Genomic DNA, 57671 nt, shown 5'->3' on the forward strand with positions numbered 1-57671 from the left:
ATTATAATATATGTTTCTTGATTGTATGTTAATAACGTATTAGGATAAATATAGTATAGATTGTTAGAGAGATTGGTAATACTCTATAAGTATATATATATTAAATAAAATAGTTAAATAAAATTAAGTGTATAAGATATATATGGACGGTGTTAAAACATGAGTATTAAAATAGATATGCATAATATAAAATTGAAGCCTACACAAGTTCTTGTAATCGGATTTGCAACGATAATTTTAATTGGAGGATTATTGTTAAATCTACCAATTGCATCTCAAAATGGGGAAAGTGTAGGTTTTATTAATGCTATTTTTACTGCTACATCAGCAGTATGTGTAACTGGCTTATCTGTTGTGGATACCGGTACCTATTGGACCGCATTTGGAAAGACTGTTATTCTATTCCTAATACAAATAGGTGGTTTAGGATTTATGACATTGGCTACCATGTTTTTTATTATATTAGGAAAGAAAATATCTTTAAAGGAAAGATTAATTATCCAAGAGGCTTTTAATCAGAGTACTCTAGCGGGGCTTGTGCGGTTTTCTAAGTATGTTTTAATAGTGACTTTCGCAGTAGAGGGATTAGGTGCTTTGTTTCTTTCCTTGAGGTTTATACCACAATATGGATGGATAACTGGCATGGCCTATTCGATATTTCACTCAGTTTCAGCTTTTTGTAATGCAGGTTTTGACTTAATCGGTAATGGAAAAAATTTAATGCCCTATGTCTCAGATCCTATTGTATCTCTTACGGTTTCCTTTTTAATCATTATTGGAGGGATTGGTTTTTCTGTTATAACTGATGTGTTTACTAATAAAAAACTTAGGAAACTATCTCTTCATACTAAAATGGCATTATTAATTACTGCACTGTTATTGACAATAGGCACTATTGGTTTTATAGTTTTAGAATGGAGAAACCCTGATACCCTAGGAAACCTAAATTTAGGTGGTAAGTTTCTATCTGGTTTTTTCCAATCAGTAACCGTTAGAACAGCAGGTTTTAATACCGTTGACTTTGCTCAAATGAGAACTGCTTCAAAATTATTAGCCATTATTCTGATGTATATTGGAGGATCTCCAGCATCTACAGCAGGTGGGATTAAAACCACAACCCTTGGTGTAATTCTCTTTACAATTATTTCTGTTATTAAGGGTAAGAGTGAAACCGAATTGTTTAGAAGGAGAATATCTAGAGATATAGTTAATAGAGCTATAACAATTGCTATTATAGGTATATTTTTAATTATTTTTGTTACAATGATACTATCTATTACTGATAGTCAATTTAATTTTATGGAAATTTTATTTGAAGTTGTGTCTGCCTTTGGTACTGTTGGTTTAACCCTAGGAATAACACCTCTATTAAGTGCACTTGGTAAGACTCTACTTATTTTTATGATGTTTGCTGGTAGAGTAGGTATACTTACAATTGCATTTGCACTGGCGAGACAGCAACATAAATATAAAGGAAATATTAAATACCCAGAAGGAAAAATTTTAGTAGGATAGGAAGGATTAACATGAAACAATATGTTGTTATAGGTTGTGGCCGTTTTGGAAGTAGTGTTGCAAGAACTCTGTACAAAATGGGACATGATGTATTAGCCATAGATAGTAGCGAAGAAATTATTCAGCATGTTTCTGATGAAGTTACCCATGCGGTTCAAGCTGATGCTACTGATGAAAACTCTTTGAAATCTTTAGGAATACGTAACTTTGATGTTGCAATTATTACAATTGGTTCGGACATACAGGCTTCTATTATGGCTACTTTAATAGTAAAGGAACTAGGTATTAAATATGTTGTGGCTAAGGCCAATAATGAAATCCATGCAAAACTACTATTTAAAATAGGAGCGGATCGCGTAGTTTTCCCTGAAAGGGATATGGGAATGCGTGTAGCTCACAATTTAGTATCTAGCAATATATTAGACTATATAGAATTAGCTCCAGATTATAGTATCATGGAAATAGCACCCTTAGATGATTGGGTAGGTAAAACATTGTTAGAAATAGATGTCAGATCTAAATATGGTGTAAATATTATGGCAATAAAGCATGGCTATGAAATTAATGTATCCCCAATAGCTATGGATCGAATTGGTAAGGATGATATTCTTGTTGTTATTGGTCATAACAAAGATTTAGAAAAAATTGAAAAACAGGTTTGGTCATAGAATGGATATTAAGTTAATTAGTAGTGAGAGCAATTCTATTATTAAGCATATAAAGTCGCTTCAGCTTAAGAAACAAAGGGTAAAACACCTTCAGTTTACAGTAGAGGGTGTAAGAATTGTTGAAGAATGCTTAAAACATAATGGGGATATTGAATATGTTGTTTTTAGTGAAGAATTGCACCAAGTTCAAGGGGGCTCAGATTTATTAAACAAGGTTTCCTCAAAAGGACATACTATTTATCAGTTACCTAGTCAATTATTTAGCAAGCTAGCAACCACAGAGAGTCCACAAGGCGTTATGGCTGTAGTTAACATGAAGAATAGTAGTTTGGAAGATCTGAAGTTTGAAGATGATGATAATTTATTCTTTGTTATTTTAGATCGCATACAGGATCCCGGTAATATGGGAACTATTATTCGCACCGCAGAAAGTGCTAGAGTTGATGCAGTAATAATAGCAAAGGGAAGTGTTGATCCGTACAATAGTAAAACTCTTAGAGCTACAATGGGAGCAATATTTCACTTACCAATTGTACTGTGTGATAGTGATGAAGAATGGATTGAATATTTAAAAGAAAAAAATGTAAAACTAATAGCTGCAGATTTAGATACAGATAAAACCTATATTCATATTGATTACCGTAAAAATATTGGTATAATAATAGGGAATGAGGCAAATGGAATTGATAGCCACATATTATCTAAGGTAGACGAAAGGGTTATAATTCCAATCTTGGGAAAAATCGAGTCTTTGAATGCATCTATAGCAGCTGGCATTTTGATTTATAAAGCTGCAGAAGAAAAACATCTAAGAAAAGTTTGAAAATTTTAAAAATTATACTTATTTAATCAAACTACCTTGTTTCAGCCATTAAGCTATGTTATAATAAACATACGATGGCTTGAAGGAAGGAGAGTGGAACAATGAAGACTCCTGATGTGTTTTGGAAACTATTTGAGTTGACAGGTTCCGTTACAGCCTATATTATGTATAAGAAACTATCCATTAATTAATAGATGAATAAGTTAAATAAACAAAAGCATTGAAGGAGAAAAGTAAGCTATAGACTGTTTTAAAAGAGAAAAGGTACCTTAGGCTGAAAGTACCTTATAACAAGTATAGCAGAAGTTCGCTCTGGAGCTATAAAGCTGAAGTCTATATCTTAGATTATAGGTTTTATCGGTTGACGCCGTTAATGTCTCTGAGTGGTTCATTGTTAATTGCAATGGACTATTAGGGTGGTACCACGGAGTGAAACCTTCGTCCCTTCTGGGATGAGGGTTTATTTTTATTTGTAAAATTAGAAAGGAGATTTGTTATGGAAGGAAAATTAAAAGCATTGAAGGAAAAAGCTATATTAGAAATTAACGAAGCTGATTCTACAGCTATTTTAGAAAAGGCTAGAATTCACTATTTAGGTAAAAAAGGAGAATTAACTGAAATATTAAGGGGAATGGGAGCATTAAGTGCCGAGGAACGTCCTTTAATAGGTAAAATAGCTAATATTGTTAGGGAAAATATTGAGATTGCATTAGAAGAAGCTAAAAAAAGTATTAAAATCAAAGAGTTAGACAAGAAGTTACAATCTGAAACAATTGATGTAACCATGCCTGGTAAAGAGATTAAGGTAGGAAAAAGACATCCTTTAACACAAGCTATGGATGATTTAAAAAATATTTTTATAAGCATGGGCTTTAAAGTTGCTGAAGGTCCAGAAGTAGAAACCGTATATTATAACTTTGACGCTTTAAATGCTCCAAAAAATCATCCATCTAGAGATGTTAGTGATACTTTCTACATAAACGAAAGTACAATTTTAAGAACACAAACATCTCCAGTGCAGGTTAGAGTTATGGAAAAAAATGAGCCACCAATTAGAATTGTTTCATTAGGTCGTTGCTTTAGAAATGATACTCCAGATGCTACCCATTCTCCTATGTTCCATCAAATAGAGGGGCTTGTAGTAGATAAAGGCATTACAATGGGAGATCTGAAAGGAACATTAGAGGTATTTGCAAAGAACTTTTTCGGTCCCAATACTCAAATAAAGTTTAGACCACATAACTTTCCATTTACAGAACCTAGTGCAGAGGTTGATGCTACTTGCTTTAAATGTGGTGGAGAGGGTTGTAGTGTATGTAAGGGAAATGGTTGGATAGAAGTTTTAGGCGCAGGAATGGTTCATCCAAATGTACTTAGAAATTGTGGTATAGACCCTGAAGTGTATAGCGGATTTGCCTTTGGTATGGGAATAGACCGTCTAACTATGCAAAAATATGGAATTGATGATATTCGTTTATTATTTGAAAATGATATGCGTTTTATCAATCAATTTTAATAGAAAGTAGGAGGAATGTATTATGTATGTATCAATGAACTGGATTAAAGATTATGTAAATATTAATATAGATACTAATGAATTTGCAGATAAAATGACAATGTCTGGATCTATGGTAGAAAAAATAGATATACTATGTGATGATATTAAAAATGTTGTTGTTGGGCATATAGAAAGTATCACACAGCACCCTAATGCTGATAAATTAGTTGTTTGTCAAGTAAATGTTGGAGATGAAAAACTTCAAATTGTAACTGGCGCAACTAATGTTTCTGAAGGAGATTATATTCCTGTTGCGGTCCATGGCGCAATACTACCTGGAGGGTTGAAAATTAAAAAAGGAAAGCTTAGAGGAGAGATTTCTGAGGGAATGCTTTGTTCTGCTGACGAATTAGGTATCCCCAAAGCTATGATACCTGAAGAAATTAAGGATGGAATTTGGATATTAGATAAAGCCTATCCTTTAGGTCAAGATATTACCGAAACACTTAATTTAAAAGATCAAGTAATTGAATTTGAAATTACATCAAACAGACCGGACTGTTTAAGTGTTATCGGAATGGCTAGGGAAGTAGGGGCTACCTTAAATGAAAATGTGCAATATCCAAATGTAGAGGTTATAGAAATAAAAGATAAGGCATCGGATCATATTTCTGTGGAAATACAAGACAATGAAGGATGTACAAGATACGTTGCAAGAGTTATTAAAAATATAAAGATTGGTTCTTCTCCGCAGTGGATACAGCAAAGATTAATTAATGCAGGGGTTCGTCCAATTAATAATATAGTAGATATTACCAACTATGTAATGCTAGAGTACGGCCAACCATTACATGCTTTCGACCTATCCTATATTGAAGGGAACAAAATTGTAGTTAAGAGAGCTAAAGACGATGAATTATTCAAAACCTTAGATGGAGTGGAAAGAAAATTAAAGTCGTCTATGACAGTAATTGCTGATGAGAAGAAATCTCTAGCTATTGCAGGTGTAATGGGTGGAGAACAATCTGAAGTAACAGAAAATACAAAAACTATATTATTAGAGTCTGCACATTTTAGCTCAAATAATATAAGGCTTACTTCTAAGCAATTGGCCCTTAGAACAGAGGCTTCTTCAAGATATGAAAAAGGTGTTGATCCTAATATAGCACGCTTAGCTGCAGATAGAGCATGTCAATTAATTGTAGAACTAGGGGCAGGAGAAGTACTTGAAGGAGTAGTTGATATTTATCCTGAAGAAAGAATGCCTCGACAAGTAATAATTAGACCTAAAAAAATTAATGATCTTCTAGGTATTTCTTTAAGTAATGAAGAAATGATTGATATTTTCAACAGGCTAGAGATCACTACGAAGGATTTAGGTGATACTCTTGAGGTCACAGTTCCAACCTATAGAATGGATCTTGTAATGGAAGCAGATTTTGCTGAAGAAGTAGGGAGAATTTTTGGATATGACAAAATACCACCTACAATGGCTAAGGGAAATATAGAAGTTGGAGGTAAACCTAGCAGACAAATTATAGCAGATGTGGCGAAGGATCTTTTAAATGCAATGGGCTTTAATGAAATTTTAACATATTCATTCGTTAGCCCTAAAACTATAGATATGATTAATCTTGATGAAAACAGCATAAAAAGAAATATGGTAAAGCTAATCAATCCTCTTGGAGATGAGACTAGTGTCATGCGAACTAGTTTACTTCCAAATATACTAGAAGTTGCAGCTAGAAATACAAATCGAAAGGTTGAGGATTTTAGGGCATTTGAAATTGGTCAAATATTTATTACTAAGACTGATAAGATGCAAGAGTTACCGCTTGAAATTCCAAGTTTAGTAATGGCTATGTATGGTAAAGAAGACTTCTTTACATTGAAAGGAATAGTAGAAACATTATTAGATGGTCTAGGAATTAAAGAATATGAGTTTATAGTGGAGAAAAATAATTCAAGTTATCATCCTGGCAGATGCGCAAATGTTATAGTACAAGATAGAGTTCTAGGAACTATTGGTGAATTACATCCTATAGTAATAGAAAACTATGATTTAAATCAAAGATGTTACTGCGGGGAATTAGATTTTAGTATTTTAGCAGATATTACAAATATGGAAAGGCTTTATGAATCGCTACCAAAATATCCGGCTATAACTAGAGACTTTGCTGTTGTGGTAAAGGATGATGTATTGGTAAAGGAAATTGAAGATATTATTAAGGCTCAAGGTGGAGATATACTAGAGAGCTTTAAATTATTTGATGTTTACCAAGGAAGCCAAATTAAAGATGGCTTTAAAAGCATTGCATATACTATTACCTATAGAAATAAGGAACGTACTTTAACAGATGATGAGGTAAATGTTGCTCATAATCGTATTTTAGCTGATATTAGTAAAAAACTGGATGGAGCATTAAGAGAATAAGGGGCTAAATAGCTCCTTTTTCATATAGTATAAGAAGGCACTCTTCTATATCCATAATATGACTTTTTTATAAATAAAATAATTATAGAAAAATCACTATTTCTAGCAGGATATTTGAAAGATATAAAGAAAATATATAACAACAACTTCTTCAAAAAGGAGCTGATAGAAGAATGAGTCAAAAAAACAAAGTTTTAGTTAAAATAAATGGACAAGAATATCCTATTGTCGGTGCTGAACCTAAAGAGTATTTATTAAAGGTAGGCAGTTTTGTGGATGATAATATGGAAGCTGTAGCTAAGGCTAATAAAAAACTTAGCACTTCAATGATTGCTGTATTAACATGTATTAACATTACAGACCAATTTTTAAAGATGAAAAATAACTTTGAAGAGTTACAGAAAGAAATGCAATTACCTCAGGTAGAAATTGAAGAATTAGAAAAGTATATAGAAACTCTCCGTGACCAGTTAAAGGAAAAGGATGAAGCATACTTTAATCTTGAGAAAAAAATTGAAGAAATAGAATTACAGCAACAAGAGGATGAGCGCATAAAGGCACTAAACGATCAATTATTAGAGAAGGATGATGATTTGCAAAAAGCGCAAATCCTAATTAATGACTTGCAGAATAAATTGTTTGATAATCAAATTAAACTAGTACAGGCAACAAAGGAATTAGAAGAATATATGGTGAAAAATGATTTAAAGAAAAATAATAGGGATTTTCGAGGAAAATAACAAGGTTTGCTATGGAAAATAGAAAGTAGTGATATAATAATAATATCTCTAAAATTGCTTACAAACATTGAAATTGCTTAGTACACTATTGAAACGTCAAAAGTTCGTCAAAAATAAATTAAAAAATAAAATTAACTGTATTCGTAGCTTTTTTTATCATATCTTCCGTTACATGAGAATAGGTTTTTATGGTCATTTCCACATCATGACCCATGAGCTGGGCAACAGTTTTGAAATCTACTCCACTTGCGACTAGCATGGTCGCATAAGTATGTCTTAGATCGTGCATAGTAACATCTAAGCCTTTATTATTTAATTTTTTATAAATTCTATAAGATACATTTTGAGGACTATTATCTAAAAAGATTCTATTTTTAATATCTGTAGGATTGTTCTTTTTATATTTCAAAAGTGCATTTAATGTATTTTGAGATATAGGAACAGTCCTATTTGAATTTTTGCGTTTTACAGTACCAAATCCAAATGAGCCATCTTTTAATCTTTTCCATTGTTTGTTAACAGTTAACTTACTGTTTACTTCATCTACATCTCCCCAAGTCAAACCGATAATTTCACCAATTCTTAATCTTAATCCACAAGTAGCAGCTATATTAAAAACAGAAATTCGCTATAACAATATAGAAAATATGGTATAATTTTCTTGTTAGAATAGCGGGATTAGATGTAAGACGAGGCAATAAAGGAAGGGAAATTTATTATGAAAATTTTAGGGATTATAAATAAGCTAATTCCAGAGAAAATGCAGATTAGTAAAGGGTAAGATTAAAAATGCGAGATAAAATGTATATTAGCCATAAAACAATAATAAAGCTATATAAGTAGGAGGACGATACCTAATGAACTACAAAGAAAAAGTAATAGCTCTATGGAATGACATGGATAAACAGAATTGGAGTGCTCTACATATATATTTTGAAGATGATGCCATAATTAACTGGAATAACACAAATGAAAGGTTTAATGTAGAAGAATTTGTAAGAATAAACGCTGAGTATCCAGAAGACTGGAATATTAAAATTGAACGCTTAGAATGTATTGAAAGTTTGGTTATTTCTGTTGTGAAAGTACAACTTAAAAATGGTGATATATCTGTTCACGCAACATCATTTTTCGAGTTTAATAACGGTAAAATAAAAGTATTGAATGAATACTGGGGGGATGATGGAAAAGCACCAAAGTGGAGAATTGATAAACAAATAGGTAAACCGATTATATCTATGTAAATTATTTCGCAATTTCTTTTTTAGATGTAACGGTAGATTTATGTGTCACTTTCATCTAGGCGTATTCTAATAAATTATATAGTAGGAGAGTTTGATAATGGAAAAGGTAATATGGGTTAGAAGTAATGGAAAAATGCTAGGTGCAAAAGAAGATGACGGTTTAGATATCGTAAACAGGTATTTAGAAGAAGGCTGGAAAGTTAAGCATATATCTGCATGTGCTTTAGGCGAAAGCATAAACGCAGGACAGGCATATATTGTTATTGAAAAAGATATTGATTAGTATAATTTTTAAATATTTAATGTCGCATCATTTATATTAGATGTAATAACGATAAAAATTAATAATTATTTAAAATACCGTATTATTCAGAAATGAATTGTGCGGTATTTTTTATGTGATAATCTAAGGTTTCTGTACAGATAAATTAAAAAGGGGGCATAAGATGCTAGGGATAAAAACATATAAGGATCTACAATTAGAAAAGGAAATAATTGAGGATAGAATAGAACAATTAAAACAAAATCAAAAGCTTTTAGCCAAGGAACTAAGGGGTCCAGCACACATAACAGCTATAGATTACTCTAAGGATAAAGGTGTAGGGATAACTCCAAGACCATTAGAAGATGTACTAGCAGAAACAATGCAAATAGACAGTATGATTTTGTTAGAAGAAGAAAGATTAAAAAATACTGTTAGGACTATACAAAAGATTGATGAAAGATTACAACAGCTAGAGGGATTACATTATAAGGTGGCATACATGAGAGAGGTACAAAGAAAAACTCTTCAAGAAATAGCAGACGAACTGGGGTACTCACATCAGTATGCCAGCTGCACTTACCGAAGTGGGTTTTATTAATAATCCTATAGAGGAACAACTATTTAAAAATGATGAGTTTTTAGAGAAGGTAGCTGTAGGAATTGCAAAAGGAATATTAGAGCATATTGGCATTAATTACATGCCGAAGGAGGATAAACCTATGGATACACCACAATAGAAAAAGGAAGGAATAGAGTACCTAGCAGAAAATAAATTAATGTCTGATCCAGAAGGATGGATTAAAAAAATAGACGGACCTATGCCAGTATGGGCAGGAACAATTTTACTTATGAATATACATAAGGATTTGAAAGGAGATAAGTAATGAACTATAAAACATTTTATAATAGCTTAGTTGCTTTTTTAGGAACATGGACAACATATCTTCTTGGAGGGTGGGATGGCACATTGAAAATATTAGCTATTTTAATGGCAGTAGATTATATAACAGGATTAATGAAAGGATTTAAGAATAAGAACCTAGCAAGTGATATAGGTTTTAACGGACTAATGAAAAAAGGTGCTATATTCCTAGTAGTAATATTAGCACACCAAATAGATATGATTATTGCTGTAGAGAATCCCATCTTTAGAACTATGGCAGTTTTATTCTATACAGCTAATGAAGGTATAAGTGTAACGGAAAACATAGCATTGCTTGGTGTACCTTTACCTCCTGGTATATTAGATGCGCTTAAAAAGCTAAAAGATAATACAGAGAATAAAATGTTAGGATAGCTTGGGCTAGCTTTTTCTTTATTTTACAGTAACACTTTTGTAAGCCTGTCATATACTTGTATTGGGAAAGAAGCAAAGCAGTAAGCGACTTTTCTAATATAAAAAAGGGGAAGGCGAAAATAATGGATTCTAGTCAAGAAATTAATACACAAAGATGCAACAATCCATGCAATGATCCAATTAGGATAGGTGCGACATGTGTAGCTCAGATAGATGGAAGATTTTTCTTGATTATAGAAATTGAAATAGAAATTATGGGTTTTGTGAGGGAAGAAGTGATTATAATGGAGATATCGGCAGCTCAAGCAGTGGCGTTAATAGCATCAGGAGTTATGCGTTGTCAAATAGTTACCACAATTCCTCCAAGAGGAAATCTTATTTGTGCATTTGTAGTAGGTCAAAATGCATTCTTAATATTTAATGTTGAAAATTCAACTGATCGTCTAGTTCTAGTTAGAGTACCTTTATGTACAATTATTTAATGAAAAAAATTAAAAGTTGAAAAATTTTAGGGTAGAGCTTAGGCTCTACCATTTTTTATTTTCACCCAGATATATCACAATCTATAGGTAGTTTCATAACATATATTACAGCTACTAACAATTTAAATTGAGAAAGGTGGTGTAATATATGAGTGAAAACGTTGAAAATAAAGGTTTATTTGGAGGCTGTGGTTGTGGTGGTTTTTTTGGAGGCGGTTTCATTTCCTTCATCTTTATAATTATTATAATATGTTTTGTATTTGGACTATTTGGACGTGAACGTAGATGCGGGTGTGGATGCTAGTTCTGTAATTGTAAAAAGCAAAAGAAAGGTGATTAGGGTAGAGGAAAAACTCTACTCTTTTTTATTTTGCATAGACATATCACAATATATAATTTATTGCATAATATATATTACGGCTAAAGATTAAGCCTAGTGAACATCTGGCCTCACCTAACTTTAGGAAGGGTAGAGCATAAACTCTACTCTTTTTCTATTTTGTATATAGATATCACAATATATAATTTGTTTCATAATATATATTACAACCAAAGATGAAGCCACTTATATATTGCACCTACTTAGTTTCAAAAAGGTAGTGAAATATATGTTTTCTTTAATCTTCTTAATTATTATATTATGTTGTGCATGTCGGCGCGAACGTAGATATTGACGCAGGCTTTGCGATTGAAAAAGATAAGGGGAACATAATTAGGGTAGAGCTTAGGCTTTACCTTTTTTTATTTCCAACATAAAATATAGAACAGTTTATACGAAATTTCATAGTATATATTACAGCTAAGTATACTCCTAAAAGATAAACTAAGTTGTGTATTTAGCAGTACTTAAAATAAAAAAAGGTAGGTGTCATAAATGAACGAAATTCTTGGAAAGGGTGGAGGTTGCGGCGGTGGCTTTTTTGGAAATCGAAGTAGCTTACTTTTCTTCTTTTTGATCTTAGTAATAATTTTCTGTAACTGTGGTCTTTTTGCAGAATCAGGAGATAGTTTACTTTTCTTCTTCCTATTACTTGTTGTACTATTTTGTTCATGCGGACGTGGTTTTTTCTTTAACTAAATAGACAGACTAACAGAATTGGGGTAGGGCTTAGGCTCTGCCCTGTTTTTTATGCATTTTTAAAATAAAACACCCCACAGAATTAGTTACAATCAAATTTTCTATATTTTTCATGTCTAATTATTTATCATTCCTAAAAACTATATTATATATAGAAAGGAATGATTTGTTTGAAAAAAATAATATTTGTAGTCAGTTTATTAATTATATCATTTGTAAGTGGCTATTTTATTCATAAATATAGCTTTGAAATCAAGACACAATTAAGTCAAGATACCATTATACAAGAACCTAAACAAGAACTATATCAAGACATTTTTGTTACTTTACTTCTACCATTTATAGATAAAGCAGTAGAAGATTATTATGGATTATCATATAATGCTGCACCATATGATGTTGAAGTGCTAAGTATCGAAAGACCTAATGGTTATCGTACATTTGTCTTTCAAATAAAACTTAAAGTAATGCCATATATAGGTCCGCATCTATATGTAGGAGAGGACCATATTACAATTTCGCTGGAGTTAAATGAGGTTAAAGTTATAGAATTTAAACATGTTAAAAGCTATGAGTTACCTCCACGCTATAAACAGGTACACCCAATCCCGCACGCAGAATGACTATAATAAACTCTTTTGAACTCGTCGAAGTATTATATATCCAAATGATAATGAAATTGCTTAAATTAAATTTTAAAGGATCATATAATGCTAGGGTGGAGCTTAGGCTTTACCCTTATTTTATTCAAACCTATAGAATATAACTGACAGTTATATTTTGCTCTTTACACCGAACTAATGTTCTGGTAATATATAATCAAGAACACACGTTTGGAGTGATGACATGGTAGATCAATCATTAAAGTACTCATTAAGTAACCATAAAGTAATAGAAATTATGTATATGAAAGACTTAAAAATAACTCAAAGAAGAATTCAGGTATTAAAGATGGATAATGAAATAATAAAAGCCTTGGACATAGGTAAGGGACAATTAAGGACCTTTAAAATAGATAACATACTATCAGCAATAGATACAAAATTAATTGATAGTAGTGAAGGGACAAGGGGGGGGGGAATTATCATGCTAACTGAAAGGCAGATGGAAATTTTAAAAGCAATACATCAATATATGCAAGCTAATAGTATAAGTCCAACTGTAAGAAATATTAGAGATTTAGTAGGAGTAAAATCAAGTAGTACAGTACATGGACATCTTACTGCTTTAGAGCATGAAGGATATATTACCAAAGTAGAAGGCAGTCCAAGGTCTATAGCTGTAACCAAAAAGGGAATAAGTGCACTAGAAGAATATAAGAAATAGAGCGATAATCTAATCAAAGACTATCGCTTTTTTTATTTGACGTCAAAAATTCGTCAAAAATAAATTTACTTTTATTTATATTCAGTTATATTTGTAAAAATGATAAAATGTTAAAAATGTGTATTTTTAAATACTTTTTATAGTAATTGCTATATTTTTATATGTTATTTAGATATAATAATAATATCACTACTTTTTATCTTTGCATAAAAGGTAGTATAAGAAAAGGATAGAAAGGTTGTTGAAATATGCAACATATTGAATTATTAGCACCAGCAGGTAGTTTTGAGGCTCTAAAGGCTGCTGTGCAAAATGGTGCTGGTGCAGTTTATTTAGGTGGTGTAGACTTTGGAGCTAGAGCTTATGCTTCTAATTTTGATAGAGATACTATGAAGGAAGCTGTAGAATATGCACATATACGTGGTGTGAAAGTATATGTAACTGTAAATACATTAATGAAGGATAGTGAAGTTCAAAGTTTAATGAAGTACATAAAGTTCTTATATGAGATAGATGTAGATGCAGTTATAGTTCAAGATATAGGAGTTTTTAACTTAGTTAAAGAGATATTCCCAGACTTTGAGATCCATGCAAGTACACAAATGACACTACACAACAAACATGGTGTAGAATTATTAAAAAGTATGGGAGTTGATCGAGCAGTTTTAGCAAGAGAGTTAACGGTCGAAGAAATAAAAAGTATTTACAATGAAATTGGTATAGAGTTAGAGGTTTTTATACATGGTGCTCTGTGTGTTTCTTATTCTGGACAATGTTTAATGAGTAGCTTTATTGGAGGTAGAAGTGGTAACAGGGGCCGTTGTGCACAACCATGTAGAAGAGAATATAGCTTGCTAAAATTAAATACAGATCAGCTTCTAAAGAGCGATAAAGCATTTCATCTTAGTATGAGAGATTTAAATACTGTAGGAGAAATAGGTAGGTTAATAGATGCTGGTGTAACTTCCTTTAAAATAGAAGGTCGTATGAAAAAACCACAGTATGTAGCTTCTATTGTTAGGGGTTATAGGAAAGCTATAGATATTTATTTGGACAATAGAAAAGTTTTACGAGATAAAGCCTTGGAAGAAGAAATGGAACAAATGTTTAATCGTAAGTTTACAAAAGGATATTTGTTTAGTAGTCCAAAAGCAGATGTAATTAATATTGAAAAGCCAAATAATCGGGGGCTGTATTTAGGGAGGATAGAGCATTTTGATGTAAGGGAAAATAAATTGAAGATTAGGCTAAATGTAGATATAGCTCAGGGAGATGGTATAGAAATATGGAACAAGTCTTCTGTAGATATAGGTGGTACTATTAGAAATATTTATATTAATAATAAATTAGTTAAATGGGCTAAAAAGGGCCAAGTAGTTGAAATAGAAATGAAGGGTAATATACAAAAAGGTGATGAAGTATATAAAACCTTAAACATATCTTTAATGGATGAACTTGAAAGAACATATGCACATGATAAAGAACATAAAAAGATATTCATATATGGTGAAGTACAAATAGAAATTGATGAGAAAATTAAACTTCATCTATGGGATGAAGAAGGACATACTGTATATGTTCAAAGTGATGATGTTGTTCAAAGAGCGATGAAGGTTCCTCTTACTGAGGATAAACTTTTAGAACAACTATCTAAATTAGGAAATACCCCTTTTGAGCTGTATAATTTAGATATTAGTTTAGAGGAAAATAGCTCTGTACCTATTTCTATATTAAACAGTTTAAGAAGGGACGCAGTAGAAAAGCTAGTGGATTTAAGAAAAACTAGACATAGTAGAGAAAAAACAGAAGATTTAAGGTTTACAAAAAAACTAGAAAGTCTTAAGATATCAAGTGAAAATCGAGATGAGAAAATAACTAAACAACAAAAAATATCTGTAAAATTAGATACATTAGAGCAACTAAAGGTGGCTTTAAATTATTCAATTAATCGTATTTATTATGGAGATATATCTACTCTTAAAGAAGCTATATCATTATGTAAAGATAAAAATATAGAAATTTACTTAAGAACACCGTCTATACTAAAAGATAGTGAATATGAAATTTTAGAAAAGTTAGTAAAAGGATTAAAGTTTGATGGAATTTTAGCTGGTGATTTGGGAATAATTAGGTTTAACGATACTTATTTAAAGCTCCCATTGATAGGGGACTTCTCATTAAACGTAATGAATAGTTACACTATTAATTCCTTTGAAAAGCTTGGCTTAAGTGGAATTACACTGTCACCAGAGTTAGATTTCAAGACTATTTATAAGTTAAATCTAGATAATGCATTAGAAAAAGAGGCGATTATATACGGAAAGACGACTGTTATGGTTACTGAGTATTGTCCTTTAGTTCAGGAAAACCAATGTGATCATAAATGCAGAGAATGTCGTTACCCTAAATATAAGTACCATTTTGGATTAAAGGATGCTAAAAACGTGACATTCCCAGTTGGAAAAGATTATTGGGGAAGAAGTACGATTCTTAATTCAAAGCCTTTATTTATGTTAGATAAGCTAAATGATTTTAAAGACATTAATATAGGGTGGTTAAGATTAGAATTTACTGATGAAACTAATAGTGAGATAGAAGATATAATAGTAATGGCTTTAAGTAATATGAATAATATATTAACGGGCAAAAAATCAAGATATAGTGAAGACTATACTAATAAACTAAAAGATGGATTTACTAGGGGACATTATTATAGGGGAGTAGAGTAATAAATTAAATATAAATCAAAATAGAGTCTATTATATTATATATAAATAGCTCTTTTTTATGAGATTAAGCAAAATTAATAATAAACTTAAGAAAAAATTTATAAATAGTTAAAAACAATTTAAAGTATATACTATATAATTAGTAGCATATACTACAAAATTTAAAAATGATTAGAAATAATTGTTTTAAGTATTACTTTAACAGGGGGTATTATATGATTTTACTTAAAAAACGATGGAATGAATATAAACATTTTTTATTACTTTCGTTATATGGACTGCTATATATATGGTTTTACTACTTAGAAAAAACTGTTGTTCCGAAGTATGATATGTTTTCACCTATGGATATGAAAATTCCTTTTATAAAAGAATTTGTTATACCATATTTATTCTGGTACATATATATGGCATTTGGGTTTATTTATTTAGGTATTGTATCAAAAAAGGATTATTATAGACTGTTTTTATTTATGTTCTTTGGTATGGTCATATGTTATGCTATTTATGGGATTTTTCCAAATGGACAAAGTCTACGTCCTGTAATTACTGAAAATGATATTTTCTCAAGGATTATGAAAGGTATTTATGCTGCTGATACACCTACTAATGTGGCACCTAGCATACACGTATTGAATTCTATTGCAATACATGTAGGTTTAATTGGCTACGAACCATTTAAAAAAAATATGGCATTAAGGATAACCTCTTTTATACTTATGATTATAATTAGTGCATCTACAGTATTGGTTAAGCAACATTCTATACTAGATGGAATATGGGCTATAGCACTATCTATGGTGCTTTATGTAGCTATTTATTTAGTTCCAGATTTAGTAGCAGGAAGACAAAAGGCGGCAAGAAGAGAGAAAAATACATCTATATCTATGTAAAATAAGTTAAATATCAACTTTAGTTTAGAATTTTAAAACCTCATCGACTTTTTTCAAAGTTGATGAGGTTTCTTTTAGTATGTATAGGAGACTATCTATAGTTTGTAAATTGTAGGTTCATTGGTAGATCAGCTTCCCTTATTAGTTGTATAGCAGCTTGAAGATCATCGCGATTTTTTCCAGATACTCTAACTGCCTCTCCCTGAATAGAAGCTTGTACCTTTATTTTCGAATCCTTTATCAATGTAGTAATTTTCTTAGCCTGATCCTTATCTATCCCTTGTTGAAGCTTAATAACTTGCTTTGCCCTGCCACCTAATGCATGCTCTACTTTTCTATACTCTAAAGCTTTTAAAGAAATATTTCTTTGTGTCAGTTTGGTTTGTAGAATATCTATTACATTTTTAAGCTTTAATTCATCAGGAGCATTAATTGTTACTTCTGAATCACTTCTGTCTACAGTTGTATTTGTTCCTTTTAAGTCAAAGCGCTGAGAAATCTCCTTCATAGATTGATTAACAGCATTATCTACCTCTTGTAAATCAATTTGTGAAACAATATCAAAAGAGTTATCTTTTGCCATTCTTATCCCTCCATATTACGTAGTTAATTAATATTATATATGCTTTTCTATTAGAAAGTCTAGCCATATTACATGAGAAACATAATATATGATAACTTTATGTAAAAAAAGGTATACATATATAAATATAAATAATTTCTGTAAATATTTTATTGGATAATAATTAACAATAAGGAGGAATAGGAGGCCAAAAAATGAAAGAAGTTATAGAATACGGAACATTAATAAAAAGGAATGGTAGATATAAAGATACAGTAGCATATAAAATGATATTTTTAGATGAAACATATTTAGAAGAGATTTTAGATCTTCAAGAGAAAGTATTTAAAACCTTAGATAATCCAGAGACATTTGTACCAGACACAAAAGAATTCATGGAAAAATCAATTTTCCCTCCAGATCAAGGAAGGGTTATAGGAGTTTTTACTAATGAAGGCTTGATTGCCTATAGAACTATAAATTTTCCAGGTAAGGATGCGAAAAACTTAGGTCGAGAGATTAATTTGATTGGAAATGATTTGGACAAGGTAGCTCATTTAGAGTCTACAGTAGTTCATCCATTTTATAGAGGAAATAGACTTCAGGCTAAAATGCTACTACATTCCATAAAGTTGATTAGAGAACTAGGGTATGAATTTATTTTAACTACAATATCTCCTTATAACTATCCAAGTCTTAAAAATGTAATGGATCAAGGGCTAACAATTAAGAATTTAAAGATTAGAAATAATGAGTATAAAGGTAAACTTAGATATTTGCTATCAATTGACTTTATAAATACTAATAAGGAGATAGCAGATATTATAATAGTAAAAAATACAGATATACTAAAGCAACAACAATTATTAGACGAAGGATATGATGGATATAAAATAGAGAAACGAGAGGGATACTTTGATGTGATGTATTGCAAATATAAATAATATAAATGCAATTTATTTATTAGCATAATTATAGAATTATATTAAACTGAGAATACTAAATAGTACTACTAATACAAAATTTAGACAGGCAGTTGACAAATACTATAAAAGTAGTTAGAATTCTAATAGTAAGAAATCTAACTACTTTTGTCTATGTTAAATATAAGGAGCGGAATTATGTATGAAGGAAGAAAATCTTAAACAAATCCATAATGGCTTGCTTGAATTTTCGGACCTTTTTCACCAAAAAATAAGTTCAATATTAAATAGCAATATTTCTATTGATTATTGTTGTAATAAAAACCAAAATAAGGCATTAATGATCTTGGGAAGAAGAGGTAAAATAACTCCTACTATGTTAGGGAAATCTTTAGATATGAGAAAAGGAAGTTTAACTACTTTATTAGATTCATTAGAGAATATGAATCTTGTTTTTCGTGAGGCTGATGAAAAGGATAGAAGAAAAACGTGGATTTATTTAACAGAAGAAGGAAAAGGGTATGTAGATTCTCAAATGCTTCAATATGAAAAAATTATTACTCAAGCCTTTGATTCTTTAGGGGATAAAGATGTAGATAATTTTTCAAACAGTATTAAAACAGTAATAAGTATAATGAAAAAATTGTAAGGAGAGATAGTATGGATCGTTCGAAACAACTAGCAGAAGAAAAAATTGGAAAGTTATTATTAACCTTTTCCGTTCCAGCCATAGTTGGAATGTTGGTTAATGCCCTATATAATATAGTGGATAGGATTTTCGTTGGGAGAGGAGTTGGCTCATTAGCTATAGCAGGAATTACAATTGGTTTTCCAATAATGATTATACTAATGGCATTTTCGATGCTTGTTGGGCTAGGCGCAACTTCTTTAATTTCTATTAGATTAGGACAAAATAGGAAGGAAGACGCCGAGAAGATTGTAGGAAATGCTATGACATTATTAGTTGTTATTATGTTGGGGTTAACAGTAGTTGGACTGGTTTTTCTTGAGCCCCTTTTAAGGATCTTTGGTGCCAGTGCAGATGTAATGCCTTATGCTAAGGATTACTTAAGAATTATTTTATTCGGTGCAGTTTTCCAAGGTATTGGTTTTGGTATGAATAACATTATTAGGGCGGAAGGAAACCCTAAAGTAGCTATGTTAACTATGTTAATAGGTGCGATACTTAACACAATACTAGACCCAATTTTTATATTTGTATTTAATTGGGGAATACAAGGAGCTGCATTAGCTACTATAGTTTCTCAAGCTGCATCTTCTATTTGGGTGCTTAGTCACTTTCTAAGTGGAAGAAGTAATCTAAAGGTATACAAAGAAAATCTACGTCTAAAGATTGATGTAGTATTAAGTATTTTCTCTATAGGCTTTGCGCCTTTTATGATGCAGTTAGCTGCCAGTGCAGTAACAGCAGTATTAAATAACCAACTTGCTGTATATGGAGGAGATATTGCAATATCTGCAATGGGAATCGTTAACAGTATAAGCACAATAATATTGATGCCTATATTCGGTATTAATCAAGGTTCTCAGCCTATTATAGGATTTAACTACGGTGCTGGCCAGTTTAATAGGGTAAAGCAAACCTTAAGATATGCTATTACAGCAGCTACAGCTTTGGTTGTATTAGGATTTTTCCTAATAAGACTTTTACCTGTACAGTTAATTACGCTATTTGCTCAAGGTGATCAGGCTTTAATAGATATTGGTACCAATGGACTTAAAATATTCTTTTCTGTATTGCCAATTATCGGTTTTCAAATTGTGAGTGCTAACTACTTTCAGGCTATAGGAAAGCCAAAACAAGCAGCAATTTTAAGTTTATCTAGGCAGGTGTTATTCCTTATACCGGCACTTCTAATTTTACCAAGATATTTTGAGTTAAATGGTGTATGGATGGCAAGTCCAGTTTCAGATATATTATCATCTGTAGTAACGGGGATATGGATATTACTTGAAATTAAAAATTTAGGAACAAATAGGGCTACAGAAAAGAACCCTACAAAACCTTTATATCAAGAATAGATTAATCAAAAAGAAACTTATTTTAAAATAAAAATGGGTTTCTTTTTTCAAATCTTAAATTTACAGAATATTAACACGATATATTTTGGTTTTTTTACAGTGTTTTTAATTTATAAATTTTGTAAATTTTAATTAAGACTATAAAAAAATAAATAAATTAATATTTTTAAAATATTAATAAACAAATGAAACTTTTTTATTTTTTTTACGTCTATAATGTTGAATAGGAAAAAATATGAAATGGAGGGGGTTTTTATAATGTTAAGAAAAATAATGGTAGTTATTATTACATTTACATTGTTTCTAGGTGTAATAACACCTGTTGGCTATGGTGCAGTGAAATCTTCGATTCTAACTAAAGCGGAAGCAGAAAAGTTAGCTAGGGAAAAATTAGACTTAGGTAAGGATTACAAGCTTCAATATGGCAATTTAAATACTCGAGATATACAACAAAGACAGTTTTGGAATTTAGCATTTGAAGGAGATAAAAAGAACGCTTCCGTTGTTATGGCTGCTGACTCTGGAGAAATAATTTCTTTTAACCAATGGAATGGTAATAATGAAGAAAAAGCCGTAAACTTACTTCAAGATGAAGCTAAGAAAATTGCTGTAGATTTTATTAAATCCTTGGAAGCAGAAAGGTTTAATGAAACTGAAGAAGTTACTGTTAAGGCTCCTACGGTTATCCCATATGATATAAAGATAAATTATACTGACAATGATAGCTATCACTTCATGTTTGTAAGAAAAATAAATGGAGAGTTTTTTCCAAGTAATTATTTTAGAATTACCGTATCAGGACTAAATAAAAGTATAAGTTCATATGAAATGAAATGGGATATTGGAAGTTATGAAAGCAATAAACAACTTTTAAATGAAGAAGAAGCTAGAGGTTTCTTTGAAAAAGAAGATCGTCTTCAGCTTAAATATGTAAGATTAAATAAATATAATAAAGAAGATAGTAAAAATGTGGTTTTAACTCCGGTATATATTTATACACCAAAAGAAACTGATAAAATAGATGCTATTACCGGAAAGTTATTAACATCGGATCAATTATATAATTGGAATTATTATGGATATCCAATTTACAGAGAAGACTCATCTAATGCAAATGAGATGATGGCTAAAGAGGCATCAAATGGTGGAGTTGAAATGATACCGGATGATGGTGTAATTTCAAAGGAAAAGGTAGAGCAAATAATAATAAATATACTTAAAGAACATGTAGATATAGAAGGAATTAAACTAAATAGCGGTAGTTACACAAATTATTATGCTGGAATTAAAGGCAAGTTCTGGTATGTATATTGGAATTCTGATGAGGGAGATAAATATTTAAATTCAGTGCTAAATGCTGAAAATGGTCAGGTATTAGAACTTTCATATAATAAAAGTGAAGGATATCAGCCTGTACAAGAAGTAAGAGACTTAAAAACAACTGAAAATATTAAAGAAAATGTTAGGAAGAGTGATGATACTCTAAGTATAGTAAATGAAAAAATTCAAACAATGTTTCCAAAAACTAAAGGAGCATTGAAATTAGAAATAAAATCAGATAATGTTATAGACAAAGATAAAGCATATGTATCAAGCTCTAGATATATAAATAACATTCTATTCGATGATAATTATGTGCATATGACATATAACGATGAAACCGAGGAAATAAGCAGTTTGAGATATAGATGGTACGATGTAGATGTACAAAAATCTAGTTCAATGTTAACTAAGGAAAAGGCGCATAAAATATTCTATGACAATGTAGGACTTGAGAAGTATTTAGTACAATTAAAAGACTTAGAGAAACTGGAGAAGGAAGGTTTAGAAATACCTACAAAAGAGTTGTTATCTGTATATGCAATAAAAAGCTTTGGCTTTAATTACATTGATGGGGTAACCGGCAAGTTTCTAAATTATTCAGGAGAAGAATTTAAAAAAGAGCAAAGCAATCAAACTCAGTTTACAGATATAAAAGGATCTCCTTATGAGAAAGACATTTTACTTATAGATAAAATGGGGATATTAAAGGTAACAGAGCAAACTTTTAAGCCAGAGGAAGCTTTACTTCGAAAAGATGCACTTAAATGGATAGTGGAGATAGGTTGGAGTAATAAAGCTTATTATGTAGATAGATATTACAATGGATCCAATGAAAATAAAGGAAAAGATTATTTTAAAGATATTTCAAAGGATAGTCCTTACTATAAGTATATTGAAACTGGAGTAGAGTTTGGTATTATCGATGAGGGCGATTATTTTAAACCAGATGAAAAAATTAGTAAAATTGAATTAGCAAAGTGGATTATAAATGCCATGAAACAAAAAGAATTAGCTAATTACTCTAATATTTTCCAAGTGCCATATAAAGATAAAGAAGTAATAAAAACAGAGGATATCGGTTATGCTGCATTAGCCAAATATTATAATATATTTGGAGATAAAAATATTGAAGCAGAATTTTCGCCTAACAAAAATCTTAATAGAGGTGAATTTATTCACTTTATGTATCAACTAATAAGAGATTATGAAGATATGAAAAACTAGAATAACACTTAAATATTAATAATATAAATATTAATTTTAATAGATCAATCCCTTTTGAATATTACTTTCAAGAGGGATTGTTTTATTGTTATAAATAAATTCAATAGGACAATGGAAATAAATAGAAAAATTCAATTGTTAACATTGTTAATTATTTAATAATATATAGGTGAAGTAATAATAGAATAGGAGGGTTAAAATTGAAACAAGGAGAAGCAAAGATTATAGCAGCAGGAGGTATACTAGGTTTATTAGCAGCACTGTTGGTTAAGTTTGGTAATCCTGTTAACATGGGTATTTGTGTAGCTTGCTTTTATAGGGACATTGCAGGTGCCCTAGGACTTCATGGAGCAGGAAATGTTCAGTACATACGACCGGAAATATCAGGATTTATTTTAGGTTCATTTATTATTGCTAAAACTAAGGGCGAGTTTAGGGCAAGAGGTGGATCATCTCCACTTTTGAGATTTGTATTAGGATTTTTTCTAATGATTGGAGCACTGGTGTTTTTAGGTTGTCCTCTTAGAATGATTTTAAGATTAGCTAATGGAGATTTAAATGCTATTACTGGTTTAGTTGGCTATGTTGTTGGAATTTTTATAGGTATTCAATTTATTAAACGAGGATTTAGTCTAGGAAGAAGTGTAAGCCAGCCAGAGTCAAGTGGATATATTATGCCTATATTTGCAATAGGTCTATTAGTGCTATTAGCTATACAACCAGCCTTTGTTTTATTTAGTGAGAGTGGACCTGGAGCAGCCAGAGCACCTATTGCTATAGCCTTAGCTGCTGGTTTAATAGTGGGAGTACTTCTACAAAGAACAAGACTTTGTACTGCAGGGGGATTCAGAGATGCTATCCTTATTAAAGATTTTTACTTTTTATGGGGATTAATTGGTATTTTTGTATTTGCCCTTATTGGAAATCTAGTTTTAAATCCAGCAAGCTTTAAAATTAGTTTTGTTGAACAGCCAATAGCCCATAATGATTTTCTATGGAACTTCCTAGGTATGGTATTGGCAGGAGTTGCATCTTCATTATTAGGTGGCTGTCCTCTAAGACAAACTATTTTGGCTGGCGAAGGGGATACAGATGCTGCTATTACCATTTTAGGATTAATAGCAGGAGCAGCTTTTGCTCACAATTTTGGATTAGCTGCTAGTCCACAAGGAGTAGGGTTAAATGGTAAAATTGCAGTATTAATTGGTTTCGTAGTTATTATATCTATTGGATACAATGTAGTAAAATATAATGAGAAAGCTAGAAATGATAAAAAAGGTAGAGCAGTAGAAGGAGGGGTAAGTCATGTATAAAGTTGTAGATGCTAGAGGACGATCCTGTCCAGAACCAGTATTGATGACTAAAGAAGCCGTTTCTGAATATGATGGTACACCTATAGAAGTTTTAGTAGATATGATGGTAGCTGTTGAAAACATTAAGCGTTTTAGTAAAAATCAGGGATTCGATGTTGAGTGCTCAGAAGGTGCCGATGGATATTCACTGGTTATTAAAAAATAGGTGGTTAATTTGAAGGAAAGATATTGTGTTATTACATTTCATTCTACTTATCAGGCGCTACGATTCGAAAAAATTTTAAAAGAAAATAATTGCGAAGTACGGTTGATTCCAGTACCTAGGCAAGTAAGTACTAGCTGTGGTACAGCAGGTGAAATTCCCTGTAATGATAAGGAGATAATTTTAAGGATATGTCGTGAAAATTATATAGACTATGGTGAATTTCACTGTATAGAAAAAGAAGCTAAACCTAGCTGGTATACAAAATTAATTAAAAGAGAAAAATGTTAACCTATTATGAAAGGGTGGTTTTATTGCTCTAGCTTTTATAGTTATTATATAATCCTAAAATTTTTGTTATATCTAAAGCAATTATGGTATAATCCAAGTATATACTTAGATTTTGGCAAAAAGATGTGAGGGAGGAAAAAGTATGAAGGAAGAGCAGAAAATATTGTTAGAAAGTGGAACAAATGAATTAGAAATTGTAGAATTTAAAATAGGTGAAAATTTTTTTGGAATTAATGTTGCGAAGGTAAAGGAAATAATTCCGTTTTCCAAAGTAACTCATATACCAAAAGCTCATCCGTGTGTTAAAGGAATTTTTAAGCCGAGAGAAACAATAGTGACTGTTGTAGACCTCCCTAAGTACTTAAGTATTCAGTCTGAAGAAGATGAGTCAAATAACTTATTTATAATATCTCATTTTAATAAGATTTCAGTAGCTTTTCAGGTTCATAAGGTAGTAGGTATTCATAGATTTTCTTGGGAGCAGATGGAGAAACCAGATAATACAATTTATGGTGGTGTAGAGGGAGTAGCTACTGGAATTGTTAAAAAGGATGAAAGGTTAATTATTATACTTGACTTTGAAAAAATCTTGACAGATATTAGTCCTAATACAGGGATTCAACTTTCAGAAATAAAGGAGATGGGCCCTAGACAAAGAAGTAATAAGCCGATAATTGTAGCAGAAGACTCTGAAATGCTTTCAAAAATATTAGTTCAAGCTTTAAATGAAGCAGGTTATAGCAATCTTATGGTCACTAATAATGGTAGAGAAGCATGGGACTTACTCGAGAGATTTAGAGTAGATAAGTCGAAATTATTAAAAGAGCATGTATCCTGTATTATTACAGATATAGAAATGCCTAAAATGGATGGACATCATTTAACAAAGCTTGTTAAGAGTGATGAAGACTTGGCTGAAATACCAGTAATAATATTTTCTTCCCTAATTTCTGATGAAATGATGAGAAAAGGTGAGGGCTTAGGAGCAGATGCTCAAGTTACTAAACCAGAGATTAGGAATTTGGTGGGAGTTATAGATAAATTGATAATGAAATAGAAGAATCAAAGCAGCTCACTAATCTATTGTAACTAATGAGCTGCTTTAAATTTATTATTTGATTAACTGTATAGCATTTAGTAACTTAGGTATTACTTGTTTTTTTCTTGATACAACTTCCTTAGCAAATACACCTTGTTCATCTATAACTTCAAATGCAGATGGTATCACGCTATTATGTTTACATTGATACAAAATATACGAACCTTCTTTTAAAATGTCTGTAACTAATAATAATGTAATGTCATAATTCATCCTCTTGTGTACCTTTTTAATATAATTAATAAAAAGATCTTTTCTATTGAAGACATCATCAATATCTAGTGTAAACACTTGACTAATTCCAGTTTTAAATGTTTCTAATTGAAACTCTTTAAAGTCCTTATAGAAGACTTCTTCTATACTTTGACCTTCTAGAGATGTACCGAATTTAAACATATCCATTGCGAAGTCATCAATATTCAGCTTTACAATCCTATTTAGTTCTTCTACAGCTTTTTTATCGATATCTGTTGTTGTAGGAGATTTAAACAGTAAAGTATCTGATAGAATCCCCGATAACAATGCTCCCGCAATCTCAAACGGAATTTCAATATTATGCTCTCTGTACATCCAAAATACTATTGTACATGTGCTTCCTACAGGATTATTTCTAAAGTTAATTGGCATCGATGTGGAAATATCTCCAATTTTATGGTGATCAATTATTTCCAATATGTCTGCTTCATCAAGACCTTCAGCACTTTGGCTATATTCGTTATGATCCACTAATATTACTTTTTTTCTTGTAGGATTCATAATATGGTTTCTATTAATAAATCCTAAAAACTTACTCTCATTATCAATAACAGGATAATTTCTAAAATGACTATGGCTAAGTTCGTCCTTTACTTCATCTATATATTCCATTTCATTAAACTTAATTACATTTTGTGTTCTCATAATTCGGCTAGTATAATTACACATATTTATAACTTTAGAAATATAATAGGTATCTTTTGGTACTAAAATCATTGTAATATTGTTGATTTCAGCTAAATCTATGTATTTCTGCGGTATATCATTACCACCAGTAATAATGATTAACTGAACTTTCGACATAATAGCACATTCTATAATATCATATCTATCACCAACAATAACAATATCGTTTTCACCTAAGAGGCCCTCTATGGTTTTATAATAATATGCTACTATCGATACATGACCATTAAAAAACTCTTTATTACCAGATAAAACTTTACCTTTTAGATCGTGAACGAGATTTTCTAAAGAAGTTTCTAAATGATAAAAATCTCCATGGATAAGTCCCATAGCAATATTTTTCATGCTTATAATTCCAAGAAGTTTATTATCCTCGTCTACTACCCCTACAGTTTCTAATGAATTATCTTCCATTAGATTATATGTAGAAAGTATAGACTTTTTAGGCGATATCCCTTTAGCAAAATCATATTGTAAATCCTTTACTTGTATTTTAACATCGGAGATATACCTAGGTGTCGGCAGTTGAAAATAGTCTAAAACATATTGACTTTCCTTACTTATATTTCCGAGAACACAAGGTATTGTATTAGAGCCAAGTTGATTTTTTAAATAAGAAAGGGCAATAGCCGAAGCCACAGAGTCAGTATCAGGACTTTTGTGCCCAAAAACTAAAATAGACATTATGAACCTCCTTAAAAACTCTTATTTCATCATTCAAGTATTATATCAAAAAATAATCAAAATAGAATCCTATTTAAAAAAGATTATTTTTTTTGAAAACAAAGGCAATATAGATTAATTAGTAAACAAAGTTTCAGTCTAGACAGAGCCGTAGAATTTTTAGCTATCGTATTAGATGAGAATTATGTTCTCAATCTTTTTTAGGTTTAGCTTTGTTAAAGTAGTTTCTTGATAAATTGAAAAATTTTGCAGCCCTAGTTACACTAGGTTTCATAATAAAAGCGATGGACTTTAATATAAATTTCTGAGATAATAATATATTAATAAATCCTTTTAGTCTTGGATGTTTTTCAATATAAAGAGTTCGACCACCTCGAGAAATGTTAATTCCTGTAGATTTTTTTAATAATCCAGGAACTTTTAAAATAACTGTAAATGGCGTAATTATAATTATTTCTATAATACTTACTTTAATAAAATGTTTTTTGTTTTTTGTAAGTTTTAAATTAACGAGTAGGTCGATAATGAATATTGCCATAATAAATAAATCAAATTTATTAATAAAACGAATAGTTTTTTCGTTAAATTCAAAAATAATATCCCAAATAGATAAAAGCATAATTATTAAAGACAGTAAAACCATCAGAATTTTATATATTCGTGCTAATGTTTGTAATGATTGGTTACGTGGATCTGTTTCTAACAAAAGATACCCTCCTAGCATTATTTAATTAATATGTTAGTAAAAATCTATTAATATATTGTACCACAGATGTCGATTTAATAGCATCAGACGATTTTTATTATTTGTATTGAACATTTTTAAAATACTAATATAAAGAGGAAGAGGTGTTTTAAATGGAAAAATTTGTTCCAGAAATAAAGTTGAAGCTTAGAGATAGAATAGTAGATGTGCCTCGAGTAATTTCGAAGGCAGGTGGAATAAGGATATTAGGAAAGCGGATAAAATCTATTTTATTTTCTACAGATGTTGCTATTATAAAAAATACTAATGCCGATGCAATTATTGCAGTCTATCCTTTTACTCCTCAACTATCTATTACACAGGCTATATTAGAAGTTGCTACTGTCCCAGTGTTTTGTGGTGTTGGTGGCGGATTAACAACAGGCCAAAGATCAATAGGCATAGCACTACAAGCTGAACTTATGGGGGCCTATGGGGTGGTTGTGAATGGACCTATGGAAAAAGAAGTAATTGCAGAAATGAATGAAAAAATTGATATTCCAATTATATCTACAATTGTCTCAGAATATGATGATTATCTAGGGAAATTAGAGGCTGGTGCAAGAATTTTTAATGTTTCTGGAGGCGCTAATACGGCAAATATTGTAGAACAAATCAGAAAAAAGTTTCCTGACGTACCTATTATAGCTACTGGAGGACCAACAGAAGAAAGTATAGAAAAGACAATAGCAGCAGGAGCTAATGCAATAACATATACTCCGCCATCTACTGCGGATCTCTTTACTGAAGTAATGCAAAGATATAGAGATAATGTAAAAAAATAAATAGAAGGTGTAAAAACAATTAGTTTTTACACCTTCTATTTATTTATTTTCTTAATTTAGCGTATGATAAATTCAAAAAAGTAAAATAATAGAAATGTATTGATCCTTTTATATAAAACAAAGAAAAAAGGAGAGTAGACATGGCTAAAAAAAGAAAAACAATGGATGGTAATGAGGCAGCTGCTTATGTATCTTATGCTTTTACTGATGTGGCAGCCATATACCCTATCACTCCATCTTCTTCTATGGCAGAAGGTGTAGATGAATGGGCAGCTCATGGTAAAAAGAACATATTCGGACAACCAGTAAGGGTAGCAGAGCTTCAATCTGAGGCAGGGGCCGCTGGTGCAGTACATGGCTCATTGCAGGCTGGTGCGTTAACAACAACATATACGGCTTCTCAAGGACTACTACTTATGATTCCAAATATGTATAAGATGGCAGGTGAACTCCTTCCAGCGGTATTTCACGTAAGCGCTAGAGCTATTGCGACTCATGCTTTATCTATATTTGGAGATCATCAAGACGTAATGGCAACTAGACAAACAGGATTTGCATTACTATCTTCTGCTAGTGTACAAGAAGCAATGGATTTAGCAGGAGTAGCACATTTATCAGCTATTAAAGGTAGAGTGCCGTTTTTACATTTCTTCGATGGATTTAGAACATCTCATGAATATCAAAACATAGAAGTTATGGAATATGAGGATTTAGAAAAGTTATTGGATTATGAAGCATTAAGACAGTTTAAAAATAGGGCATTAAATCCTGAACATCCTGTACTTAGAGGAACAGCACAAAATCCAGATATTTATTTTCAAGGTAGGGAAGCTGCAAATCGCTTTTATAATGAAGTTCCAGATGTCGTTGCGAACTATATGGATGAAATCAGTAAAATTACTGGAAGAGAATATAAGCCTTTTACATATTATGGTGCTGAGGACGCTGAAAATATTGTTATTGCAATGGGATCTGTATGCGAAACAACTGAAGAAGTTGTGGATTACTTAAACAAAAAAGGAGAAAAGGTTGGAGTTGTAAAGGTACATCTATATAGACCTTTCAGTGAAAAATATTTCTTTAATGTATTCCCAAAATCAGTAAAGAAAATTGCAGTATTAGATAGAACAAAAGAACCAGGATCATTAGGTGAGCCTCTATATGAAGATATTAGAAACCTATTCTATGGAAAAGATAATCAACCTATTATTGTTGGTGGAAGATACGGATTAGGATCAAAAGATACTACACCTTCACAAATTGTAGCAGTATTTAAAAATTTGAAAAATAGCAACCCTAAAGATGGCTTTACTATTGGAATAGTAGATGATCTAACTAATACATCCCTTTTAGAAGAGGATATTATAGAAACTTCTCCAGAGGGCACCATTAAATGTAAGTTTTGGGGGTTAGGTTCTGATGGTACAGTAGGGGCTAATAAAACGGCTGTTAAGATTATAGGAGATAAAACAGATTTATATGCACAAGCCTATTTCTCCTACGATAGTAAGAAATCTGGAGGGACTACGATTTCACACTTGAGATTTGGTAAGAAACCTATAAAATCACCTTATTTAATTTATAATTCAGATTTTATTGCATGTCATAATAGCTCCTATGTATATCACTACGATCTATTAAAGGGGCTAAAGGAAAATGGCACATTTGTATTGAATTGTCCTTGGTCAGTTGAAGAATTAGATGAAAAAATTCCAGCAGCTATTAAAAGGGCTATTGCTCAGAAAAATATTAATTTCTACATTATTGATGCAGTAGGAATCGCTAGGGAAATAGGCCTAGGTGGAAGAATAAATATGATTATGCAATCTGCTTTTTTTAAACTAGCTGAGGTTATTCCAATGGAAGATGCAGTTAAATATCTAAAAGAAGCTATAGCAGATACCTATGGTAAAAAGGGCGAAAAAATCGTAGAAATGAATTACACTGCAGTAGATAAAGGAGCACAGCGCCTTGTAAAAGTAGATGTTCCTACTAGTTGGGCAGATGCAAAGATTAAAGACCTGCCAATAAAAGACGAACCAGACTTTGTTAAAAGAATACAAAGACCTATTACTAGACATGAGGGAGACGAATTGCCTGTAAGTGCTTTTAAAGGAATGGAAGATGGTACCTATCCTTTAGGCACAACATCCTACGAAAAACGTGGTATTGCTGTAATGATACCTCAATGGCAAACAGAAAAATGTATTCAATGTAATCAATGTTCCTATGTTTGCCCTCATGCGGTTATTAGACCATTCCTTCTTGATGAAGAAGAAATGAAGAAAAAACCTAATACTTTTGAAACTAAAGAGGCAGTTGGTAAGGGCTTAGAAGGTTTAGGCTATCGTATTCAAATCAGTCCATTAGATTGTACTGGATGCTCTAACTGTGCTGATATTTGCCCAGCACCAGGAAAAGCATTGGTTATGGTGGATGCAGAGAAGGAAATAATTAGGCAGGCTGAAAACTGGGAGTATGCTATTGCTAATATTAAATATAAACCGGACCTAATGGACAGAAAATCTGTAAAAGGAAGCCAGTTTGCAATGCCTTTGTTAGAGTTCTCTGGAGCTTGTGCTGGATGTGGAGAAACTGCCTATATAAAATTACTTACTCAGCTTTATGGCGATAGAATGATGATTGCAAATGCTACTGGTTGTTCTTCAATTTGGGGTGCGAGTTCGCCATCTATTGCTTATTCAACCCTGCCTTGTGGTAGAGGGCCTTCATGGGCTAATTCTTTATTCGAAGATAATGCAGAGTTTGGATATGGTATGGCATTAGCATCTAGACAGGCTAGAGATAAAATAGCCAGTTTGATGGAAGAAGGAATAAATTCTGATCTAGATGAAGATTGTAAAAATTTGTTTAGGCAATGGCTAATACACAAAGATGATGGAACAAAAACTAAAGAGATTACTAAGGAACTATTAGAGGTAATAAATGCACATAATCATAAAGAACATCCAATAGTAAAACAAATTTTAGATCATAAGGATCATTTAGTTAAAAAATCCATTTGGATTATTGGTGGAGATGGATGGGCATATGATATTGGTTATGGTGGATTAGATCATGTAATAGCATCAGGTGAAGATGTAAATATATTAGTAATGGATACAGAAGTATATTCAAATACTGGTGGTCAAGCTTCTAAGGCAACACCCAAAGCTGCAGTAGCAAAATTTGCTGCTTCTGGTAAAAAGGTACGTAAAAAAGATCTTGGCTTAATGGCTACTACTTATGGTTATGTTTATGTGGCAAAGGTAGCATTAGGTGCTAATATGAATCATCTTTTAAAAGCTATTAGTGAGGCAGAGGCTTATAAGGGACCATCTCTTATTATTTGTTATGCTCCATGTATTAGCCATGGTATTAAGACTGGAATGGGAACTAGTGTTAGACAAGAAAAAAGAGCAGTAGAATCTGGATATTGGCACCTATATAGATTTAATCCAGACCTTAAAAAACAGGGTAAAAATCCATTTGTGTTAGATTCTAAAGAACCGACAGAATCATTTAGAGATTTTATTCATGGAGAAATCAGATATTCTCAAATTATGAATATATTCCCGCATCTCGCAGATGAACTGTTTAGTGCAGCAGAGGAAGATGCGAAAGAAAGATATGCTATCTATAAACGGTTAGCAGAAATGAAATATGAATAAATAGATACATGCCAACTATTATTAATAGTTGGCATGTATCATTTTAACTAGTATATCTTCAATTATAGCTAAAAATTTATTTATTTTTGATTAGTATCTACCCATTCCTTAGCATTTCTTACTTCTGTTTCATTGGGAATAGGCACCCTCGATACACCCTTGAGGTGATCTATATTTGCCCAGGCTGCAGTTATATGATTTTCAATAGGCATAGCCATGTGTTTTTCTTTGAATTTATTTTTTGCCATATAATCACTCCTTTATAGTTAGTATTTTCATATAGAACAAAATCTATTAGAAACAATATTAGGAAGTATTTAGGATAATTACATAGTCTAGTTTGACAGAGCTAAACATTGACAATATTATAAAAAATTTATAACATTATGTAATAGCTATATGAAAAAATGACTTTTAAAAGGGAGAATATGTTTAAATGGAGAGAAACATAGTAGGGATTATAATTTCTTTTGCTTTTATATTTATACTTATTGGTATTGCTACTGTTTTGGAAAAAAGAAATAAATTGTCTAAAGAAGGAACTAGAAAACTAGTTCATATTGGAGTATCTAATTGGTGGATTATTGCTATGATTTACTTTGATAATATATGGTATGCGATAATTTTGCCATCGGTTTTTATTATTATCAACTATTTATCATATCGTTTTCAACTAATTAATGCTATGGAACGTAAAAGTGGAAGTAACGATTTGGGAACGGTATATTTTCCTATCTCACTTTTAATTTTAGTAATTTTTACATTTGGTATTATAAAAATACCATATATAGGAGCAGTAGGTACATTGATAATGGGTTATGGTGATGGTTTAGCAGCAATAATAGGTAAAAAATTTGGAAAACGCAAATATTATGTTTTTAATAATGAAAAATCTTTTGAGGGAACACTAACTATGTTTATTGCTTCTCTGTTAGTTTGTTTTTCAATCTTTACTATTTACTCACCTAATATTATTCTTTTTAAGAGTTTAGTAATAGCTGTGTTTGCTACAATATTGGAAGGTTTTTCTCCTTGGGGTTTTGATAATTTAACAGTTCCTATTTTTTCTAGTTTATTGTACTATATATTATTTTTTTAGGAGTGGGTATTAATGCAACTTATTGTTGGATCAATAATAACTTTTTTAGTAGTAATTATGGCATATATGAAAAAGTCTTTAAATAAGAGCGGATTTGTAGCAGCTTTTATATTAGGTACATCTATTTATTATTTTGGTGGATTTTATTTTTGGGGTATTATGATAAGTTTCTTCGCATCCTCTTCATTATTTACAAAATATAGGAAAAAAGAAAAGAAAAGTATTGATAAAATAGTAGACGAAAATAAAGAAGGTAGAGGGTATATTCAGGTAATCGCTAATGGACTTTTGGGTCTTGTGTTTTCATTTCTATATTATAAAACTAAAGACTATAATTATTTAATGGCGTATGTTGCAGTATTTGCGGCATCTAATGCAGATACTTGGGCATCTGAGATAGGCGTATTAAGTAATAAAAAGCCTGTATCAATAATTACTTTTAAACCAATGGAAAAGGGAATGTCAGGAGGTGTTACACTTCTTGGTACTATTTTTTCATTTTTAGGTTCTAGTTTAATTGCAACTATATTTTTTGGTGGGTATATAATATTGTTTAAATTCGATAGGACTTTGCCTATAAAAACCATGATTATAGTTATTGCTGGATTTATGGGAGCTTTAATTGATAGTATTTTAGGCGCGACTATACAAGTAAAATATATAGATGAGAGGGAGAATATTATTACTGAAAGAAAGTTTTATAAAGGTAAGCAAACGAAATATTTAAAGGGAATAAAGTTTATTAACAATGATATCGTCAATTTTTTGAGTGGTTTATTTGCTTCTTTAATAGTATTATTGTTTATAACTATAGTAAAATAAAACCTATAGGAATTGCTTTATATATGAAAAAATTCTTGATTATAAACTATAAAGGTGATACAATTACTAGGAGAGAAAATAAATCTTTAATGCAGTCCCGTGAGGCTGGCAAGGTTATAATAATAGACTTAGTTACTAATCATAGTATAAGTATAACTTCTTGCGCCTCATGTAAGAAGTTTTTTTATTGTAATAAGTAAGTAAACTTTTCAAATTGGTGAGGGTTTTAACACCTTTAAATCGGTTCTGTGAGACCGGAAAGGGAGAAAAATAATATGTTTTCTCCTTTAGTTATGCAATTTTGCAAAAATAAAGGGAGGTTTTTTTATGTCAGTTAATACATTATCTAAAACAACAGAGTCTGTAAAAAAAGAGGTCTATTTAATGGAGAGCTTTAAAAAAGCTATATTAGCTATTCAACATTTAATTGCTATGTTTGGTGCAACTGTATTAGTACCTATACTAACAGGACTGGACCCTTCCGTTGCTCTTGTTGCTGCAGGTACGGGGACCTTAATATTCCACTTTGTAACTAAAAGAAAAGTACCAGTATTTTTAGGATCATCATTTGCGTTTATAGGTGTTATTATACAAGTAAAAGATAAATTTAATGGAGATTTAAGCTATGCTCAGGGTGGCATTATAGTTGCCGGATTAATTTATATATTACTATCTTTTATGATTAAGAAAATAGGCGTAGACAATATTCAAAGATTTTTACCTTCACAAGTAGTTGGACCTATGATAATAGTAATAGGATTAACTCTAGTACCAGTAGCTATTGATATGGCTTCTAATCACTATGTTATAGCTGGAGTTACATTAGCTATAGCATTAGGAATCACTTTTTTAGCAAAAGGATTTATTAAGCAATTATCTATTTTAATAGCGGTAGTAGCTGGCTATATCATTTCTGCACAATTAGGAATAATAGATAATAGTCCGATAACACAAGCTGCTTTAATAGCTATACCAAACTTCACATTACCTAAATTTGATATAGGTGCAATATCAATAATAGCACCTATAGTATTGGCAGTTTTTATGGAACATGTGGGAGACATTACAACAAACGGAGAAGTAGTTGGACATAACTTTATAGAGGATCCAGGATTAAATAGAACATTACTCGGAGACGGATTAGCTACATTATTTGCAGGCTTGATTGGTGGCCCTGCTAACACAACTTATGGTGAGAATACTGGAGTATTGGCAATTACAAAAAACTATGATCCAGCAATATTAAGACTAGCAGCTGTGTTTGCAATTATACTTGGATTTGTTGCAAAAGTAGGTGGATTTTTAAGGTCAATACCAGTTCCGGTTATGGGTGGTATTAGTTTAATGCTCTTTAGTATGATAGCTCTAGTAGGTGTAAATACAATTAGAAATAGTAAGGTTAAATTTAACGTAAAGAACATCATAGTAATGGCGACTATTTTAATACTAGGACTAGGAGCAGGATTTATTGAAAAACATACAGGACTAGCTATAGGAATTCCAATAACTGAAACTATAAAAATAGAGGGATTAAGTCTTGCGGCAATAATGGGTGTAACATTAAATACATTATTAAATAGAAAATAGTAGGACTAAATATAATCAAATCCTCTCCTCTTTGAAAGCTAATTATTAGCTTTTAAAGAGGATTTTTAATCAGTATATTATTATTAAATGTAATGAAATTTTGTTACTTAAATGTTATATTGGATATAATTAATATGTCTGTAGAGATATATTATGTAAGGATAAGGAGATGATTTAATGTCAGCTGTGGAAATTAAAAAGGGGATTTATTGGGTAGGTGCAGTAGACTGGGATATTAGAGAGTTTCACGGCCCATCATACCACACTACTAGGGGAACTACATATAATGCATATCTAATTATAGACGATAAAATAACATTAGTAGACCTTGTAGATGCAGACTTTGTAGATGTAATGCTTGATAACATTAGAGAAATAGTTGATCCTAGTAAAATAGATTATGTTGTAGTTAATCATGTGGAACCAGACCACTCTGGTGCCTTCCCAACTCTTATGAAGTATGCTAAAAATGCTAAGGTATTTTGCAGCAAAAATGGTAAGGATGCAATGCTACATCATTATTTTGGTGACTATAGCTATGAAGTTGTAAAAACAGGAGATGTAATTGAGTTAGGAAAAAGAACAATTAAATTTGTTGAGGCACCAATGTTACACTGGCCAGATAGCATGTTTTCTTATGTGGAGGAAGAATCTTTACTTTTTCCTAACGATGCATTTGGTCAGCATCTAGCTTCTACTGGTAGATTCGATGATGAAAATGATATGTGTACAATAATGGAAGAGGCAAAACGCTATTATGCTAATATTTTAATGCCATTTAGTGCATTGGTAGTTAGGAAAATAGAAGAAATTGTAAAGATGGGACTTAAAATAGATATGATTGCTCCCAGTCACGGTATTATTTGGAGAAGTTCTCCAGAGAAAATTATAGAAAAATATATGCAGTGGGGCAAAGGTGAAACTACAAGGAAAGCTGTAATTGCTTATGACACAATGTGGTTCAGCACAGAAAAAATGGCAAGATCTATTATTGAGGGTTTATCCAGTGAAGGTGTAGAAACAAAGCTATACAAAATATCTAGAAGCGATGTTAATGATATTATGACAGATATTTTGGATGCAAAGGCAGTACTTGTTGCTTCTTCCACAATAAATAATACTATGATTCCAGATGTAGCCTATTTCATAGAAGAATTAGTAGGATTAAGACCAGTAAAGAAAATAGGAGCTTCATTTGGTTCATATGGATGGGGCAAGGGAGCAGTTGCTAATATAGAGAAAAGAATAAAAGATGCAGGTATTAGTATTATTAAAGAAGGTTTACAAATAAAATATGTTCCTACAGAAGAAGATCTTAAAGCATGTTACGAATTTGGAAAAGAGATTGGTAAGATGATAGAGTAATATAAATATTATTTATCTAGCAAAAAAGCTACCTTAATTTAGGTAGCTTTTTTGATTTAAAAGAAATTATGCTGATATTCTCCATTTTCGTCGATCTATATAAAAACCAAAAATACCACCACATAGACCACCAACTATATGAGTGAGCTGAGAAATATTATCATTTGCAAAAAATACATCTATTATTTCCTTTCCAACAAAAAGAATAATAATTAGAATAAGGGTTAATGGAATTTTACCTTCTTGAGTATTAACAAAGGAGCTAAGCAGAATAAGCATAAATACAATACCACTTGCACCTAGTAATGCAGTGTCAAACAATAAAATATTTAATATCCCCGTAATAATAGCGGTAAGTAACATCATGCGGATTATAGTCCGGGAACCATATTTCTCTTCTAAAATAGGGCCTATTAGCAATATAATAAGAAAATTACCTAAAAAGTGCTGTAAATCTGCATGACCTAACACATGACCTATAAGTCTAAAATAGAAAAATATATCTGTTAATGAACTCCTGTATACAGAAAAAAGTAAAGCTGTAGAGAAATTACTAGTTAACTGCCCTAGTATTAGAGATAGAAAAGATAATATTGTAAAGGTTAGTATGACAGGTGAGTTATATTGAATTTTTTTTAACATAAGAAAACCTACTTTCTTTAAAAATTGACCTAAAATTTAACAAATCATTCAATATTATTATATATATCATAAAAATGAAAGAAAGGTCAATCTATAAAAGAATTTGAAATTTCAAAAATATTACAAATATTTGCATAAAACACGAATTATTTTAAGGATTATAAATTAATTTGTTGAAATTAATTTATAAGAAACAAAAGATGAGTTTGTTAGAGTAAAGCAATATCAGCAGATGAATTTGAAAAGTTTTTAGATTAACGGATTAAAAGAAATTTAATTAACTTGTATACATAAAATTTTTAAAATTATGTATATATTAATGTATAATAGAGCTAAGGTAAAATATGCACAATAATATTAATAGGGGGGCAATATAGTGGAAAAGCTGAAGCTAGATGATTTTATAAGGTATAAGTTTTTGTCGAATATAATGTATTCTTTAAACGGTGAGAATGTTTCTTTTACTGTGAACGAAGCTGATTTAGATAACAATAAGTATCTATCTAATATATGGATTTATTATAATGAAGATAATACATATCGGCAATTAACATCATTTAATGAGGACAAAATGTTTTTATGGCTAGAAGATAATGAAACTATTTTGTTTTCGAGTTTAAGAGATTTAAATGATAAGGAAAAGGTTAAAGAAGGGGAAGTGTTTACCCAGTTTTATAAAATTAGCATTAATGGTGGAGAGGCTAAAAAAGCATTTAGAATTTCTAAAAAATTAACTTCTATCAAACAGATTGATGACAATACATATATTTTTACTGCTAGGTCTAATCTCTATAATAAAGAACTAGATAAATTGTCAGAAAAAGAAAGAAATCTAGAGTTAAAAGCACAAAAGGAAGAGAAGGATTATGAGATTTTAGATGAGATTCCATTTTGGAGCAATGGAGTAGGCTTTACCAATAAAAGTAGAAATAGATTATATATCTATAATTCTCTAACAAATAGCTATAATTTGATTACAGATGATTTTACCAATGTAAGTAGTGTAAATCTAAATGATAAAAAGGACAAAGTTATTTTTATTGGACAAAGTTTTGAGAGCAAAATGGAGCTTGAAAATTCAATTTATGTATACGACCTACTGAAACAAACAATAGAAAAAGTAGCAACTCCTTACACGGTTATGCATGGATATGCTAATTTTATTGACGATAATAAAATAGTGTATACAGGAAAAGATATGGTTAAATACGGAATGAATGAAAATAGCAAGTTTTATATTTTAGATGTTAAGGAGCAAAAAACAACTTGCATTACTCCAGATTTAGACTGTAATTTAACTAATTCTGTTGGGTCCGATTGTAGATATGGAATTTCTCCAGCATCTAGCATTCAAAAAAGAGGAAGCAATATATATTTTATTTCAACTGAAGGAGAATGCTCATATTTAAATAAATTAGACATAAATGGAGAAATAAATAAGATGACTTCATCTAATGGAAGTATAGATGATTTTTCTGTAAATGATAAGGGAGATGTTTTATTTATTGGGTTAAGAGATACAAAGCTTCAAGAGATGTATTTGCTAAAAGATAATAAAGAACATCAAATTTCGGAATTTAATCGATGGGTTAAGGAAACAAAATCAATAATTAAGCCTGAAAAAATCACCGTAGAAACCTCCAATAATATATTTATTGATGGTTGGATTATGAGGCCAGTAGATTTTCAAGAAGGTAAAAAATATCCAGCAATTTTAGACATTCATGGAGGACCAAAGACGGTTTATGGGGAAATTTTTTATCATGAAATGCAATATTGGGCTAACGAAGGATATGTAGTTTTCTTTTGTAATCCTAGGGGTAGTGATGGAAAAGGAAATAATTTTGCTGATATTCGAGGCAAATATGGAACTATAGATTATGATGATATAATGAAGTTTACAGATGCGGTATTAGAGAAATATACATTTATAGATAAGGACAAGGTAGGTGTTACTGGAGGCTCCTATGGCGGTTTTATGACGAACTGGATTATAGGGCATACAGATCGATTTAAAGCTGCCGCATCTCAAAGAAGTATTTCGAACTGGATTTCTAAATTTGGAACAACGGATATAGGATATTATTTTAATCATGATCAAATAGGGGCAACTCCATGGGATAATCAAGAAAAACTATGGGACCATTCACCATTAAAGTATGCCCATCGTGCAAAGACTCCTACATTATTCATACATTCAGAAGAGGACTACCGATGCTGGCTAGTAGAGGGAATACAAATGTTTACTGCTTTGAAATATCATAATGTGGAAGCAAGACTTTGTATGTTTAGGGGAGAAAATCACGAGTTAAGTAGAAGTGGCAAACCGAAGCACCGCATTAGAAGGCTAAAAGAGATTACAGATTGGTTTGATAAATACTTAAAATAATATAGAAGATAGGAAGGTAAAGAATTTTTTTTGCCACTAGAACCACTCACTTGTAGTTGTATTTGCAGATATAGGGGATAAACCAATGATAAAAAAAGAAGAGCTTAATCAACAAAATAAATCATGTTGAGGGAACCAAATTGAGTCTACAGGTCTAGTAGATAAAAATGAACTGTGTCCTGTATGTGAAAAACAAGGAAGTAAAGTAAATAACATTACAATAAGACACATGATTCATGATGAATTACTTAAGCAAGTTCGAAATGATGATTATTATTTGTGTATGAATGAAGAATGCTATGTTGTTTATTATAACCAAGAATTAGGTGTTAGATTTAGCAAGAAAGAAGTGAAAGTGCCTATATGGTTCAAAAAAGATGCTGAACTTAGATATGTATGTTATTGCAATAAGGTAACAGAAGAACAGGTTATAGAGGCAGTAGTTAATAACGGTGCTGAAAATATGAAAGATATTATAAAATTAACAGGCGCAATGAAAAATGGGCAGTGTGAACTTAAGAACCCTTTAGGAAAGTGCTGTCATGCAGTAGTACAGGCGGCAATAGATAAGGGGAAAATAATCAAAAATCAAGCATTTTAATAAAGAATAAAAAACTTGCAGGATAGATTCGTATATTCAATCTTCTATACTGCAAGTTTTTGATTTTATATTTTTCTCAACACTTTTTTGTTTGTACAGGGTTACATACCTCTAATATTTTAAAATTTTTATCAAAATATAGTCCTTTTTCCTTAGGCTTATCCTTAAAATTCAACTCCCATAACACCGCAAAATTATGATTGCTTAAGCTTTTCTTTAGATCCTCAATAGCCTTTTCAAAGCTCCTATTTGTCTGTACCGTACAGTTTATGCTCATAATATCTCTCCAAGAAATATTTAATTCTAATAATATGATTTCCTAATATAAAGAATAGAATCCTAAAAGTTACAGAAAATAAACAGTAACAGATGATTATGATCAACAGTTGAAATAAATATGTATGGCAATACAACGAACAGATAATTTCACACCATTAAAAATGGAAAGGATTGATATATATGATGGGGTATGGATATGGATTGATGGGTGGCTTTGGTATGATTATTCCATTAATATTAATAGTATTGGTTATATATGCAGTAGTGAAATTAATGCAGAATAATAATGGGAATTATGATATGCGAAATGGGAAAAATGATGCTATTGATATCTTAAATCAAAGATATGCAAAGGGAGAAATTTCAGAAGAAGAGTATATGCAAAAGAAGAAAATGTTAAGAGATTGATTGACAATTAATATATAGAGGCTGAAATCTGAAATATAAATCAGGAGAGTTTAGTCTTATCCTACAAAGAGCGATTGGAGAAGCTTAGTTAGTGAAAAGAAAGCATAACTACGAAAGATAAACCTTATAAATATATATTGCTTATCTTCATATTCTCTTCAAAATCTTTTTCTATAATGTATAAGAACCAAGATTTACTTAGCAAAATATAAAAAATAAATAGGAGGCAAGAGATTATGAAAAAGAGAGTATTAGTACTAGCAAGTGCAGCTATTATTACAATGGCATCTATAGGATGTTATGCCTTCGCCCAAGGAAGCAATGGGGTAAGACTTAGTAGCGATCAAGAAAAGGTTACAATTGGTGAACTAGAAACAACTAGAAATTATAACAGTCGACAAAAACCTACAATTCAGGAGCCGGTAGTATCAAGAAACAATAATAATCATTGTGAGAACAGTGAAGAAATGATTCAAATTATGAAGGAAAATGGTTTCGAGGATATGGCAAAGTGGATGAAAGATGGTAACTTTAAATCAATGGACGAATTTATGAATAATATGTCAGATACAGATTATCAAAAGATGCTTGATTTAATGAGTGAAAATGGCTATGGTAATATGTCAAAAATGATGGAATCCATTGGAAGAGAAGATATGATTAATATGCACAACTCCATGATGGATGGAAATGGTTCTAATTTTAATAAAATGGGAAATATGATGGGCAGATTTCAATAATAAAAATAGTATAAAATAAAAAAACAAAATACTGCAAGTAAAGACGTGAATTTTGTAATTGCAAAGTATAGATTATATTAGAGAAAACTAAAAATAACTAGATTAACAATTGTTAGCCTAGTTATTTTTAGTTTTCTTTTATATATTTTTTTCTTTCTTAACTACACGGGAATAAACTTTTAAATTATGTAGAAGATGTAGAGAAAGGGAGAGCAATATTACTATCCATTGATGAAATATTTAGAAGGACAATTTCTAAAGATTACGGAATTAGGATCATAAAGATTTGCTATGTAGCTTTAAAGTTCTAATATTTATTTGATATATATTCAATAACTCCCTGTGCAATAGCTGTAGCCATTTTATGTTGATAATCTTCATTTTGAATAAGTTTTCTATCTTCAGGAGTTGTTATAAAGCCTATTTCTACTATAACACCAGGAGATTTAGATTCTCTTAACACATAGAAGTTTCCAGTCAATACTTCTGCCTTAATTTGCTCCGTTTTTAAAAATTCATTAAAAACTAGCTTATTGATCGAATCGCAAATTTCATTAGCTAAATATTCACTATCTTTCGATGTAGGATGGTGAATTACTTGAGCTCCTTGGACTTTAGTATTCTTAGGATGGGCATTTGCATGGATCTTGGAAACTTATAGAAAACCTTAAAGGTATTGATATTACATTAAAATTAGGATAAACTATAGTAAAACTATTTGATATAGAGTGCAAGAAACATAATTGTATATTATATAAATAACAGTAATAAACTCAGTAAATTATTGAATTTAAGTGAAATAGATTTATTCTATACCATAGAAGAGGGAGTTGAAAAGATGGAGTCCGTTTCTTTAAATAAAATAAAAAGACAAGAAACAGAAGCATACAAGGCTTCTGTAGAAATTGATCGCATTTTACACTATGAAACAGAAGGAAATTATCGTTTATGGCAGTTTGAGAATTATAAGATAACAAAGAATACCCTTAAGACAACTTATGATGAACTTTTTATATTATGGAAAGAAGAGGCAAGATTTAGACAGAGCTTTAAAGTGGAAGATGATACGGTAATTGTTCCGAATATTTTTGCTAAGATCAGTGGTACACATAGGGATTTAGAACTTTACTGGAATGAACTAGATCAATTAAAGAATGATGATAAAACAACTATTTTTATAAATTCTATACCTTTTACATCTCCTCATAAAAATCATAGTTTTAATAAATATATTTTAGATGATAAGGAATTATTTGATTTAGATATAGTAAAATCCATGGATAATTATCCACTTGCTTATTTAAAAACTTCATCACAAAACCTTATTTTATCTAAGATTAATGAAATGATTCAGTCCAAGGATTTATTTAACTTTGAAATAACTACTGAATTAAAGTACAAAATATTAGATACTATTTTAAATCTCAAGGATCAATATTTAAATTTGATTCAAAACTTTGATTATCCTTTTAAAATTCCTAAGCTAGTAGTATTCGATAGCAGTAAAAATATATTTAGTCAAGAAGATATTATTTCATTAGTTTTTCTTCACCTTGTTGGATTTGATATAGTTATATTTACACCAACTGGTTATAATAATTTGGAAAAGTATATTAATGATTTATGCTTTGACACACATAGATTAGAAGAAGTTCAATATAATCTACAATCAATGAAAAACACAACCAATAATATAGGTAAGCCTAAAAGAAAAAGAATAACTGCAGGTATATTGGCAATATTTTTAGGAGGACTAGGTGGACATAAGTTTTATCTAGGTAGACCTATACAAGGAGTTCTTATGCTATTATTTTGGTGGACTCTAATTCCAACAATTGTTGGAATTGTACAAGGTGTAGAATATTTAAAAAATAGTGATGAGACCTTTATTCAGGAGAATAAAGAAATTAAAAGAGTAACAGCAGGATTATTGGCTATTTTCTTTGGAGGATTTGGAATTCATAAGTTTTATTTAGGTAAGGTTTTCCAAGGACTTCTTTATTTTATTTTTTTCTTTACTTTAATTCCATTTGTAATTGGAATTAAGGAAGGATTAAAATATTTAAAGGCAACGGACCAAGAATTTTATTTGCAATATTGTTAATGTATGTCTACAGTCGCAATTAAGGCTGTAGCTTTTATATTTTACGGTTGAAAAATAATAAAAGGGGTAATATATTCTATAAAGAGATTTTAAATTGCAATTACTTTATTTATCTTCGGTGTATTACTAAGGTTCTCACTTTTATAATTGTAAGATAAATCACTACATACAAGAAATAAATGCAACTAAGATTTAGGTAGAGTTAAAATGCTATCTGAATCAAGCTTTCTTTATCAAGGAGGAATTAATATGGATATAAATAACAAAAAAGTTTTTACTGCAACCTTTGCCTTAGGCTGATTTTGGGGACCAGATGCTCGGTTTGGGAGTATAAAAGGAGTAATTAGTACAAGAGTAGGATATGCTGGAGGAACTACAAATAATCCTAGCTATTACAATTTAGGGGATCATACGGAAACAATTGAAATTAACTATGATCCTAATATTATTAGCTATAGAGAGCTTTTAAATATATTTTGGAATCTGCATAATCCAATATATGAAACTGGAAATAGGCAATACATGTCTATTATATTTTATCATAACGATATACAGATGGAAGAAGCTATAGATGTAAAAAGACAAATTGAAGCTGAAAGAGGACAGAAAATATATACTGAAATAGTAGCATTTAAAAACTTTTATCTGGCAGAAGGATATCATCAAAAATACTATTTACAGAACGCAACAAAACCATATAAGGAGTTGAAAAATATATATAGTAGCTTTAGTGAGTTTGTTTCTTCAACATTAACTGCTCGTGTTAATGGATATATTGCCGGGAGTATTAGTATATCTTCATTAAAAGAGGAGTTAGAATATCTAGAAGTTCCTGAAGAAAACTATGATAGACTAATAGCCATATTAGAGGATTTAAGGTGATCGGTATATTTATAATTTAACAGGGATAATATAGATAAGGTAAGACTATATTTATAAGAGCTTTAAAAGTGTAGTTATAATATACAGTGTGTATTTTAAAAAGTTTAAAAAAATTCTTAAAATTATTTAAAATGTATTGCCATTAATTCTTGCACATGGTATAATTTTACTGATAATACATTTAGGAGGTGAAAAGATGAAATCACTTAGCTTAGTTAACCAAATTGATAAAAAAATAATTAAAATGAATAATACTACAGTATTTATTGCTACTGCAGGAGTAGTGCGTCCAAAATTAAATAATGTGTTAGCTAAGAGAAAGTGGATCATCTTTGACAATAAATAAAAGAATTTATTGCCTAGGAAGGTTTACCTTTCTAGGTTTTTTTATTGTTTGTTTAATACAAACTAAGTTTGCAGTTTTTTATATTACTGTTAAATTTAATTATTGTTTTGTGTTAAGAATTAATAAGGCCTAGGAAGATACTTTCTTAGGTCTTTTATTTTTGTACCTATATATTAAGGGGTGAGGGGAATGTTGTTTATTTAATGTTTAATAGTTAAAATCTAGACAATTATTAGGAAAGTGAGGACAGAATAGTGAGAAATATAAAATTGATTTGGAAATATATGAAGGGTAATCGGTTAATCTATATGGGAGCTATTATTAGTATTGGAATAGCCACCCTTTTAAATGTGTTGAATCCTCTTATAATTAAGACAACAATAGATTCAATTATAGGAAATACTCCTTTAGAAGATGCTGGGACCATTACTAGCCTGGTTAATAGGTTAGGAGGAGTAAAAGTATTACAAAATAATCTCTGGATTATAGCAGGAAGTTTAGTAATTTTAACAATTATTACTGGAATTTTTTTATACCTGAAAGGTAAATTAGCTTCTGTAGCTGCTGAATCCACCGCAAAGCAAATTAGAGAAACACTATACGATCATCTACAACATCTTCCTTATGAATATCATGTAAAGGCGGAAACAGGAGATTTAATACAGAGGTGTACATCGGATGTAGAAACCATAAGAAGATTTCTAGGTGTGCAATTTGTGGAAATAGGTAATGCGCTTTTTATGCTGTCCTTCATTTCATATATAATGTTAAGTCTAAATGTAAAAATGACTCTTGTTTCTATGATAGCAGTACCTCTAATATTTATTTTTGCTGTTGTTTTTTTTATAAAGATAAAGGTAGCTTTTCAACTTTATGATGAATCAGAGGCTAGTATGTCTACGGTTTTACAGGAAAATTTAACTGGAGTAAGAGTAGTAAGAGCTTTTGCAAGACAGAGCTATGAGATTGATAAATTTGAGGAAAAGAATGCTATCCATCGAAGATTAACTAATAGAATGATTAGATTACTAGCTTGGTATTGGTCACTTTCAGATTTTCTGTGTATGCTCCAAATTGCTCTAGTACTTGTAGTTGGAGCATACTGGACATCAAAGGGGATTATTACCCTAGGGACATTAGTTGTATTTACAACATACGAAGGTATGCTTCTATGGCCAATTAGACAGATGGGTAGAATTATAGCTGATATGGGTAAGGCCCTAGTTGCTGTAGAGAGAATACAAAATATTTTAGATCAGCCACGGGAAATTATGATTGAAAGTAGTAAAGAACCGATTATTAAAGGAAATATTAAATTTGAAAATGTTTCTTTTGAATATGAAAAGGGGAAGCCTGTTCTTAAAAACATTTCATTTGAAGTAAAAGAGGGGCAAACAATTGCAATACTAGGTCCAACTGGATCGGGAAAAAGCACATTAGTATACCTAATGGCTAGATTATATGATTACCAAAAAGGTTCTATTAAGGTTGATGGACATGAGTTAAAAACTATAGATAAAAAATGGATCCGCCAAAAGATAGGTATTGTACTTCAAGAACCATTTCTATTTGCTAAATCTATAAAGGAAAATATTAGATTAGCAAAGACAGGCTCATCTGATGAAGAGGTTTTTCAAGTGGCTAATATTGCATCAATTCACAATACAATTTTAGACTTTGATCAAGGCTACGATACTATGGTAGGCGAACGAGGTGTGTCATTATCAGGAGGCCAAAAGCAAAGGGTAGCTATAGCTAGGACTTTAATCACGGAGAGTCCTATAGTAGTATTTGACGATTCTTTAAGTGCTGTAGATACGGAGACAGATAACGAAATTAGGATGGCTTTAAAAGGACGTAAAAATAAAGCTACAACTTTTATTATTTCTCATAGAATAACAACCCTTTCAGAAGCAGACTGCATTATTGTACTAGAGAAAGGGAGAATTACTGAAATGGGTAATCATACAGAGCTTATGAAGAAGCAGGGTCTTTATAGAAGAGTATGGGAAATTCAAAACTCTCTTGAGGGAGGAGTAGAAACTGTTGCTGCTAAAAGTATATAGAAATATTATTAAATATATAGAGAGTTAATGAGCGAGGTGACTAGTAATGAGTGAACATAAAGAACAGGATTATGAAAAGGGATTTGACTTAAAGCTATGGAGAAATTTATTTAAATACACTAAACCTTACAAAAAAGAGCTAATATCATTATCCATAGTTATGATAGTTGTAGCATTTATTGAGGCTGTTTTTCCATATATGACAAAGATAGCCATAGATAATTTTATTATACCAGGAGTAACTGATGGTATTGAAGGATTTGGTATAGTTTATGCCATACTGGTTATGATTTTAGCTATTTGCGTATGGCTTTTAATTGCACTAGCAGGGAGTATAGAAACAGGATTATGCTATGATATAAGGAAGCTTGGGTTTAAGAGATTGCAAGAACTTTCCTTTTCCTATTATGATAATAAAGCAGTTGGATGGCTAATGGCAAGAATGACATCGGACGTATTAAGACTTGGTGAAACTATTTCTTGGGGACTAGTTGATTTAGTATGGGGATTTGCAAAAATGGTAGCTATTATGATTGTTATGATGTACTTAAATTCGAAGTTGGCTTTAATTACGCTCCTGGTGATACCATTTCTAGCTATTATTAGTATATATTTTCAGAAAAAAATGCTAAGTAGTCATAGGAGGGTACGTAAATTCAACTCCCGTATTACTGGAGTATTCAATGAAGGAATTATGGGTGCGAAGACAACAAAAATATTAAATAGAGAAGAAGAAAATTTAAACGAATTTAAAGAAATTACTGGTGAAATGAGAACACATTCCATAAGAGCAGCGATTTTTTCAGCACTTTATTTGCCTATAATTTTAACATTATCTAGCATAGGAACTGCTCTAGCACTATGGCGAGGTGGAGAAGGCGTTATTTTAAACCTAATTAGTTATGGTACACTAGTAGCCTTTATATCTTATACAATTCAATTTTTTGAACCAGTTCGTGAAATTGCTAGAGTTCTTGCAGAATTTCAATCAGCTCATGCTTCAGCTGAAAGAGTTTTTTCTATGATAAATACAGAGCCAGAAATTAAAGATAGTAATGAGGTAAAGGAGTTATATGGGGAAGGTTTTAATTCTAACAAGAAAAACTGGCCTTCATTGAATGGAAATATTACATTCAAAAATGTATCTTTTGCTTATAATGTAGAGGAGCCTATCTTAGAAAATTTCAATTTGGATGTAAAGGCTGGAGAAACAATAGCATTAGTAGGAGAAACTGGATCGGGAAAAAGCACTATAGTTAATTTGGCTTGTCGTTTTTATGAACCTACTTCGGGTCAGGTCCTAATTGATGGGATAGACTATAGACAGAGACCTTTATTATGGCTTCATAGCAATTTAGGTTATGTGCTGCAAAATCCACATTTATTTAGTGGAACAATTAAAGATAATATTAAATACGGAAAACTGGGTGCTAGTGAAGTAGATATAATAAGGGCAGCTAAATTAGTAAATGCCCATGATTTTATTATGAAATTAGAAAAAGGCTATGATACAGAGGTTGGAGAAGGTGGAGGTATGCTATCAACAGGCGAGAAGCAACTTGTTTCTTTTGCAAGAGCTATACTAGCCGACCCAAGGATATTTATTCTAGACGAAGCTACATCTTCTATTGACACAGAAACAGAGCAGATGATTCAAAAAGCTATTAATAAGGTATTAGAGGGTAGAACCAGCTTTATTATAGCCCATCGTCTATCAACTATTAGATCTGCAGATCGTATTCTAGTTATTAGAGACGGTAAAATGATTGAACAAGGTGATCATAATCAGCTGATTGATAAAAAAGGATACTATTATAAACTCTATACAAATCAGTTTTTAGAAGAACAGGGTAAAAAAATATTAAGTAACTAATTCAATTAGCGGGCCCATCGTAACTTTACGATGGGTCATTTGTATCCTATATGTATATTTTAGTATTATATGGAACTTTTTTATATTTTATTTGCCAAAAACTACAGTATTATTACATCTTAATTACAATTTCCTAGATTCGTTGACATAAGATTTTACATAGTGATATAAATAATAGTAACGCAAGGCAATTGCTAATAGAAAGCTATAGTATAGGTGTTAATAATTTTCAAATTATTAACAAAAGAATAGGAGGGACCAATGAAAAAATTAATTTCGAGCATATTAGTACTAATAATTTTTATCGCTTCTTTCACTACTTCTTTTGCGAATGTATCTACAAATAAGATTTCGCTGAAAGAAAATGGCAAAGTAGGAAGCTTCCAAGTAGTAAATCTTAAAATAGACAACAAAGTGGTAAAATCTGTGGATGTACCTCCTGTACTTTATCTAATCAATAATCAAGCAAGAACATTAGTACCATTAAGAATGATAGTAGAACATTTAGAGGACAAGCTAAATGCGGATATCGAATGGGATCAAGCTAAGTACGAAGTAAAAGTTAAAACTAATGATAAGGAAATCATTTTAAAAATTGATAGTCCTATTGCTACAGTTAATGGTGTTCAAAAAAAACTTCCAGATAATATCCCTGCAAAGCTTCTTACACTAGGCAGTGTTAGCAGAACTATGGTACCAATTCGTTTTTTTGCAGAAGAGCTTGGGCTTAATGTAGAGTGGGATCAAGAAACTTGGACTGCTTTAATAGATATTCCTACTGCGCCAGAGGACGAATCTGAAAAGGAGCCAATTCCGCCTCAAGAAAATGTTGCAGAGATTACGGATGTTAGAATTGAAATGAATGATTCTACGCCTCAAGTTCGTATTAAAACATCAAAGAAAGCCGACTATAAACAATTTAAGTTAACAAATCCTGAAAGATTGGTAATTGATGTAGCCGATGCAAAATTCAATTTAAGTGATAAGAACAAGCTAGAGAATAATGGAACTTTAAACATTCCGATCAGTAGTGATGTAATAAAAGGTGTTAGAGTATCACAATTTCAAAATGATCCATTTATAACTCGAGTTGTAGTTGACCTTGGAAAACTAGTTGAATCTGAAATAACTCTTGATGAAAAAAATGGAGAGATTGTAATAGATTTTGTCAAGAACACTAGTAATGATAAAGAAAGACTTATTGTTATCGACCCTGGGCATGGCGGTAAGGATCCAGGAGCTATTTCTTCAACACTTAAGCTGCACGAAGCAGAAATTGTTTTAGATATTGCTATAAGGCTTAATAAATTATTGACAGGAGCGGGATTTAAAACTTATATGACCCGTGTTGACGACCGATATGTAAGTTTACAGGATCGTGTAGATACTGCGAATAAGTTAAATGCAGACTTATTTGTTAGCATTCACGCAAATGCTGCCCTGACTAATACAGCTAATGGATTAGAAAACTTTTACTATCCTAGTGAAAAAAACCCATTAGATAATAGAGACAATAAAAAACTTGCTCAAATATTTCAAGATGAAATGATTAAAAACCTAAACATAAATAGTAGAGGAGCAAAAGCAGGAGATCTATATGTTCTTAGAAATACAACTATGCCAGCAGTTTTAACAGAAACAGGATTTTTAACGAATGCTGGCGATGAGGCAAAACTTGCAACAAGCCAATATCGTCAACAAGTTGCAGAAGCTATGTTTAAATCAACTGTTAGATATTTTGAAGAAACAAAATAATATCGATGAAAAATAGAGATTATTACATATAGCTCAGATCATTAATAAGCCCATAAGTTAAAACTTATGGGCTTATTAATGATCTGAGCTATGCTGTTTTTTTGTTTAGGGCAAATCTTTATCAGGTAAATGGGATAAAAAAAATAGTTATCTCTTACTCGATTATTGAAACAAACTAAATTTTTTTAAAAAAATGCTATAATTTCAGAACAACTTTTAACTTCTAGAATATACTGTAGTAAGTATATTTTGCTGTATATACAAAATTAATAAGGAGGTTAATCCATGTATTATAACAGTAGGAAACCACATACATGCCCTATGGGTACTATGCCTTATATGATAAAAGCAGGGGATACATTTTATAGTATAGCTATTAGATACAATACAACCGTGGCAGCTCTTATTGCGGCTAATCCAAATGTAAATCCTAATGCATTATGTATAGGTCAAATAATTTGTATACCTATGCCTCATCCACCATGCCCAGGAGGAAACTACTATACTATTAGGGCTGGAGACACATTCTTCTCCATAGCTAGAAGATACAATATAAGTTTAGATGCACTACTTAATGCTAATCCAAATGTAAATCCAGATGCATTATACATTGGTCAGGTAATTTGTATACCAGGACCTACACCGCCGCCACCAGTTACTTGTCCGGCAGGAACAATGCCTTATATTATTAGAGCAGGAGATACATTTTTCTCAATAGCTAGAAGATTTAATGTTAGTTTAGATGTATTAATTGCAGCTAATCCAAATGTAGATCCTGATAATCTGATGATAGGACAGAGAATTTGCATACCAGGACCTACACCGTCGCCAGGCTGCCCAACAGGAACAACTCCATATACAATTAGGCCAGGAGATACATTCTTCCTATTAGCGCAAAGATTTAATACTACAGTAGAAGCTATTATGAGGGCTAATCCAGGTGTAGATCCTAATAATTTACAAATAGGTCAAGTAATTTGTATGCCAGGTACACCGCCAACACCAGGTTGCCCAGCAGGAACAACTCCATATACAATTAGGCCAGGAGATACATTCTTCCTATTAGCGCAAAGATTTAATACTACAGTAGAAGCTATTATGAGAGCTAATCCAGGTGTAGATCCTAACAATCTACAAATAGGTCAAGTAATTTGTATGCCAGGTACACCGCCAACACCAGGTTGCCCAGCAGGAACAACTCCATATACAATTAGGCCAGGAGATACATTCTTCCTATTAGCGCAAAGATTTAATACTACAGTAGAAGCTATTATGAGAGCTAATCCAGGTGTAGATCCTAACAATCTACAAATAGGTCAAGTGATTTGTATGCCAGGAAGCACAACACCGCCACCATCAGGTTGCCCAGCAGGAACAACTCCATATACAATTAGATCAGGAGATACATTCTTCCTATTAGCGCAAAGATTTAATACTACAGTAGAAGCTATAGAGAGAGCTAATCCAGGTGTAAATCCTAATAATCTACAAATAGGTCAAGTAATTTGTATGCCAGGAAGCACAACACCGCCACCATCAGGTTGCCCAACAGGAACAACTCCATATACAATTAGATCAGGAGATACATTCTTTCTATTAGCGCAAAGATTTAATACTACAGTGGAAGCTATAGAGAGAGCTAATCCAGGTGTAAATCCTAATAATCTACAAATAGGTCAAATAATTTGTATGCCAGGAAGCACAACACCGCCACCATCAGGTTGCCCAACAGGAACAACATCCTATACAATTAAATCTGGAGATACATTCTTTTTATTAGCCAAAAGATTTAATACTACAGTAGAAGCTATAGAGAGAGCTAATCCAGGTGTAAATCCTAACAACCTACAGGTAGGTCAAAAAATATGTATTCCAACAGCAAACTAGATTAGATTTATATTTAGGTAAAAAATAATTATACTAAGAAGATCCTTCTTGTTTATAACTAAGAGGGATCTTCTTATATTTTAAATTTAATTTGTATTTTAAATATGTAATGAAGGAAATTTTGTAGTAAAATAGAAGATGTTACTAACAATAAGAATAGTTTTTATATAGTTGTATAGCAACATTAATAGATATGAGGTGATAAATTTGAAGGCAGAAATTATTTCTATTGGAACAGAATTGTTATTAGGAGAAATAGTTAATACTAATGCACAATATATTGCAAAGGAGTTAGCTGGTTTAGGAATAGATATGTATCATCAATCAGTAGTGGGTGATAATGTAAGTAGATTATATGAAGCATACAGAGTTGCGTTCCAAAGGGCAGATTTAATTATTACAACAGGAGGACTTGGGCCTACAAAAGATGATATGACTAAGGAAATTGCAGCTCAATTTTTAAATAGAAAATTGGTACCTCACAATGAATCATTAAAAATAATAGAGGAGTTTTTCAGTAAAAGAAATTTGCCTGTAAATGATGGTAATAGGAAACAGGGGTATTTTCCAGAGGGAGCTATTATTTTACCGAATCCTAATGGTACAGCTCCAGCATGCATTGTTGAACATAATGATAAAAAATTAATTTTATTACCAGGGCCACCTAGAGAAATGGTTCCACTATTTGAAACCGAGGTTATTCCTTATTTAAAAAAATATCAAGATAAGGTTTTTGTATTTAAGGTTCTTAATATCTCTGGCATAGGTGAAGGTCATATGGAAGAGATAATAATGGATATTGTGGATAATCAAACAAATCCAACAGTAGCCCCATATGCAAAGACTCAAGGTTTAACTCTTAGAATAGCTGCTAGTGGATTTACATATGAGGAAGCGGAAAAACTTATTGTTCCAGTTGAGAAGCAAATAAGAGATATATTAGGTGATAATATATATGGAGAAGGGGATATTACTTTAGAAGCTGTTGTTGCAGAACTTTTAATGGAAAAGAAACTAACTATCGCTACTGCTGAATCTTGTACAGGTGGACTTTTATCAGGAAGACTAATTAACTACCCAGGTATATCTTCAGTTTTTGTGGAGGGCGTTGTTACATATAGTAACCAATCTAAAATAAGACTTTTAGATGTAAAGCCAGAAACATTAGAAAAATATGGTGCTGTTAGCCAAGAAGTAGCTAAAGAAATGGCAGAGGGGATATATAGGGCGGCAGGCACTAACATTGGTATATCGGTTACAGGTATAGCAGGGCCAGCAGGAGAAACTGAAACCAGCCCAGTTGGACTTATTTACATAGGTATTTGTATGAATGGAACCACGAAGGTTAAAAAGCTAAATCTAAGTGGTGATAGAAATAGAATACGTAATATGATAACAACTAGTGCCTTAGATTTACTCCGAAGAGAAATTATTAACCTCTCTTTCTAAACGATTAAATATTGAACGAACTCCTTTCCACCAATTTTTATCTTCTGCATATTTTCTATTTATCCATTGGAAAGGATCTATTTCATCTGGACGATCTTTACTCAGATTAATTACGGTTCTAGCGGCTATTTGTGATGAATCAATAATATCTGTATTATATTCTTGCCAGCTAATAAATACATTAAATGGATTATTAATAATCTCCTTAGAAGAAGGGTTTGTTTTAGGAACAAAGCCTTGCTCATGTCCAGCGATAGCAAATAGTATTAGAGGGTTTAAGTCAAATTCCCGGGATGTATTTATAATAGATGAAAAGTAAGGTTCTTCTTCTAAAAGGGAGTCTCTACTTTTTAAATATATTTTAAGTTTATTTTCATCTATATTCTTATATCTGAAGTAGCTTGGTAAATAAGGGTGTTTGTATTCTGTGGTTTCAATCTTAACAATTATATCTTCTTCAGCCTTTACAGAGTTTGACTGTAAATAGTTCATAAAAAACGAAAAAGATATAAGTAAAAATAATCCAGTGAAGAGCACATTTATAGAACTTAGCTGAAAAGAAGATTTTATTTTTTTAAAATTAAACTGTTTACTTAAAATATTTTCTTCTTTACTAGCTGTATAGTTTTCTTCAAGAATTTCTGGATTAATAATACTAGATATAACGTGTTCAGTTTTTAGGGGTATAGTATCGTTTTCTTTTATATGAGGAAAATATAGAGAAAGATCTTCTTTACTAATAGGCTTATCTAAATAATAATTAACCCAGTCTAATATTACATTTAAAAAATCAGCTTCTTTTACATCTATTGTTGTGAAGGTTTCAAAAATATCATATAGTACTATAGTTTCTTGTTTATATAACAATTTATTTTTCAATAAAGTTTCTCTGATTTTATGTTGGTGATCTCTCGGAATAGATTTTAAATACCCATCGATAATACTTCTAATAGAATTAATTAATATATCAGCCTGCTTATTTACATCGGAATTAGGGTATTTATTTTCAATATAGGTGCGTAATCGAATAATATCCTGAGCAGTAAGAATCTTATTAGATTTTAAATGTTGTACAAAATCACCCATTGAATAATCACATCCTAGTGTTTAGTTAATAATAATTGGAAACTATTAGCATTAAGGATATTATACTTGATTATTTATTATTTATCTATAATTTCAAAGGAAATAGTATGTATATATAGAATAACAATACAGAAGTATTAAAACAGTAAGAAGGAGGGAAATTATGCAAATATTAAATATAGGTAATGTTTATAACGGATTTCAATTATTAGAAGAGAAGAAAATTAATGAGGTGAATTCAATAGCAAGACTGTTTTATCATAATAAAAGTGGTGCTAAGTTATTTCACCTGGAAAATGATGATAATAATAAAGTTTTTTCTATTAGTTTTAGAACACCTCCAACGGATAATACTGGTTTGCCGCATATATTAGAACATGCTGTGCTATGTGGATCTAAAAAATTTCCATTAAAAGATCCATTTATTGAATTAGCAAAGGGCTCGTTAAATACATATTTAAATGCAATGACTTTTTCTGATAAAACTATGTACCCTATTGCTAGTCAAAATGATAAAGACTTTGTTAACTTAATGGATGTATACTTAGATGCAGTTTTGCATCCTAATATATATAATGGTCCAGAAAGTTTTATGCAAGAAGGGTGGCACTATGAATTAAATAGTCAAGATGATCCACTTTCAATTAAAGGGGTTGTTTATAATGAAATGAAGGGAGCTTTTTCTTCTCCAGAGCAAGTACTCTTTAGAAAGGTAGAAGAGTCTCTTTTTCCTGATACAGTATATAGATTTGAATCAGGTGGTGATCCAGAATCAATACCAGAGCTTACATATGAGCAATTTTTAAACTTTCATAAAACCTATTACCATCCGTCAAATAGCTATATTTATTTATATGGCAATGGCAACTTAATGGAGCATTTAAAGTTTATCGATGAAAAATATTTAAACCAATTTGATAAAATACAGATTGATTCAAGTATTAGTATTCAACCTTCATTTAATCAAAGCAAAGAAATAGAAGAAGTATATTCTATTTCTGAAGATGAAAATGAGAGAAATAAAACATTTATAAGTAAGAATTACGTTATAGGTAACTCTAAGGATTCTGAAAAAGTATTAGCATTTAATATTTTAAATTATTTACTTCTAGGGTCTCCAGCTGCACCACTTAAAAAAGCTTTAATTGAGGCAAATATAGGAAAGGATGTTTTTGGCTCTTTTGATAGTAGCATTATGCAGCCTACTTTCAGTATTGTTGTTAAAAATAGTAACGTTGAAAATAAGGAGTTATTTCTAAAGGTAGTTAAAGATACTTTGGAAAATCTTGTAGTTAATGGTATTGACAAGAAGATAATTGAGGCCGCAATAAATATTCATGAGTTTAAGCTTAGAGAAGCAGATTATGGACATAGACCTAAGGGATTAGTCTATAATATAAAGGCAATGAATAGTTGGCTTTATGATGAAGACCCATGGTTACACTTAGAATATGAAAAAAGTTTAAAAAATATTAAAACTGCTTTGGTAACT

Annotated in this window: 55 protein-coding genes and 1 other annotated feature (1 of these 56 only partly in view); of the genes, 46 read left to right on the plus strand and 9 right to left on the minus strand. The window is 31.1% G+C overall.

What is annotated here, in order from left to right; all coding sequences use genetic code 11:
* Positions 1 to 159: 159 nt before the first annotated feature.
* The 7 genes from HYG84_RS10450 to zapA all read left to right on the plus strand — a co-directional run bounded on the left by HYG84_RS10450 (position 160) and on the right by zapA (position 7678).
* Positions 160 to 1515, plus strand: a complete 1356-nt coding sequence (locus HYG84_RS10450; RefSeq protein ID WP_249168583.1) for a TrkH family potassium uptake protein — start codon at positions 160 to 162, stop codon at positions 1513 to 1515.
* An 11-nt stretch (positions 1516 to 1526) separates the two neighbouring features.
* A complete protein-coding gene (locus HYG84_RS10455; protein ID WP_212376766.1) occupies positions 1527 to 2183 on the plus strand; it encodes a potassium channel family protein in 657 nt (218 codons plus the stop codon).
* 1 nt (position 2184) lies between these two features.
* On the plus strand, positions 2185 to 3006 hold the full coding sequence (locus HYG84_RS10460; RefSeq protein ID WP_212376769.1) for a TrmH family RNA methyltransferase: 822 nt from the start codon (positions 2185 to 2187) through the stop codon (positions 3004 to 3006).
* A 101-nt stretch (positions 3007 to 3107) separates the two neighbouring features.
* Positions 3108 to 3197, plus strand: coding sequence for a YqzL family protein (locus HYG84_RS10465; RefSeq protein WP_212376772.1), 90 nt, complete (start codon positions 3108 to 3110; stop codon positions 3195 to 3197).
* Positions 3198 to 3217: 20 nt separating this feature from the next.
* Positions 3218 to 3455 (plus strand) — a binding site (T-box leader).
* A 47-nt stretch (positions 3456 to 3502) separates the two neighbouring features.
* On the plus strand, positions 3503 to 4522 hold the full coding sequence (gene pheS, locus HYG84_RS10470; protein ID WP_212376775.1) for a phenylalanine--tRNA ligase subunit alpha: 1020 nt from the start codon (positions 3503 to 3505) through the stop codon (positions 4520 to 4522).
* 22 nt (positions 4523 to 4544) lie between these two features.
* Positions 4545 to 6938 (plus strand): phenylalanine--tRNA ligase subunit beta, encoded by a 2394-nt coding sequence (pheT, locus tag HYG84_RS10475; RefSeq protein ID WP_212376778.1) that lies wholly within the window; start codon positions 4545 to 4547, stop codon positions 6936 to 6938.
* 173 nt (positions 6939 to 7111) lie between these two features.
* Positions 7112 to 7678 (plus strand): cell division protein ZapA, encoded by a 567-nt coding sequence (gene zapA / locus HYG84_RS10480; protein ID WP_212376781.1) that lies wholly within the window; start codon positions 7112 to 7114, stop codon positions 7676 to 7678.
* 118 nt (positions 7679 to 7796) lie between these two features.
* Here the strand turns inward: zapA and HYG84_RS10485 are convergent, their stop codons facing one another.
* The gene (locus tag HYG84_RS10485) at positions 7797 to 8240 is read right to left on the minus strand and encodes a site-specific integrase (protein ID WP_249168584.1); all 444 of its coding nucleotides are present in this window, start codon (positions 8238 to 8240) and stop codon (positions 7797 to 7799) included.
* 295 nt (positions 8241 to 8535) lie between these two features.
* On the opposite strand from HYG84_RS10485, the gene HYG84_RS10490 reads away from it, so the two are divergent.
* From HYG84_RS10490 to HYG84_RS10545, 12 genes are all read left to right on the plus strand, one after another.
* A complete protein-coding gene (locus HYG84_RS10490) occupies positions 8536 to 8922 on the plus strand; it encodes a nuclear transport factor 2 family protein (RefSeq protein ID WP_212376784.1) in 387 nt (128 codons plus the stop codon).
* 97 nt (positions 8923 to 9019) lie between these two features.
* The gene (locus HYG84_RS10495) at positions 9020 to 9205 is read left to right on the plus strand and encodes a hypothetical protein (RefSeq protein ID WP_212382382.1); all 186 of its coding nucleotides are present in this window, start codon (positions 9020 to 9022) and stop codon (positions 9203 to 9205) included.
* Positions 9206 to 9368: 163 nt separating this feature from the next.
* Positions 9369 to 9785 (plus strand): hypothetical protein, encoded by a 417-nt coding sequence (locus HYG84_RS10500; RefSeq protein ID WP_212376787.1) that lies wholly within the window; start codon positions 9369 to 9371, stop codon positions 9783 to 9785.
* On the plus strand, positions 9772 to 9924 hold the full coding sequence (locus HYG84_RS10505; RefSeq protein ID WP_249168585.1) for an N-acetylmuramoyl-L-alanine amidase: 153 nt from the start codon (positions 9772 to 9774) through the stop codon (positions 9922 to 9924). Before HYG84_RS10500 ends, HYG84_RS10505 begins: the two co-directional genes overlap by 14 nt.
* Positions 9925 to 10070: 146 nt before the next feature.
* The gene (locus tag HYG84_RS10510) at positions 10071 to 10484 is read left to right on the plus strand and encodes a phage holin family protein (protein ID WP_212376794.1); all 414 of its coding nucleotides are present in this window, start codon (positions 10071 to 10073) and stop codon (positions 10482 to 10484) included.
* A gap of 122 nt (positions 10485 to 10606) precedes the next feature.
* On the plus strand, positions 10607 to 10966 hold the full coding sequence (locus HYG84_RS10515; RefSeq protein ID WP_212376796.1) for a spore coat protein: 360 nt from the start codon (positions 10607 to 10609) through the stop codon (positions 10964 to 10966).
* Positions 10967 to 11114: 148 nt separating this feature from the next.
* On the plus strand, positions 11115 to 11270 hold the full coding sequence (locus tag HYG84_RS10520) for a hypothetical protein (RefSeq protein WP_212376799.1): 156 nt from the start codon (positions 11115 to 11117) through the stop codon (positions 11268 to 11270).
* Positions 11271 to 11840: 570 nt separating this feature from the next.
* Positions 11841 to 12044 (plus strand): hypothetical protein, encoded by a 204-nt coding sequence (locus HYG84_RS10525; protein ID WP_212376802.1) that lies wholly within the window; start codon positions 11841 to 11843, stop codon positions 12042 to 12044.
* Between the two features lie 170 nt (positions 12045 to 12214).
* Positions 12215 to 12667, plus strand: coding sequence for a DUF3888 domain-containing protein (locus HYG84_RS10530; RefSeq protein WP_212376805.1), 453 nt, complete (start codon positions 12215 to 12217; stop codon positions 12665 to 12667).
* Between the two features lie 223 nt (positions 12668 to 12890).
* Complete coding sequence (locus tag HYG84_RS20330) at positions 12891 to 13370, plus strand: LexA family protein (RefSeq protein WP_249168586.1); 480 nt, start codon at positions 12891 to 12893, stop codon at positions 13368 to 13370.
* Positions 13371 to 13618: 248 nt separating this feature from the next.
* Positions 13619 to 16099, plus strand: coding sequence for a DUF3656 domain-containing U32 family peptidase (locus tag HYG84_RS10540; protein WP_212376808.1), 2481 nt, complete (start codon positions 13619 to 13621; stop codon positions 16097 to 16099).
* Positions 16100 to 16314: 215 nt separating this feature from the next.
* Complete coding sequence (locus tag HYG84_RS10545) at positions 16315 to 16992, plus strand: phosphatase PAP2 family protein (RefSeq protein WP_212376811.1); 678 nt, start codon at positions 16315 to 16317, stop codon at positions 16990 to 16992.
* A gap of 91 nt (positions 16993 to 17083) precedes the next feature.
* On the opposite strand, the gene HYG84_RS10550 is transcribed toward HYG84_RS10545, so the two are convergent.
* Positions 17084 to 17575 carry a YajQ family cyclic di-GMP-binding protein gene (locus HYG84_RS10550; protein WP_212376814.1) on the minus strand — a complete coding sequence of 164 codons (492 nt, stop codon included), beginning with the start codon at positions 17573 to 17575 and terminating at the stop codon, positions 17084 to 17086.
* Between the two features lie 194 nt (positions 17576 to 17769).
* Between HYG84_RS10550 and HYG84_RS10555 the strand changes: the two genes are divergently transcribed.
* From HYG84_RS10555 to HYG84_RS10590, 8 genes are all read left to right on the plus strand, one after another.
* Positions 17770 to 18498 (plus strand): GNAT family N-acetyltransferase, encoded by a 729-nt coding sequence (locus HYG84_RS10555; protein WP_212376817.1) that lies wholly within the window; start codon positions 17770 to 17772, stop codon positions 18496 to 18498.
* Positions 18499 to 18679: 181 nt separating this feature from the next.
* On the plus strand, positions 18680 to 19126 hold the full coding sequence (locus HYG84_RS10560) for a MarR family winged helix-turn-helix transcriptional regulator (RefSeq protein ID WP_212376819.1): 447 nt from the start codon (positions 18680 to 18682) through the stop codon (positions 19124 to 19126).
* Positions 19127 to 19137: 11 nt separating this feature from the next.
* Positions 19138 to 20520, plus strand: a complete 1383-nt coding sequence (locus tag HYG84_RS10565; RefSeq protein WP_212376822.1) for an MATE family efflux transporter — start codon at positions 19138 to 19140, stop codon at positions 20518 to 20520.
* A 258-nt stretch (positions 20521 to 20778) separates the two neighbouring features.
* The gene (locus HYG84_RS10570; RefSeq protein ID WP_212376825.1) at positions 20779 to 23067 is read left to right on the plus strand and encodes an S-layer homology domain-containing protein; all 2289 of its coding nucleotides are present in this window, start codon (positions 20779 to 20781) and stop codon (positions 23065 to 23067) included.
* Between the two features lie 200 nt (positions 23068 to 23267).
* Positions 23268 to 24380, plus strand: coding sequence for a YedE family putative selenium transporter (gene yedE, locus HYG84_RS10575; protein ID WP_212376828.1), 1113 nt, complete (start codon positions 23268 to 23270; stop codon positions 24378 to 24380).
* The gene (locus HYG84_RS10580; protein WP_212376831.1) at positions 24373 to 24585 is read left to right on the plus strand and encodes a sulfurtransferase TusA family protein; all 213 of its coding nucleotides are present in this window, start codon (positions 24373 to 24375) and stop codon (positions 24583 to 24585) included. The genes yedE and HYG84_RS10580 overlap by 8 nt, the downstream gene beginning before the upstream one ends.
* Positions 24586 to 24873: a DUF3343 domain-containing protein gene (locus HYG84_RS10585; RefSeq protein WP_249168587.1), complete on the plus strand. Its 288-nt coding sequence runs from the start codon at positions 24586 to 24588 to the stop codon at positions 24871 to 24873.
* 142 nt (positions 24874 to 25015) lie between these two features.
* Complete coding sequence (locus tag HYG84_RS10590; protein WP_212376834.1) at positions 25016 to 25930, plus strand: chemotaxis protein; 915 nt, start codon at positions 25016 to 25018, stop codon at positions 25928 to 25930.
* 54 nt (positions 25931 to 25984) lie between these two features.
* Here the strand turns inward: HYG84_RS10590 and HYG84_RS10595 are convergent, their stop codons facing one another.
* Both HYG84_RS10595 and HYG84_RS10600 read right to left on the minus strand, forming a co-directional pair.
* Entirely contained in the window at positions 25985 to 27598 is a 1614-nt protein-coding gene (locus HYG84_RS10595) for a putative manganese-dependent inorganic diphosphatase (RefSeq protein ID WP_212376837.1), read from the minus strand.
* Positions 27599 to 27788: 190 nt separating this feature from the next.
* Positions 27789 to 28304, minus strand: a complete 516-nt coding sequence (locus tag HYG84_RS10600; protein WP_212376840.1) for a hypothetical protein — start codon at positions 28302 to 28304, stop codon at positions 27789 to 27791.
* 152 nt (positions 28305 to 28456) lie between these two features.
* Between HYG84_RS10600 and HYG84_RS10605 the strand changes: the two genes are divergently transcribed.
* Together HYG84_RS10605 and nifJ are read left to right on the plus strand one after the other, a co-directional pair.
* Positions 28457 to 29128 carry a hydrolase gene (locus tag HYG84_RS10605; protein WP_212376843.1) on the plus strand — a complete coding sequence of 224 codons (672 nt, stop codon included), beginning with the start codon at positions 28457 to 28459 and terminating at the stop codon, positions 29126 to 29128.
* A gap of 140 nt (positions 29129 to 29268) precedes the next feature.
* On the plus strand, positions 29269 to 32799 hold the full coding sequence (gene nifJ / locus HYG84_RS10610; protein WP_212376846.1) for a pyruvate:ferredoxin (flavodoxin) oxidoreductase: 3531 nt from the start codon (positions 29269 to 29271) through the stop codon (positions 32797 to 32799).
* A gap of 80 nt (positions 32800 to 32879) precedes the next feature.
* Here nifJ and HYG84_RS10615 read toward each other — a convergent pair whose 3' ends face one another.
* Positions 32880 to 33047, minus strand: coding sequence for a CDIF630_02480 family spore surface protein (locus tag HYG84_RS10615; protein WP_212376849.1), 168 nt, complete (start codon positions 33045 to 33047; stop codon positions 32880 to 32882).
* Positions 33048 to 33235: 188 nt separating this feature from the next.
* Between HYG84_RS10615 and HYG84_RS10620 the strand changes: the two genes are divergently transcribed.
* From HYG84_RS10620 to HYG84_RS10635, 4 genes are all read left to right on the plus strand, one after another.
* A complete protein-coding gene (locus tag HYG84_RS10620) occupies positions 33236 to 33898 on the plus strand; it encodes a diacylglycerol/polyprenol kinase family protein (protein ID WP_212376852.1) in 663 nt (220 codons plus the stop codon).
* Between the two features lie 12 nt (positions 33899 to 33910).
* Entirely contained in the window at positions 33911 to 34720 is an 810-nt protein-coding gene (locus tag HYG84_RS10625; RefSeq protein WP_212376855.1) for a DUF92 domain-containing protein, read from the plus strand.
* A gap of 384 nt (positions 34721 to 35104) precedes the next feature.
* Positions 35105 to 36307, plus strand: coding sequence for a uracil-xanthine permease family protein (locus tag HYG84_RS10630; RefSeq protein WP_334301097.1), 1203 nt, complete (start codon positions 35105 to 35107; stop codon positions 36305 to 36307).
* 177 nt (positions 36308 to 36484) lie between these two features.
* The gene (locus HYG84_RS10635; protein ID WP_212376861.1) at positions 36485 to 37672 is read left to right on the plus strand and encodes an FprA family A-type flavoprotein; all 1188 of its coding nucleotides are present in this window, start codon (positions 36485 to 36487) and stop codon (positions 37670 to 37672) included.
* A gap of 66 nt (positions 37673 to 37738) precedes the next feature.
* On the opposite strand, the gene HYG84_RS10640 is transcribed toward HYG84_RS10635, so the two are convergent.
* Entirely contained in the window at positions 37739 to 38314 is a 576-nt protein-coding gene (locus HYG84_RS10640) for a rhomboid family intramembrane serine protease (protein ID WP_212376864.1), read from the minus strand.
* A gap of 376 nt (positions 38315 to 38690) precedes the next feature.
* Between HYG84_RS10640 and HYG84_RS20335 the strand changes: the two genes are divergently transcribed.
* Together HYG84_RS20335 and HYG84_RS10650 are read left to right on the plus strand one after the other, a co-directional pair.
* Positions 38691 to 40703: an alpha/beta hydrolase family protein gene (locus tag HYG84_RS20335; protein ID WP_249168588.1), complete on the plus strand. Its 2013-nt coding sequence runs from the start codon at positions 38691 to 38693 to the stop codon at positions 40701 to 40703.
* An 85-nt stretch (positions 40704 to 40788) separates the two neighbouring features.
* The gene (locus tag HYG84_RS10650) at positions 40789 to 41304 is read left to right on the plus strand and encodes a Csac_0668 family 2Fe-2S cluster-binding (seleno)protein (protein ID WP_212376867.1); all 516 of its coding nucleotides are present in this window, start codon (positions 40789 to 40791) and stop codon (positions 41302 to 41304) included.
* A gap of 76 nt (positions 41305 to 41380) precedes the next feature.
* Here HYG84_RS10650 and HYG84_RS10655 read toward each other — a convergent pair whose 3' ends face one another.
* Positions 41381 to 41581 (minus strand): DUF302 domain-containing protein, encoded by a 201-nt coding sequence (locus tag HYG84_RS10655; protein ID WP_212376870.1) that lies wholly within the window; start codon positions 41579 to 41581, stop codon positions 41381 to 41383.
* Positions 41582 to 41763: 182 nt separating this feature from the next.
* On the opposite strand from HYG84_RS10655, the gene HYG84_RS10660 reads away from it, so the two are divergent.
* Together HYG84_RS10660 and HYG84_RS10665 are read left to right on the plus strand one after the other, a co-directional pair.
* Positions 41764 to 41991 (plus strand): SHOCT domain-containing protein, encoded by a 228-nt coding sequence (locus HYG84_RS10660; protein WP_212376873.1) that lies wholly within the window; start codon positions 41764 to 41766, stop codon positions 41989 to 41991.
* 236 nt (positions 41992 to 42227) lie between these two features.
* On the plus strand, positions 42228 to 42731 hold the full coding sequence (locus tag HYG84_RS10665; protein WP_212376876.1) for a hypothetical protein: 504 nt from the start codon (positions 42228 to 42230) through the stop codon (positions 42729 to 42731).
* Between the two features lie 307 nt (positions 42732 to 43038).
* Here the strand turns inward: HYG84_RS10665 and HYG84_RS10670 are convergent, their stop codons facing one another.
* A complete protein-coding gene (locus tag HYG84_RS10670) occupies positions 43039 to 43377 on the minus strand; it encodes an N-acetylmuramoyl-L-alanine amidase family protein (protein ID WP_212382203.1) in 339 nt (112 codons plus the stop codon).
* Positions 43378 to 43569: 192 nt separating this feature from the next.
* Here HYG84_RS10670 and HYG84_RS10675 point away from each other — a divergent pair, with 192 nt between their 5' ends.
* The 8 genes from HYG84_RS10675 (at position 43570) to HYG84_RS10720 (ending at position 55093) form a co-directional block, all read left to right on the plus strand.
* A complete protein-coding gene (locus tag HYG84_RS10675; RefSeq protein WP_330655432.1) occupies positions 43570 to 44835 on the plus strand; it encodes a YceG family protein in 1266 nt (421 codons plus the stop codon).
* 342 nt (positions 44836 to 45177) lie between these two features.
* Positions 45178 to 45717, plus strand: a complete 540-nt coding sequence (locus HYG84_RS10680) for a peptide-methionine (S)-S-oxide reductase (RefSeq protein WP_249168758.1) — start codon at positions 45178 to 45180, stop codon at positions 45715 to 45717.
* A 196-nt stretch (positions 45718 to 45913) separates the two neighbouring features.
* Positions 45914 to 46063, plus strand: a complete 150-nt coding sequence (locus HYG84_RS10685) for a hypothetical protein (RefSeq protein WP_212376882.1) — start codon at positions 45914 to 45916, stop codon at positions 46061 to 46063.
* Between the two features lie 254 nt (positions 46064 to 46317).
* On the plus strand, positions 46318 to 48129 hold the full coding sequence (locus tag HYG84_RS10690) for an ABC transporter ATP-binding protein (protein WP_212376885.1): 1812 nt from the start codon (positions 46318 to 46320) through the stop codon (positions 48127 to 48129).
* 46 nt (positions 48130 to 48175) lie between these two features.
* Positions 48176 to 50002, plus strand: a complete 1827-nt coding sequence (locus tag HYG84_RS10695; protein ID WP_212376888.1) for an ABC transporter ATP-binding protein — start codon at positions 48176 to 48178, stop codon at positions 50000 to 50002.
* 261 nt (positions 50003 to 50263) lie between these two features.
* Positions 50264 to 51757 carry an N-acetylmuramoyl-L-alanine amidase family protein gene (locus tag HYG84_RS10700; protein ID WP_212376891.1) on the plus strand — a complete coding sequence of 498 codons (1494 nt, stop codon included), beginning with the start codon at positions 50264 to 50266 and terminating at the stop codon, positions 51755 to 51757.
* A 285-nt stretch (positions 51758 to 52042) separates the two neighbouring features.
* Entirely contained in the window at positions 52043 to 53644 is a 1602-nt protein-coding gene (locus tag HYG84_RS20340; protein ID WP_249168590.1) for a LysM peptidoglycan-binding domain-containing protein, read from the plus strand.
* A gap of 207 nt (positions 53645 to 53851) precedes the next feature.
* On the plus strand, positions 53852 to 55093 hold the full coding sequence (locus tag HYG84_RS10720; protein WP_212376894.1) for a competence/damage-inducible protein A: 1242 nt from the start codon (positions 53852 to 53854) through the stop codon (positions 55091 to 55093).
* On the opposite strand, the gene HYG84_RS10725 is transcribed toward HYG84_RS10720, so the two are convergent.
* Entirely contained in the window at positions 55058 to 56179 is a 1122-nt protein-coding gene (locus HYG84_RS10725; protein ID WP_212376897.1) for a hypothetical protein, read from the minus strand. The genes HYG84_RS10720 and HYG84_RS10725 overlap by 36 nt on opposite strands.
* Before the next feature lie 163 nt (positions 56180 to 56342).
* On the opposite strand from HYG84_RS10725, the gene HYG84_RS10730 reads away from it, so the two are divergent.
* A protein-coding gene (locus tag HYG84_RS10730; protein WP_212376900.1) for an insulinase family protein crosses the window boundary here: on the plus strand, positions 56343 to 57671 show its beginning. It continues 1602 nt past the right edge of the window; the window shows 1329 of its 2931 coding nt (coding positions 1–1329); the start codon lies at positions 56343 to 56345; its stop codon lies off the right edge, out of view.

The organism is Alkaliphilus sp. B6464 (genome assembly GCF_018141165.1).
GTDB lineage: Bacteria > Bacillota > Clostridia > Peptostreptococcales > Natronincolaceae > Alkaliphilus_B.

Excerpts from the sequence above, each read along its gene's own strand:
- HYG84_RS10570 (WP_212376825.1), top strand. The coding sequence starts at position 20,779 with ATGTTAAGAAAAATAATGGTAGTTATTATTACATTTACATTGTTTCTA.
- HYG84_RS10490 (WP_212376784.1), top strand. The coding sequence starts at position 8,536 with ATGAACTACAAAGAAAAAGTAATAGCTCTATGGAATGACATGGATAAA.
- HYG84_RS10450 (WP_249168583.1), top strand. The coding sequence starts at position 160 with ATGAGTATTAAAATAGATATGCATAATATAAAATTGAAGCCTACACAA.
- HYG84_RS10685 (WP_212376882.1), top strand. The coding sequence starts at position 45,914 with ATGAAATCACTTAGCTTAGTTAACCAAATTGATAAAAAAATAATTAAA.
- HYG84_RS20330 (WP_249168586.1), top strand. The coding sequence starts at position 12,891 with ATGGTAGATCAATCATTAAAGTACTCATTAAGTAACCATAAAGTAATA.
- HYG84_RS10695 (WP_212376888.1), top strand. The coding sequence starts at position 48,176 with ATGAGTGAACATAAAGAACAGGATTATGAAAAGGGATTTGACTTAAAG.
- HYG84_RS20340 (WP_249168590.1), top strand. The coding sequence starts at position 52,043 with ATGTATTATAACAGTAGGAAACCACATACATGCCCTATGGGTACTATG.
- HYG84_RS10605 (WP_212376843.1), top strand. The coding sequence starts at position 28,457 with ATGGAAAAATTTGTTCCAGAAATAAAGTTGAAGCTTAGAGATAGAATA.
- HYG84_RS10540 (WP_212376808.1), top strand. The coding sequence starts at position 13,619 with ATGCAACATATTGAATTATTAGCACCAGCAGGTAGTTTTGAGGCTCTA.
- HYG84_RS10525 (WP_212376802.1), top strand. The coding sequence starts at position 11,841 with ATGAACGAAATTCTTGGAAAGGGTGGAGGTTGCGGCGGTGGCTTTTTT.
- HYG84_RS10555 (WP_212376817.1), top strand. The coding sequence starts at position 17,770 with ATGAAAGAAGTTATAGAATACGGAACATTAATAAAAAGGAATGGTAGA.
- HYG84_RS10660 (WP_212376873.1), top strand. The coding sequence starts at position 41,764 with ATGATGGGGTATGGATATGGATTGATGGGTGGCTTTGGTATGATTATT.
- HYG84_RS10500 (WP_212376787.1), top strand. The coding sequence starts at position 9,369 with ATGCTAGGGATAAAAACATATAAGGATCTACAATTAGAAAAGGAAATA.
- HYG84_RS10580 (WP_212376831.1), top strand. The coding sequence starts at position 24,373 with ATGTATAAAGTTGTAGATGCTAGAGGACGATCCTGTCCAGAACCAGTA.
- HYG84_RS10640 (WP_212376864.1), bottom strand. The coding sequence starts at position 38,314 with ATGTTAAAAAAAATTCAATATAACTCACCTGTCATACTAACCTTTACA.
- HYG84_RS10595 (WP_212376837.1), bottom strand. The coding sequence starts at position 27,598 with ATGTCTATTTTAGTTTTTGGGCACAAAAGTCCTGATACTGACTCTGTG.
- HYG84_RS10725 (WP_212376897.1), bottom strand. The coding sequence starts at position 56,179 with ATGGGTGATTTTGTACAACATTTAAAATCTAATAAGATTCTTACTGCT.
- HYG84_RS10510 (WP_212376794.1), top strand. The coding sequence starts at position 10,071 with ATGAACTATAAAACATTTTATAATAGCTTAGTTGCTTTTTTAGGAACA.
- HYG84_RS10550 (WP_212376814.1), bottom strand. The coding sequence starts at position 17,575 with ATGGCAAAAGATAACTCTTTTGATATTGTTTCACAAATTGATTTACAA.
- pheS (WP_212376775.1), top strand. The coding sequence starts at position 3,503 with ATGGAAGGAAAATTAAAAGCATTGAAGGAAAAAGCTATATTAGAAATT.
- HYG84_RS10620 (WP_212376852.1), top strand. The coding sequence starts at position 33,236 with ATGGAGAGAAACATAGTAGGGATTATAATTTCTTTTGCTTTTATATTT.
- HYG84_RS10465 (WP_212376772.1), top strand. The coding sequence starts at position 3,108 with ATGAAGACTCCTGATGTGTTTTGGAAACTATTTGAGTTGACAGGTTCC.
- HYG84_RS10625 (WP_212376855.1), top strand. The coding sequence starts at position 33,911 with ATGCAACTTATTGTTGGATCAATAATAACTTTTTTAGTAGTAATTATG.
- HYG84_RS10565 (WP_212376822.1), top strand. The coding sequence starts at position 19,138 with ATGGATCGTTCGAAACAACTAGCAGAAGAAAAAATTGGAAAGTTATTA.
- HYG84_RS10495 (WP_212382382.1), top strand. The coding sequence starts at position 9,020 with ATGGAAAAGGTAATATGGGTTAGAAGTAATGGAAAAATGCTAGGTGCA.
- HYG84_RS10635 (WP_212376861.1), top strand. The coding sequence starts at position 36,485 with ATGTCAGCTGTGGAAATTAAAAAGGGGATTTATTGGGTAGGTGCAGTA.
- HYG84_RS10520 (WP_212376799.1), top strand. The coding sequence starts at position 11,115 with ATGAGTGAAAACGTTGAAAATAAAGGTTTATTTGGAGGCTGTGGTTGT.
- HYG84_RS10655 (WP_212376870.1), bottom strand. The coding sequence starts at position 41,581 with ATGAGCATAAACTGTACGGTACAGACAAATAGGAGCTTTGAAAAGGCT.
- nifJ (WP_212376846.1), top strand. The coding sequence starts at position 29,269 with ATGGCTAAAAAAAGAAAAACAATGGATGGTAATGAGGCAGCTGCTTAT.
- HYG84_RS10515 (WP_212376796.1), top strand. The coding sequence starts at position 10,607 with ATGGATTCTAGTCAAGAAATTAATACACAAAGATGCAACAATCCATGC.
- HYG84_RS10460 (WP_212376769.1), top strand. The coding sequence starts at position 2,185 with ATGGATATTAAGTTAATTAGTAGTGAGAGCAATTCTATTATTAAGCAT.
- pheT (WP_212376778.1), top strand. The coding sequence starts at position 4,545 with ATGTATGTATCAATGAACTGGATTAAAGATTATGTAAATATTAATATA.
- HYG84_RS10700 (WP_212376891.1), top strand. The coding sequence starts at position 50,264 with ATGAAAAAATTAATTTCGAGCATATTAGTACTAATAATTTTTATCGCT.
- HYG84_RS10545 (WP_212376811.1), top strand. The coding sequence starts at position 16,315 with ATGATTTTACTTAAAAAACGATGGAATGAATATAAACATTTTTTATTA.
- HYG84_RS10560 (WP_212376819.1), top strand. The coding sequence starts at position 18,680 with ATGAAGGAAGAAAATCTTAAACAAATCCATAATGGCTTGCTTGAATTT.
- HYG84_RS10675 (WP_330655432.1), top strand. The coding sequence starts at position 43,570 with ATGGAGTCCGTTTCTTTAAATAAAATAAAAAGACAAGAAACAGAAGCA.
- HYG84_RS10615 (WP_212376849.1), bottom strand. The coding sequence starts at position 33,047 with ATGGCAAAAAATAAATTCAAAGAAAAACACATGGCTATGCCTATTGAA.
- zapA (WP_212376781.1), top strand. The coding sequence starts at position 7,112 with ATGAGTCAAAAAAACAAAGTTTTAGTTAAAATAAATGGACAAGAATAT.
- HYG84_RS10665 (WP_212376876.1), top strand. The coding sequence starts at position 42,228 with ATGAAAAAGAGAGTATTAGTACTAGCAAGTGCAGCTATTATTACAATG.
- HYG84_RS10455 (WP_212376766.1), top strand. The coding sequence starts at position 1,527 with ATGAAACAATATGTTGTTATAGGTTGTGGCCGTTTTGGAAGTAGTGTT.
- HYG84_RS10630 (WP_334301097.1), top strand. The coding sequence starts at position 35,105 with ATGGAGAGCTTTAAAAAAGCTATATTAGCTATTCAACATTTAATTGCT.
- HYG84_RS10590 (WP_212376834.1), top strand. The coding sequence starts at position 25,016 with ATGAAGGAAGAGCAGAAAATATTGTTAGAAAGTGGAACAAATGAATTA.